At 44.5% G+C, this 56,652-nt stretch carries 69 protein-coding genes, 1 rRNA gene and 2 other annotated features (1 of these 72 only partly in view); all 70 genes read right to left on the bottom strand.

All coding sequences use genetic code 11. The annotated features are described in order from the left end of the window. Window positions 1-431 carry the 5' portion of an ABC transporter ATP-binding protein gene (locus ABVF09_RS19140; RefSeq protein ID WP_371069849.1) on the bottom strand. Its footprint begins 262 nt before the window's first position, so the window shows 431 of its 693 coding nt (coding positions 1-431); its start codon is at window positions 429-431; the stop codon falls past the left edge of the window. A 277-nt stretch (window positions 432-708) separates the two neighbouring features. Further along, window positions 709-1,101, bottom strand: a complete 393-nt coding sequence (gene rpsI / locus ABVF09_RS19135; protein WP_026569075.1) for a 30S ribosomal protein S9 — start codon at window positions 1,099-1,101, stop codon at window positions 709-711. A gap of 20 nt (window positions 1,102-1,121) precedes the next feature. Further along, window positions 1,122-1,559 (bottom strand): 50S ribosomal protein L13, encoded by a 438-nt coding sequence (gene rplM, locus ABVF09_RS19130; RefSeq protein WP_026569074.1) that lies wholly within the window; start codon window positions 1,557-1,559, stop codon window positions 1,122-1,124. Window positions 1,560-1,818: 259 nt separating this feature from the next. After that, complete coding sequence (truA, locus tag ABVF09_RS19125) at window positions 1,819-2,583, bottom strand: tRNA pseudouridine(38-40) synthase TruA (protein ID WP_153461802.1); 765 nt, start codon at window positions 2,581-2,583, stop codon at window positions 1,819-1,821. A 20-nt stretch (window positions 2,584-2,603) separates the two neighbouring features. Beyond that, on the bottom strand, window positions 2,604-3,401 hold the full coding sequence (locus tag ABVF09_RS19120) for an energy-coupling factor transporter transmembrane component T family protein (protein WP_026771001.1): 798 nt from the start codon (window positions 3,399-3,401) through the stop codon (window positions 2,604-2,606). Next, window positions 3,394-4,266, bottom strand: a complete 873-nt coding sequence (locus tag ABVF09_RS19115) for an energy-coupling factor ABC transporter ATP-binding protein (protein WP_371069848.1) — start codon at window positions 4,264-4,266, stop codon at window positions 3,394-3,396. The genes ABVF09_RS19120 and ABVF09_RS19115 overlap by 8 nt, the downstream gene beginning before the upstream one ends. Then, window positions 4,242-5,081 (bottom strand): energy-coupling factor ABC transporter ATP-binding protein, encoded by an 840-nt coding sequence (locus ABVF09_RS19110; RefSeq protein WP_026771002.1) that lies wholly within the window; start codon window positions 5,079-5,081, stop codon window positions 4,242-4,244. Before ABVF09_RS19110 ends, ABVF09_RS19115 begins: the two co-directional genes overlap by 25 nt. 283 nt (window positions 5,082-5,364) lie before the next feature. Then, window positions 5,365-5,718 carry a 50S ribosomal protein L17 gene (gene rplQ / locus ABVF09_RS19105; RefSeq protein ID WP_026569069.1) on the bottom strand — a complete coding sequence of 118 codons (354 nt, stop codon included), beginning with the start codon at window positions 5,716-5,718 and terminating at the stop codon, window positions 5,365-5,367. Between the two features lie 48 nt (window positions 5,719-5,766). After that, window positions 5,767-6,711, bottom strand: coding sequence for a DNA-directed RNA polymerase subunit alpha (locus ABVF09_RS19100; protein WP_026569068.1), 945 nt, complete (start codon window positions 6,709-6,711; stop codon window positions 5,767-5,769). Between the two features lie 227 nt (window positions 6,712-6,938). Then, window positions 6,939-7,328 (bottom strand): 30S ribosomal protein S11, encoded by a 390-nt coding sequence (gene rpsK / locus ABVF09_RS19095; RefSeq protein ID WP_371069847.1) that lies wholly within the window; start codon window positions 7,326-7,328, stop codon window positions 6,939-6,941. 22 nt (window positions 7,329-7,350) lie between these two features. Continuing rightward, a complete protein-coding gene (gene rpsM / locus ABVF09_RS19090) occupies window positions 7,351-7,716 on the bottom strand; it encodes a 30S ribosomal protein S13 (RefSeq protein ID WP_026569066.1) in 366 nt (121 codons plus the stop codon). A 23-nt stretch (window positions 7,717-7,739) separates the two neighbouring features. Further along, window positions 7,740-7,853, bottom strand: a complete 114-nt coding sequence (gene rpmJ, locus ABVF09_RS19085; protein WP_003156543.1) for a 50S ribosomal protein L36 — start codon at window positions 7,851-7,853, stop codon at window positions 7,740-7,742. A 29-nt stretch (window positions 7,854-7,882) separates the two neighbouring features. Then, complete coding sequence (gene infA, locus ABVF09_RS19080; protein WP_003464670.1) at window positions 7,883-8,101, bottom strand: translation initiation factor IF-1; 219 nt, start codon at window positions 8,099-8,101, stop codon at window positions 7,883-7,885. Beyond that, complete coding sequence (locus ABVF09_RS19075; protein WP_026569065.1) at window positions 8,079-8,414, bottom strand: KOW domain-containing RNA-binding protein; 336 nt, start codon at window positions 8,412-8,414, stop codon at window positions 8,079-8,081. The genes infA and ABVF09_RS19075 overlap by 23 nt, the downstream gene beginning before the upstream one ends. Window positions 8,415-9,022: 608 nt before the next feature. Next, window positions 9,023-9,676 carry an adenylate kinase gene (locus tag ABVF09_RS19070; protein ID WP_026569064.1) on the bottom strand — a complete coding sequence of 218 codons (654 nt, stop codon included), beginning with the start codon at window positions 9,674-9,676 and terminating at the stop codon, window positions 9,023-9,025. A gap of 91 nt (window positions 9,677-9,767) precedes the next feature. Beyond that, the gene (gene secY / locus ABVF09_RS19065; RefSeq protein WP_026569063.1) at window positions 9,768-11,063 is read right to left on the bottom strand and encodes a preprotein translocase subunit SecY; all 1,296 of its coding nucleotides are present in this window, start codon (window positions 11,061-11,063) and stop codon (window positions 9,768-9,770) included. Then, complete coding sequence (gene rplO, locus ABVF09_RS19060; protein WP_026569062.1) at window positions 11,063-11,500, bottom strand: 50S ribosomal protein L15; 438 nt, start codon at window positions 11,498-11,500, stop codon at window positions 11,063-11,065. Before rplO ends, secY begins: the two co-directional genes overlap by 1 nt. Before the next feature lie 31 nt (window positions 11,501-11,531). Continuing rightward, on the bottom strand, window positions 11,532-11,714 hold the full coding sequence (rpmD, locus tag ABVF09_RS19055) for a 50S ribosomal protein L30 (RefSeq protein WP_026569061.1): 183 nt from the start codon (window positions 11,712-11,714) through the stop codon (window positions 11,532-11,534). Window positions 11,715-11,727: 13 nt separating this feature from the next. Beyond that, window positions 11,728-12,231 (bottom strand): 30S ribosomal protein S5, encoded by a 504-nt coding sequence (rpsE, locus tag ABVF09_RS19050; protein ID WP_074601248.1) that lies wholly within the window; start codon window positions 12,229-12,231, stop codon window positions 11,728-11,730. 21 nt (window positions 12,232-12,252) lie between these two features. Beyond that, window positions 12,253-12,615: a 50S ribosomal protein L18 gene (gene rplR / locus ABVF09_RS19045; RefSeq protein WP_026569059.1), complete on the bottom strand. Its 363-nt coding sequence runs from the start codon at window positions 12,613-12,615 to the stop codon at window positions 12,253-12,255. A gap of 32 nt (window positions 12,616-12,647) precedes the next feature. Next, window positions 12,648-13,184, bottom strand: coding sequence for a 50S ribosomal protein L6 (gene rplF, locus ABVF09_RS19040; RefSeq protein ID WP_026569058.1), 537 nt, complete (start codon window positions 13,182-13,184; stop codon window positions 12,648-12,650). A gap of 30 nt (window positions 13,185-13,214) precedes the next feature. Continuing rightward, on the bottom strand, window positions 13,215-13,613 hold the full coding sequence (gene rpsH, locus ABVF09_RS19035; RefSeq protein WP_026569057.1) for a 30S ribosomal protein S8: 399 nt from the start codon (window positions 13,611-13,613) through the stop codon (window positions 13,215-13,217). Between the two features lie 29 nt (window positions 13,614-13,642). After that, window positions 13,643-13,828 carry a type Z 30S ribosomal protein S14 gene (locus tag ABVF09_RS19030; RefSeq protein ID WP_026569056.1) on the bottom strand — a complete coding sequence of 62 codons (186 nt, stop codon included), beginning with the start codon at window positions 13,826-13,828 and terminating at the stop codon, window positions 13,643-13,645. 30 nt (window positions 13,829-13,858) lie between these two features. After that, window positions 13,859-14,398, bottom strand: a complete 540-nt coding sequence (rplE, locus tag ABVF09_RS19025) for a 50S ribosomal protein L5 (protein WP_026569055.1) — start codon at window positions 14,396-14,398, stop codon at window positions 13,859-13,861. A gap of 26 nt (window positions 14,399-14,424) precedes the next feature. Further along, complete coding sequence (rplX, locus tag ABVF09_RS19020; protein WP_026569054.1) at window positions 14,425-14,736, bottom strand: 50S ribosomal protein L24; 312 nt, start codon at window positions 14,734-14,736, stop codon at window positions 14,425-14,427. A 35-nt stretch (window positions 14,737-14,771) separates the two neighbouring features. Beyond that, on the bottom strand, window positions 14,772-15,140 hold the full coding sequence (rplN, locus tag ABVF09_RS19015) for a 50S ribosomal protein L14 (RefSeq protein ID WP_026569053.1): 369 nt from the start codon (window positions 15,138-15,140) through the stop codon (window positions 14,772-14,774). Window positions 15,141-15,182: 42 nt separating this feature from the next. Next, a complete protein-coding gene (gene rpsQ / locus ABVF09_RS19010; protein WP_026569052.1) occupies window positions 15,183-15,446 on the bottom strand; it encodes a 30S ribosomal protein S17 in 264 nt (87 codons plus the stop codon). 26 nt (window positions 15,447-15,472) lie between these two features. Then, on the bottom strand, window positions 15,473-15,673 hold the full coding sequence (rpmC, locus tag ABVF09_RS19005) for a 50S ribosomal protein L29 (protein WP_017473656.1): 201 nt from the start codon (window positions 15,671-15,673) through the stop codon (window positions 15,473-15,475). Further along, window positions 15,663-16,097 carry a 50S ribosomal protein L16 gene (gene rplP / locus ABVF09_RS19000; protein WP_026569051.1) on the bottom strand — a complete coding sequence of 145 codons (435 nt, stop codon included), beginning with the start codon at window positions 16,095-16,097 and terminating at the stop codon, window positions 15,663-15,665. The genes rpmC and rplP overlap by 11 nt, the downstream gene beginning before the upstream one ends. 17 nt (window positions 16,098-16,114) lie before the next feature. Further along, window positions 16,115-16,756, bottom strand: a complete 642-nt coding sequence (gene rpsC / locus ABVF09_RS18995) for a 30S ribosomal protein S3 (RefSeq protein WP_026569050.1) — start codon at window positions 16,754-16,756, stop codon at window positions 16,115-16,117. Between the two features lie 3 nt (window positions 16,757-16,759). Further along, complete coding sequence (gene rplV, locus ABVF09_RS18990; RefSeq protein WP_026569049.1) at window positions 16,760-17,101, bottom strand: 50S ribosomal protein L22; 342 nt, start codon at window positions 17,099-17,101, stop codon at window positions 16,760-16,762. Window positions 17,102-17,119: 18 nt separating this feature from the next. Next, window positions 17,120-17,398, bottom strand: a complete 279-nt coding sequence (rpsS, locus tag ABVF09_RS18985; RefSeq protein ID WP_026569048.1) for a 30S ribosomal protein S19 — start codon at window positions 17,396-17,398, stop codon at window positions 17,120-17,122. Between the two features lie 57 nt (window positions 17,399-17,455). Next, on the bottom strand, window positions 17,456-18,286 hold the full coding sequence (gene rplB / locus ABVF09_RS18980) for a 50S ribosomal protein L2 (protein ID WP_026569047.1): 831 nt from the start codon (window positions 18,284-18,286) through the stop codon (window positions 17,456-17,458). Window positions 18,287-18,317: 31 nt separating this feature from the next. Beyond that, on the bottom strand, window positions 18,318-18,608 hold the full coding sequence (gene rplW, locus ABVF09_RS18975) for a 50S ribosomal protein L23 (protein WP_026569046.1): 291 nt from the start codon (window positions 18,606-18,608) through the stop codon (window positions 18,318-18,320). Then, entirely contained in the window at window positions 18,608-19,231 is a 624-nt protein-coding gene (rplD, locus tag ABVF09_RS18970) for a 50S ribosomal protein L4 (protein ID WP_371069846.1), read from the bottom strand. The genes rplW and rplD overlap by 1 nt, the downstream gene beginning before the upstream one ends. Before the next feature lie 24 nt (window positions 19,232-19,255). After that, complete coding sequence (rplC, locus tag ABVF09_RS18965; RefSeq protein WP_026569044.1) at window positions 19,256-19,885, bottom strand: 50S ribosomal protein L3; 630 nt, start codon at window positions 19,883-19,885, stop codon at window positions 19,256-19,258. A gap of 30 nt (window positions 19,886-19,915) precedes the next feature. After that, window positions 19,916-20,224, bottom strand: coding sequence for a 30S ribosomal protein S10 (gene rpsJ / locus ABVF09_RS18960; RefSeq protein WP_026569043.1), 309 nt, complete (start codon window positions 20,222-20,224; stop codon window positions 19,916-19,918). A 1,094-nt stretch (window positions 20,225-21,318) separates the two neighbouring features. Beyond that, window positions 21,319-22,509 carry an elongation factor Tu gene (gene tuf, locus ABVF09_RS18955; RefSeq protein WP_026569042.1) on the bottom strand — a complete coding sequence of 397 codons (1,191 nt, stop codon included), beginning with the start codon at window positions 22,507-22,509 and terminating at the stop codon, window positions 21,319-21,321. A 129-nt stretch (window positions 22,510-22,638) separates the two neighbouring features. After that, complete coding sequence (gene fusA, locus ABVF09_RS18950) at window positions 22,639-24,717, bottom strand: elongation factor G (protein ID WP_026569041.1); 2,079 nt, start codon at window positions 24,715-24,717, stop codon at window positions 22,639-22,641. Between the two features lie 39 nt (window positions 24,718-24,756). Beyond that, complete coding sequence (rpsG, locus tag ABVF09_RS18945) at window positions 24,757-25,227, bottom strand: 30S ribosomal protein S7 (RefSeq protein ID WP_026771004.1); 471 nt, start codon at window positions 25,225-25,227, stop codon at window positions 24,757-24,759. A 49-nt stretch (window positions 25,228-25,276) separates the two neighbouring features. Beyond that, entirely contained in the window at window positions 25,277-25,690 is a 414-nt protein-coding gene (gene rpsL, locus ABVF09_RS18940; protein ID WP_371069845.1) for a 30S ribosomal protein S12, read from the bottom strand. Window positions 25,691-25,795: 105 nt separating this feature from the next. Continuing rightward, a complete protein-coding gene (locus tag ABVF09_RS18935; RefSeq protein WP_026771005.1) occupies window positions 25,796-26,047 on the bottom strand; it encodes a 50S ribosomal protein L7ae-like protein in 252 nt (83 codons plus the stop codon). 179 nt (window positions 26,048-26,226) lie between these two features. Beyond that, entirely contained in the window at window positions 26,227-29,838 is a 3,612-nt protein-coding gene (gene rpoC / locus ABVF09_RS18930; protein WP_026771006.1) for a DNA-directed RNA polymerase subunit beta', read from the bottom strand. Between the two features lie 67 nt (window positions 29,839-29,905). Then, window positions 29,906-33,442 (bottom strand): DNA-directed RNA polymerase subunit beta, encoded by a 3,537-nt coding sequence (gene rpoB / locus ABVF09_RS18925; protein WP_026569038.1) that lies wholly within the window; start codon window positions 33,440-33,442, stop codon window positions 29,906-29,908. Between the two features lie 623 nt (window positions 33,443-34,065). Beyond that, the gene (locus tag ABVF09_RS18920) at window positions 34,066-34,668 is read right to left on the bottom strand and encodes a class I SAM-dependent methyltransferase (protein WP_026569037.1); all 603 of its coding nucleotides are present in this window, start codon (window positions 34,666-34,668) and stop codon (window positions 34,066-34,068) included. 187 nt (window positions 34,669-34,855) lie between these two features. Then, window positions 34,856-35,221 carry a 50S ribosomal protein L7/L12 gene (gene rplL / locus ABVF09_RS18915; RefSeq protein ID WP_026569036.1) on the bottom strand — a complete coding sequence of 122 codons (366 nt, stop codon included), beginning with the start codon at window positions 35,219-35,221 and terminating at the stop codon, window positions 34,856-34,858. Window positions 35,222-35,293: 72 nt separating this feature from the next. Continuing rightward, window positions 35,294-35,794, bottom strand: coding sequence for a 50S ribosomal protein L10 (rplJ, locus tag ABVF09_RS18910; protein ID WP_026771007.1), 501 nt, complete (start codon window positions 35,792-35,794; stop codon window positions 35,294-35,296). A gap of 45 nt (window positions 35,795-35,839) precedes the next feature. Next, window positions 35,840-35,986: a sequence feature (ribosomal protein L10 leader region), on the bottom strand. Window positions 35,987-36,049: 63 nt separating this feature from the next. Beyond that, window positions 36,050-36,745 (bottom strand): 50S ribosomal protein L1, encoded by a 696-nt coding sequence (rplA, locus tag ABVF09_RS18905; protein ID WP_026569034.1) that lies wholly within the window; start codon window positions 36,743-36,745, stop codon window positions 36,050-36,052. A gap of 209 nt (window positions 36,746-36,954) precedes the next feature. Further along, complete coding sequence (rplK, locus tag ABVF09_RS18900) at window positions 36,955-37,380, bottom strand: 50S ribosomal protein L11 (protein WP_026569033.1); 426 nt, start codon at window positions 37,378-37,380, stop codon at window positions 36,955-36,957. Window positions 37,381-37,609: 229 nt separating this feature from the next. Continuing rightward, the gene (gene nusG / locus ABVF09_RS18895) at window positions 37,610-38,143 is read right to left on the bottom strand and encodes a transcription termination/antitermination protein NusG (RefSeq protein ID WP_026569032.1); all 534 of its coding nucleotides are present in this window, start codon (window positions 38,141-38,143) and stop codon (window positions 37,610-37,612) included. Between the two features lie 135 nt (window positions 38,144-38,278). Further along, window positions 38,279-38,458, bottom strand: a complete 180-nt coding sequence (gene secE, locus ABVF09_RS18890) for a preprotein translocase subunit SecE (protein ID WP_026569031.1) — start codon at window positions 38,456-38,458, stop codon at window positions 38,279-38,281. Window positions 38,459-38,498: 40 nt separating this feature from the next. Continuing rightward, window positions 38,499-38,648 (bottom strand): 50S ribosomal protein L33, encoded by a 150-nt coding sequence (rpmG, locus tag ABVF09_RS18885; protein ID WP_081704471.1) that lies wholly within the window; start codon window positions 38,646-38,648, stop codon window positions 38,499-38,501. A gap of 71 nt (window positions 38,649-38,719) precedes the next feature. Next, window positions 38,720-39,376, bottom strand: coding sequence for an RNA polymerase sporulation sigma factor SigH (gene sigH / locus ABVF09_RS18880; RefSeq protein WP_026569030.1), 657 nt, complete (start codon window positions 39,374-39,376; stop codon window positions 38,720-38,722). 83 nt (window positions 39,377-39,459) lie between these two features. Next, window positions 39,460-39,969, bottom strand: a complete 510-nt coding sequence (locus ABVF09_RS18875; RefSeq protein WP_026569029.1) for an NYN domain-containing protein — start codon at window positions 39,967-39,969, stop codon at window positions 39,460-39,462. Window positions 39,970-39,971: 2 nt separating this feature from the next. Then, the gene (gene rlmB, locus ABVF09_RS18870; protein WP_371069844.1) at window positions 39,972-40,715 is read right to left on the bottom strand and encodes a 23S rRNA (guanosine(2251)-2'-O)-methyltransferase RlmB; all 744 of its coding nucleotides are present in this window, start codon (window positions 40,713-40,715) and stop codon (window positions 39,972-39,974) included. Beyond that, complete coding sequence (locus ABVF09_RS18865) at window positions 40,708-41,121, bottom strand: Mini-ribonuclease 3 (RefSeq protein WP_026569027.1); 414 nt, start codon at window positions 41,119-41,121, stop codon at window positions 40,708-40,710. Before ABVF09_RS18865 ends, rlmB begins: the two co-directional genes overlap by 8 nt. 2 nt (window positions 41,122-41,123) lie before the next feature. Then, window positions 41,124-42,524 carry a cysteine--tRNA ligase gene (gene cysS / locus ABVF09_RS18860; protein ID WP_026569026.1) on the bottom strand — a complete coding sequence of 467 codons (1,401 nt, stop codon included), beginning with the start codon at window positions 42,522-42,524 and terminating at the stop codon, window positions 41,124-41,126. Next, window positions 42,505-43,203 carry a serine O-acetyltransferase gene (gene cysE / locus ABVF09_RS18855; protein WP_051381994.1) on the bottom strand — a complete coding sequence of 233 codons (699 nt, stop codon included), beginning with the start codon at window positions 43,201-43,203 and terminating at the stop codon, window positions 42,505-42,507. Before cysE ends, cysS begins: the two co-directional genes overlap by 20 nt. A gap of 253 nt (window positions 43,204-43,456) precedes the next feature. After that, window positions 43,457-43,670 (bottom strand) — a binding site (T-box leader). A 42-nt stretch (window positions 43,671-43,712) separates the two neighbouring features. Beyond that, entirely contained in the window at window positions 43,713-45,182 is a 1,470-nt protein-coding gene (gene gltX, locus ABVF09_RS18850; protein ID WP_371069843.1) for a glutamate--tRNA ligase, read from the bottom strand. A gap of 93 nt (window positions 45,183-45,275) precedes the next feature. Next, the gene (gene ispF / locus ABVF09_RS18845) at window positions 45,276-45,758 is read right to left on the bottom strand and encodes a 2-C-methyl-D-erythritol 2,4-cyclodiphosphate synthase (RefSeq protein WP_153461785.1); all 483 of its coding nucleotides are present in this window, start codon (window positions 45,756-45,758) and stop codon (window positions 45,276-45,278) included. Window positions 45,759-45,788: 30 nt separating this feature from the next. Next, window positions 45,789-46,466, bottom strand: a complete 678-nt coding sequence (gene ispD, locus ABVF09_RS18840) for a 2-C-methyl-D-erythritol 4-phosphate cytidylyltransferase (protein ID WP_153461783.1) — start codon at window positions 46,464-46,466, stop codon at window positions 45,789-45,791. 193 nt (window positions 46,467-46,659) lie between these two features. Further along, complete coding sequence (locus ABVF09_RS18835) at window positions 46,660-47,760, bottom strand: PIN/TRAM domain-containing protein (RefSeq protein ID WP_026569021.1); 1,101 nt, start codon at window positions 47,758-47,760, stop codon at window positions 46,660-46,662. Window positions 47,761-47,983: 223 nt separating this feature from the next. Beyond that, window positions 47,984-49,060 (bottom strand): DNA integrity scanning diadenylate cyclase DisA, encoded by a 1,077-nt coding sequence (disA, locus tag ABVF09_RS18830; RefSeq protein ID WP_026569020.1) that lies wholly within the window; start codon window positions 49,058-49,060, stop codon window positions 47,984-47,986. Next, window positions 49,061-50,434, bottom strand: a complete 1,374-nt coding sequence (radA, locus tag ABVF09_RS18825) for a DNA repair protein RadA (RefSeq protein ID WP_026569019.1) — start codon at window positions 50,432-50,434, stop codon at window positions 49,061-49,063. It abuts the gene before it with no gap. Window positions 50,435-50,717: 283 nt separating this feature from the next. Next, the gene (clpC, locus tag ABVF09_RS18820; RefSeq protein ID WP_153461781.1) at window positions 50,718-53,153 is read right to left on the bottom strand and encodes an ATP-dependent protease ATP-binding subunit ClpC; all 2,436 of its coding nucleotides are present in this window, start codon (window positions 53,151-53,153) and stop codon (window positions 50,718-50,720) included. Window positions 53,154-53,177: 24 nt separating this feature from the next. Beyond that, complete coding sequence (gene mcsB / locus ABVF09_RS18815) at window positions 53,178-54,242, bottom strand: protein-arginine kinase McsB (RefSeq protein ID WP_026569018.1); 1,065 nt, start codon at window positions 54,240-54,242, stop codon at window positions 53,178-53,180. Next, entirely contained in the window at window positions 54,239-54,790 is a 552-nt protein-coding gene (gene mcsA, locus ABVF09_RS18810; protein ID WP_026569017.1) for a protein-arginine kinase activator protein McsA, read from the bottom strand. The genes mcsB and mcsA overlap by 4 nt, the downstream gene beginning before the upstream one ends. A gap of 18 nt (window positions 54,791-54,808) precedes the next feature. Then, entirely contained in the window at window positions 54,809-55,267 is a 459-nt protein-coding gene (locus ABVF09_RS18805) for a CtsR family transcriptional regulator (protein WP_026569016.1), read from the bottom strand. Window positions 55,268-55,454: 187 nt separating this feature from the next. Further along, entirely contained in the window at window positions 55,455-56,105 is a 651-nt protein-coding gene (locus ABVF09_RS18800) for an MgtC/SapB family protein (RefSeq protein WP_035426475.1), read from the bottom strand. A 423-nt stretch (window positions 56,106-56,528) separates the two neighbouring features. After that, window positions 56,529-56,644, bottom strand: a 5S ribosomal RNA gene (gene rrf, locus ABVF09_RS18795). Window positions 56,645-56,652 lie beyond the last annotated feature (8 nt).

The raw sequence follows: 56,652 nt of genomic DNA, 5'->3' as shown, positions 1-56,652 counted from the left end.
AGCTGGGAAGGGAGAGAATTCATTTTATCTCCAAGTCCTACCTCTTCCAGTAATTGTTTCGCCCGCTCCTTTTTATCATAAGAAACCTTCCGGGATAACAACGGGGCCATCACATTCTCAAGAGCCGTCAGAGTAGGCAATAGGTGATACTGTTGAAAAACAAACCCAATATTCTCAAATCGAAAATCAGCTAATTCTTTTGAATTAAACCCTTTCAAGTCTAATTTTCCATAGTGCACAGTCCCCCCTGATGGTTTATCCAATGTTCCGACCAGGCTTAAAAAAGTGGACTTGCCTGATCCAGATGAACCCACAATAGAGACGAACTCTCCTTCTTTGAACTCCACATTCACTTGATTAAGAGCGATTGTATTTACACCGTCACCTTTAAACTCCTTATGCAGTTGAATACATTTTATGGTATGTGTCATATTCCCCTCCCCCATTGTAAGTGTTTTATGGCTTCTATCTTTTTTGCTTCTAAAGTATACATTATACAACTATGTTATAAATCCTTTATCTAAAACTTTGTTGGAGACATGTACACACACCACCTATCTGCTCTTTTGTTTCTTTGAACAATTCAACGGTAGAGATAGGAGCTTTTTGTAATTTTTTGTGGAATTTTTCTAATACCCGACAGATAGTGCAGAGCCCAAAAAAAGACTCCCAACCAAATATGGTTGAGAGCCTTTGCTTTTCGAAATATTAACGCTTCGAGAATTGCGGTGCACGACGAGCGCCTTTAAGACCGTATTTCTTACGTTCTTTCATGCGGGAGTCGCGAGTAAGGTAGCCTTCTCTTTTAAGAGCAGAGCGGTATTCTGGATCTGCTTCCAACAAAGCACGGGCTACACCGTGGCGGATTGCGCCAGCTTGGCCGGTAAATCCTCCACCGTCTACGTTTACTAGTACATCGTAGCTTCCTTCTGTTTCTGTAGCAGCTAGAGGCTGCTTAATGATTGTACGAAGTGTTTCGTATGGGAAATAGCTTTCAGCGTCACGTTTATTGACAACGATACGTCCAGTCCCTGGTACTAAACGCACGCGTGCAGTTGAGCTTTTACGGCGTCCGGTGCCGTAGTATTGTACTTGTGCCACTATCGTTTACCTCCTTTTAATTATCCGCGAAGCTGGTATGCTTCAGGTTTTTGTGCTTGATGATTATGATCCGGGCCACGGAATACGTGCAATTTCTTACCCATTTTACGGCCAAGGCTGCCTTTTGGAAGCATACCTTTCACTGTAAGTTCGAGCATTTGCTCAGGGTATTTCGTACGCATTTCGTTCGCATTACGCTGCTTCAAACCACCTGGATGGTTGGAGTGACGGTAATACATTTTGTCATTAAGCTTGTTACCAGTAAGTTCGATTTTTTCTGCGTTTACGATGATTACATGATCGCCTGTGTCAGCATGCGGTGTGTATGTTGGTTTGTGCTTGCCGCGAAGAATAGCAGCAACTTCACTTGCCAAACGTCCAAGCGTTTGTCCTTCAGCATCCACAACAAGCCACTTGCGTTCAATATTATTTTCATTCGCCATGAAAGTTGTGCGCATGTTCAGTACCTCCTGAATTTCAATTTCCATAATCTTTTATCTAACTTCGACTTCCCAAATCCACGGAATCAGGACGATAACTCCACTTGTCGTTTTCTGTTCTTCCTTACTCGAATGGACTGGGCAGATTGCGTATTTCATCTATTCTACACGAATTAACTTTCCGGGGCTAATCGTGGTATAGAAATAAAATGCCATTAATCATACTATAACAATTAAGGAGGGATGTCAAGGAAATGTTACACTAGGAACCGTTGTTTTATAATGGATTTTTTTCACTTTCCGAATAGGTGACATTCCATAGAAACAAACCTTGCGGCGGCGCTGTTTCACCGGCGGCTTTGCGGTCTTCAGCGGCAATCACTTGCGGGATCGAAGAAGCCGGTCTTTTCCCTTTGCCAATTTCCAGCAATGTTCCCACCAAAATTCGCACCATATTGTATAAAAAACCGCTGCCTTTAAAGGAAAAAATGATCATGTTTCCATCCCTGTGACAACCAGCCTGATAAATCGTGCGGATTTTATCCCCTTGCAAGTCTGTTTTAGCGGAACAGAAAGAAGAAAAATCATGCCTGCCTTCTAACTGTGCACAAGCTTTCTGGATCGCTTCGATATCGAATTCTCCGTTCCTGCGCCAGCAAAAGTGCCGTTGGAATACATCGTTTTCCTCTGCATTCAATACAAAATAACGGTACTCCTTTTCCTTTACATCATAGCGTGAGTGAAACGCATCCTTTACTTTCTCCGCCTTGATTACTCGCACATCGTCTGGCAGCAAGGCATTTAAAGCTTTTTTCCAATTGGGCTCCGGCATCTGAATATCGGAATCAAAATGGATGACCTGACCTTTTGCATGGACACCGGCATCGGTTCGTCCTGATGCTACTACTCTAACGAAGTCGCCTTTATGGACTTTCGTCAACGCTTTTTCTATTTCTTCTTGTACAGTACGTCCATTCGGTTGGATTTGATATCCAGAAAACCCAGTTCCATCATAGCTAATAGTACATTTTATCCGTCCCACTGTCTTATAAACCCACTTTCTTAGTCACGTATGATAAATAATAAAATAACCACAAAAGCAAACAGCGCATATACGCTGATATCCAGCCGGCCGGTTTTCAATTCTCTCAGCTTTGTCCTTCCTTCGCCACCTTGATATCCTCTTGCTTCCATGGCCATCGCCAACTCTTCTGCCCGTTTAAAAGCACTGATGAACAATGGAACCAATAATGGTACAACTGCCTGTATCCGCTCTTTAGCGGTTCCCGTCCGGAAATCCACTCCTCTTGAGGCTTGGGCCTTGGAGATTTTCTCTGTTTCCTGCATCAAAGTGGGAATGAATCGGAGAGAAATCGACATCATCAATGCCAGCTCATGGACAGGAAACTTTACTTTTTTCAATGGCTGGAGCAAGCTTTCGATGGCATCGGTGATTTCGATCGGAGTCGTCGTTAAAGTCAGGAGCGAGGTAACCATGATTAACAGGAAAAACCGCAACGATATGGCAGCTCCTTGTGCAACAGCCCCAGAATAAATCGGATAGGAAAAAACACGGAAGAGAACTTCCCCTTCTTTTGTGACGATTAAATGCAGCAGCAGCGTAAAAACAATCAAAAACCATACCGGGGTCAGTCCCTTAAGTATATAAGAAAAATGAATGCGGGTTGTAAGCGCGCACAGCAGGGAAAACACGGTCAATAGCCCATAGCTCCAGACAGAATTTGCAAAAAACACCACGATGACAAATAAAAAAATGATGATCATTTTGGTGCGCGGATCTAAACGATGGACGATGGATTCTCCTGGGACATATTGACCTATAATAAAGGCATTATTCATATCGACTTACCCCTTTCACGATCAACGCCAACTCTTCCGCTAATTCCTGAATGGTCTGTCCGTGATAGGAGAGATCCGCTTGAAATCTTTCTTTCGCTTTTGTTATGAATTGGATGACTTCTGGAACATCGAGTTGAACCTTTCGGAGGTCTGCTTGTCTGGTAAAAACATCTTCAGGTTTGCCTTCCAAATATTTTTCCCCTTTATTTAGAATGATGACATGATCTGCATAGGCCAGAGCATCTTCCATACTGTGGGTGACCAAAATAGTCGTCAAACTTTTTTGTTTATGAAGGCGATGAAACATATCCATCATTTCTTTTTGTCCTTTCGGGTCAAGACCGGCTGTAGGCTCGTCCAAAACAAGCAGCTCGGGCTGAACAGCCAGCACCCCTGCTATTGCTACTCTCCTCATTTGTCCCCCGCTTAACTCGAAAGGCGATCGGACAAGCAACTCTTCCGGCAGCTGGACAGCTGACATTGCCTCGCCTACACGCTTTTCGACCTCTTGACGATCAACACCAAAGTTCAAAGGGCCAAAAGCAATGTCCTTGAAAACCGTTTCCTCGAACAATTGATGTTCCGGATATTGAAAGACAATCCCCACCTTGCTCCTCAGTTCTTTGATCCCCTTGAGCTTACCTTCTGGCTGCAGGCGATAGGAACCGATGACTACTTCCCCAGATGAAGGCTTCAACAAACCGTTTAAGTGTTGAATCAATGTCGACTTTCCCGATCCTGTGTGTCCGATAATGGCGGTGAAAGATCCTGAAGAGACATCCATACTCAGGTCATTGATGGCTCTGTGTTCAAATGGTGTATTGGGTTGATACGTATAGCTTACCTGTTTAAATGAAATCTCCATAGTTCCTCCAGCAGCTCGTCATGGTTTAAAGGTTCTGAATCAAGAATAACATCCCGATCAGTTAATTCAGCAGCGAGTTTGGTAACAAAAGGTATATCCAAACCTATTTCTTTTAGTTCATCCCGCTTGGCGAAGATGTCTTTGGGGGAAGCTTCCATCCATACCTTCCCCTCATTCATCACGAGCACCCGATCTGCCAACGTCACTTCATTCAGATCGTGTGTGATGGTGACAAGCGATACATCATCTTGTTCTTTTACCGTTTTTACTGTTTCGATTATTTCCTTTCTACCATTGGGATCAAGCATGGCAGTAGCTTCATCTAAAATGATGATCTGTGGGGAAACGGCCAAAACACCTGCTATCGCCACGCGTTGCTTCTGACCGCCGGATAAGCGATGGGGTTCATGTAGTTCATAGCCTTCCATTCTTACTGCTGCAAGACTGTCTTTTAGCCGTTTGATCATTTCTTCTCTGGGTATCCCTCTGTTCTCCAATCCGAAAGCCACATCGTCCCGGACTGTGGTACCGACAAACTGGTTATCCGGGTTTTGGAAGACCATTCCAACTTGCTTACGGATTTCCCATATGGTTTCTTCATTTATTTCCAGTCCATTGATCAGAATTTTGCCCTTCTGTGGAAATAAGAGACCGTTCATCAATTTCGCTATCGTCGATTTTCCAGACCCATTGTGACCAATCACCGCCACCCATTCAGACCTGCTGATTTCAAAGCTGACATCTTGCAGTACCCACGGCAAGTCTTCTCCATAACGGAACCAGACGTGTTCAAATTTCAATACATTCTTCCCCATCTTCATCCCCCCTTAGGCTGTTCGACGAATATTTCCCCGGAAATAACAAACTGTCGAACCAACTCACATCGGCTTCTAAAGAAAGCGCCAAACGTGTTTATGCCCGAAAAACCAAGCGCAGCCTCTCCGTGGCAGTTCTTCGCTATGCACAGGAGGGACAGACCCCCAAGGGAATAAGCGAACATAACGCCATAGACTGCTAAATGAATATAAAACAAAAAAGGGCCGGGATTCACCTCATGGAAGAGATTCTGTCCTGCCCTTCAAGCAATTGCTTTTAAAGTTAAACCAACTCGATAATCGCCATTTCTGCACCGTCTCCACGACGAGGTCCCAGCTTAAGGACTCGAGTGTAACCGCCTTGACGCTCTTCATAGCGTGCAGCGATATCAGAGAATAGCTTTTGGATGACATCTTCGTTTTCGTTTGCTTCTGCATTGTATAGGAATGCAGCTGCTTGACGACGGGCGTGAAGATCGCCGCGCTTACCAAGCGTAATCATTTTATCAACAACAGAGCGAAGTTCTTTTGCTTTCGCCTCAGTAGTTTCCAATCGTTCATGAATAATCAAGTCTGTGGCAAGGTTGCGAAGTAGTGCCATACGCACATCAGTTGTACGACCTAGTTTTCTAGCCATGGATTATCCCTCCCTTTTTCGAAATATCTAAAGGTGTCTATTCATTTATCAATCTTCTTTGCGTAATCCTAGACCAAGATCCTCTAGTTTATGTTTTACTTCTTCTAATGATTTGCGTCCAAGATTGCGGACCTTCATCATATCTTCTTCCGACTTATGAGCAAGCTCTTGTACCGTATTGATGCCGGCACGCTTCAAACAATTATAAGAACGGACAGATAAATCCAATTCTTCGATTGTCATTTCAAGAACCTTTTCTTTTTGATCTTCTTCTTTCTCGATCATGATTTCCGCACTTTGTGCTTCATCAGTAAGTCCTACGAAAATATTAAGATGCTCCGTATAAATCTTGGCGCCCAATGAAACAGCCTCTTCAGGTCGTATACTTCCATCAGTCCATACATCCAGCGTCAATTTGTCGAAATTGGTGATCTGGCCGACACGCGTATTTTCCACTTGGTAAGTCACTCGTTCCACCGGAGTGAAAATCGAGTCTACCGGAATGACACCAATCGGCAAATCTTCATGATTGTTTGCTTCTGCCGGACGATAACCGCGGCCGCGTTCAGCTGCAATCTTCATGCGAAAATGAGCGTTTTCTCCCAATGTAGCAATATGAAGATCCGGGTTCAATACTTCCACATCACTGTCATAAGTAATGTCGGCAGCTGTAACTTTTCCTTCGCCCTGAACATCGATTTCCAATGTCTTTTCTTCATCGGAATAGATTTTAAGAGCCAATTTTTTCAAATTCAAAATGATGGTTGTCACGTCTTCTACTACTCCATCAATGGTAGAAAACTCATGAAGCACTCCATCAATTTGAATCGATGTCACAGCCGCACCGGGAAGTGAGGATAAAAGGATACGACGCAAGGAGTTTCCTAGTGTAGTACCATATCCACGTTCAAGCGGTTCTACGACGAACTTGCCAAAGGTAGCGTCATCGCTCACCTCGACCGTTTCAATCTTTGGCTTTTCAATCTCAATCATTAATTAAAACCCTCCTTCAAAACGTCGAAACCCCGGTTAGACGTTACCGGTCTAACCGAAATTCCCCAGGTAGGCAGTTACCGTTCTCTGCACTATGCAACTCGTATGCTTTTCTGTCATTTGCGATGCTGTAGGGTAACCAGGTTAGATCAACGATCCTCTGGTCTCCTGCATTTTTAGCTATCATAACCCATTATAGACAGGGTGACAAATTATATACGGATAAATTAAACACGACGACGTTTTGGTGGGCGGCAGCCATTGTGAGGAACTGGCGTTACGTCACGAATAGCTGTAACTTCTAAACCTGCTGCTTGAAGTGAACGGATTGCCGCTTCACGTCCAGCACCAGGACCCTTCACTGTTACTTCCAAGGTTTTCAAACCGTGCTCCATACCTGCTTTCGCAGCAGCTTCAGCAGCCATTTGGGCAGCAAAAGGAGTAGATTTACGGGAGCCTTTGAAACCAAGAGCGCCAGCGCTGCTCCAGCTTACAACGTTACCTTGAACATCCGAGATGGTCACGATAGTGTTGTTGAAAGTCGAACGGATATGAGCTATACCACTGTCAATATTCTTTTTCACACGACGTTTACGTGTATTTGTTTTACTTGCCATTGATTAACTAACCTCCTTTAGCTTATTTTCTCTTGTTAGCGATTGTACGACGTGGGCCTTTACGAGTACGAGAGTTGTTCTTCGTTCTTTGTCCACGCAATGGAAGCCCTCTGCGGTGGCGGATGCCACGATAAGAACCGATTTCGATCAAGCGTTTAATGTTCAGGGATACTTCACGGCGAAGATCTCCTTCTACTGTGAACCGTTCTACTGCTTGACGGATTCTTGCTTGTTCATCCTCGGTTAAATCACGAACTCGTGTATCTTCTGAAACTCCAGCCTCTTTCAATACTTCTTTTGCAGTTGATTTACCAACACCATAAATATAGGTAAGAGAAATCACTACACGTTTATCACGCGGAATATCAATACCAGCAATACGTGCCATTAGATACGTGCACCTCCTTTAAATTAGCCTTGTTTTTGTTTATGCTTAGGGTTTTCACAGATTACCATGACTTTGCCTTTTCTGCGAATAACTTTACATTTTTCACAAATCGGTTTTACAGATGGTCTTACCTTCATCATCCATACCTCCTTTTGGATCGGAGCATTTATTTATAACGGTACGTGATACGTCCTCTTGTTAAATCATATGGGGAAAGCTCAACCGTCACTTTATCTCCAGGAAGAATCCGGATGAAATGCATACGAATTTTTCCAGAGACATGAGCTAAAACAGTATGACCGTTTTCTAATTCAACTTTGAACATCGCATTAGGCAACGTGTCAGTAACGGTTCCTTCCACTTCAATTGCATCGTCTTTCGCCATCGAGTTGATCTCCCTTCTTCAAATCAGTCACTACTTCATTGACAAATTTTGATAGAGCAAAACGCAGCTTACCATTTGTTACGCGACCAGTTTCTAGAAGGCTGTTCTGGACTTCTGGAGATATATAATCCATTAATTCAATATGATGCAGGTTCTTCTTCTTCGGCCGATCATATTTTCTTTTTTCTCCATCAGCAAGCAAGACAAATCGATCATCAAGCATTTGGATGACAATCGCATATTGACCCGCTTCCCGTCCCCGTGCAATACGAACAACTTGACCTATTCGCGGACTCGACTCTGATTCACTCAACCACAATCACCTTCACTTAGGCTTTTGTTAATATTTGAAAACCTTCTTTTGCGATGGCAAAGGTGTGTTCAAAGTGAGCACACATTTTACCATTTTGGGTGACAACTGTCCAATCATCTGCAAGAAATCACTTGATTATCCTGCATTCACCATTGGTTAAATGGCAAGGACCATGCCTGGATCGGCATGCGATATATTAGAAAGGCGGACACCTGGCATTGCCTTTTATAAACCTATTTCATAAGGCATCTTTGTTACCAGCAGCAGATTGTTCGTATCGCTATCGACTCTATCGACAGGATACATCCAAGCCGAATCGCCATGATAGGATGTGTGTTTCCCGGACTCAACTCGTTCAGCACATTAAGCCGTTCGACAGTTCCGGTTATCCGGCGTTCCTTGCACAAGCTCGACAATAACTGATGCGCAAATCTCCTGCGAAATCCATTATACCTTGTATGCACTGGAATTGCATCACCTTGCTGAATCTACCTTTCAGCAATATTATCCAAATCCGGCACCGATATACTCAGTTTAACGCAATTCGCCGATTTGATGTGTCTTATCCATCGGCAGCATCTCGCGTTTCACAGGATGTATTGCCAATATCATTTAGAAAGGTTCTGCAGCTTTTCATCAATTTCCCGGAATACCAAATCGATATCCTGGTCTCCATTGACTTCAGCGAGATACCCTTTTTCCTGATAATAATCAAGCATTGGCTGTGTTTGTTCTACATTCACTTCAAGGCGTTTTTTAACTGTATCAGGTTTATCGTCATCCCGTTGGATCAATGCTGAACCATCACGGTCACAAATCCCCTCTACTTGCGGCGGATTGAATTGAACATGATAAGTAGCTCCACAAGTCGGACAAATCCTTCTGCCAGTTAACCGCTCGATAAGTTGATCTTTTGGCACTTCTACGTGTAAAACATAGTCGAGGGATTTTCCCATGTCTGCCAAAAGATTTTCCAAAGCCTCTGCTTGGGCAATCGTTCTAGGAAAACCGTCTAACAGGAAGCCCTTTTGGCTGTCATCTTTGCTTAACCGCTCACGGACAATACCAATGGTGACCTCGTCAGGGACAAGCTCCCCTTGATCCATATAAGATTTTGCTTGCTTACCGAGCTCCGTTCCTTCTTTAATAGCTAAACGGAACATATCTCCTGTTGAGATATGAGGGATTTGATATTTATCAACTATTTTTTCTGCCTGTGTCCCTTTACCGGCACCTGGCAGTCCCATCAGGATTAAATTCAATGACTTTCCCCTCGCTCTCATTTCTTCTAAAGAAACTCGGTTTGCTGTCATGCTAAACATGCAAGGCACCAGCAAGGACAGCATGACCGGTTCACTTGATAAAGCCTTTGTAATGGCGTTTTACAAGCTGACTCTCTAGTTGTTTCATCGTCTGCAAGGCAACTCCTACAACAATCAAGAGGCTTGTTCCGCCAATTTGTACTGTCTGTGGCAGATTAGCAAGACTGCCCAAGACTAGTGGAAGTACAGAAACGGCTGCTAAAAACAAAGCTCCTACAAAAGTAAGTCGATACATAACACGGGTCAAATACGTTTCGGTATTTTTACCCGGGCGTATGCCAGGAACATATCCGCCTTGTTTTTTCAGGTTTTCAGCCATTTGTTCAGGATTCACTTGAACAAATGTATAGAAATAAGTGAAAGCAATGATCAAGGCTACGTAAATCACCATTCCTATTGGCTGTGTATAGTCAAAAATGGTTTGAATCGTTCCCGCCATGCCGTCATTTCCAAAGAATCCGGCCACGGTTCTCGGTGCCACGATAAAGGAGACAGCAAAGATAACCGGGATTACTCCAGCTGCATTTACTTTTAACGGTAAATGAGTAGAGTGGCCGCCGACTGGCGAACGATTTACTAAACGTTTGGCATATTGAATCGGGATTTTACGCAATGCTTGCTGGATGAAAACGACTCCGACAACCACTGCCAAAACCACCAACACAATTAAAGCGACAATGACTATGTTGATAAACAGATCATCGCCGACATCTCCGCCAAAGTACTGTTCAAATATTTGGTTAACGCCGTTCGGAATTGCCGCAACAATACCGGCGAATATTATGATCGAAATCCCATTTCCTACGCCATGGGCTGTGATTTGCTCACCGAGCCACATAAGAAATGCGGTTCCACTTGTTAAAACAAGCGCGATAACTGCAAACTTGCCAAAACCAGGATCTACTATCAGCATTCCGTTCGTCATAGCGTTAAACCCGATAGACATGGTAGCAGCCTGGATAAAAGCAAGAACTATCGTTCCATATCTCGTGAACTGGGCCAATTTTTTACGCCCTACTTCACCTTGCTTCTTCCATTCAGTGAATTTAGGTACAACATCCATTTGTAACAACTGCATGATAATCGAAGCGGTAATGTAAGGCATGATCCCCATAGCAAAGATGGAGAAATTTTGCAAAGCCCCACCGCCAAACGTGTTCAAAAATCCAAACACACTTTGTTCATTCATATCACCGATGGCATCACGATTGGTAAAAGGTACGGGAATGAACGTACCAAGCCGAAATACGATCAGCATCAACAAGGTGAATACGATTTTTTGACGAATGTCACCCACGCGCACAAAATTGGAGATTGTACGGAACATTAAATCACCTCTGTTTGACCGCCCGCTGCTTCAATAGCTTCCTTAGCTGAAGCAGAGAACTTATGAGCTTTTACGGTAAGTTTCTTTTCAATATTACCATTTCCAAGAACTTTAATGCCGGCTTTTAGCTTGCTGACAACACCAGTTTCAAGTAAAAGCTCAGGTGTAACTTCTGTGCCTTCGTCAAATTGGTTCAGAGTATCCAAATTTACGATCGCAAACTCTTTGCGGTGAATGTTGGTAAATCCACGCTTAGGCAGACGTTGGAACAAAGGCATTTGGCCGCCCTCGAAACCAGGACGAGTACCGCCGCCTGAACGAGCTTTCTGTCCTTTATGTCCGCGCCCAGCTGTTTTTCCATTACCTGAAGACATTCCTCGGCCTACACGATTACGTTTTTTGCGAGCTTCTGCTGGCTTCAATTCATGAAGTTTCATGCGAGCACCTCCTCTTTGCGCTTTTCGTTAATTATACTTCTTTTACCGATACTAAGTGAGATACTTTATTGATCATGCCTCTGACGGCAGGAGTATCTTCACGGACTACCGATTGACGGATTTTATTCAAGCCAAGTGTCTTGACTGTAAGCTTTTGGCCTTCACTTCTGCCAATGACACTGCGCGTGAGGGTAATTTCTAACTTTTTAGCCATGTGATTTCCCTCCTTATCCTAACAGTTCTTCTACTGACTTACCACGTAGTTTGGCAACATCTTCTGCACGCTTCAGCTCGCTCAATCCATTGATTGTGGCGCGAACCATGTTGATTGGTGTGTTGGATCCAAGTGATTTGGATAGGATATCACCAATACCAGCAAGTTCAAGTACCGCACGGACAGGTCCGCCTGCGATAACTCCGGTACCTTCTGCAGCAGGTTTCATCAGGATGCTTCCTGCGCCAAATCCGCCAGTGATTTCGTGGGGGATGGTTGTTCCTACGATTGGTACAGTTATTAGATTTTTCTTTGCATCGTCGATTGCTTTTCTGATTGCATCTGGTACTTCCTGAGCTTTACCAGTGCCAAATCCTACATGACCGTTTTTGTCGCCGACAACGACTAGTGCAGCAAAACGGAAACGACGACCACCTTTTACTACTTTTGCGACACGGTTTATAGTAACTACACGTTCTTCGATATCTAATTTGTTCGGGTCAATGTTAGTACGCAATATATGTCCCTCCTTTTTCGATTAAAATTCAAGACCTGCTTCACGAGCAGCATCTGCCAATGCTTTTACACGGCCGTGGTACAAGTAACCTCCGCGGTCGAACACCACATTCTTGTGTCCATTTTCGATTGCGCGATTAGCAAGCAATTCGCCTACTTTTTGAGCAGCTTCTACATTACCTGTTGCTTCCAGGTTTAGATCGTTGTCTACAGTAGATGCACTTGCCAACGTTTTGCTGTTCATATCATCGATAAGCTGTGCGTAGATGTGTTTGTTTGAACGGTAAACGTTCAGACGCGGACGTTCAGCTGTTCCGAACAGATTTTTACGTACACGAGTGTGGCGCTTTTTACGCACAACGTTCTTGTCGGGCTTTGTGATCATCTAGGTCACTCCTTTCTGTTCCCTAACCTACCTTATTTTGCAGTTTTACCTTCTTTACGGCGTACATATTCGCCTTCGTAACGGATACCTTTGCCTTTATAAGGTTCAGGCGGACGAATGGCTCTGATATTAGCCGCTACAGCTCCGACTAATTCTTTGTCGATACCTTTTACGGTAACTTTTGTATTGGCAGGAACGTCGATTTCGATTCCTTCACGTGGTTCGATTTCCACTGGGTGGGAATATCCTGCGTTAATGACTACTTTGTTGCCCTGCTTCGTAGCACGGTAACCTACACCATTAATCTCCAGGCTCTTTTCGTATCCTTTATGGACTCCCTCAACCATATTGCCGATCAAGCTGCGGGTAGTACCATGCAGGGCGCGATGCTCTTTACTGTCGCTAGGACGCTCTACAGTAAGAACATTATCTTCGATTTTCACTTCGATGTCCGGGTGGAAAGTACGGGAAAGCTCTCCTTTAGGACCTTTAACTGTAACGGTGTTTCCATCTAATTTGACTTCCACACCCTCTGGGATTTCCAAAATTTTAAAACCTACACGAGACATTCAAAGCACCTCCTATCTTGTCTGAATAAATTACCAAATATATGCTAGCACTTCGCCGCCAATTGCTTGCGCACGTGCTTCTTTGTCAGATAAAACGCCTTTTGAAGTAGAAACAATTGCGATGCCAAGTCCGTTCAATACTTTTGGTATTTCGTCGGCTTTAGCGTAGACACGCAATCCTGGCTTACTGATTCTCTTCAGCCCGGAAATGACTCTTTCTTCATTAGCACCGTATTTAAGGAAAATACGTAGAACACCTTGTTTGTTATCTTCGATAAATTCGTAATCGCGTACGAAGCCTTCACGCTTCAGAATGTCTGCAACCTCTTTTTTAAGCTTAGAAGCAGGCACCTCTAGCTTCTCATGGCGTACCATGTTGGCGTTACGAATACGAGTAAGCATATCTGCGATTGGATCTGTCATAACCATTATTCATTACCTCCTTCCCTGATCGGGGATTACCAGCTTGCTTTTTTGACACCAGGAATTTGACCTTTATAGGCAAGTTCACGGAAACAAATACGGCAAAGTTTGAATTTGCGCAATACAGAGTGTGGACGTCCGCAGCGTTCGCACCGTGTGTACTCTTGTACTTTGAATTTCTGTTTGCGTTTTTGTTTCGCAATCATTGATTTCTTAGCCACAATTTTCCCTCCTTGTGTTAGCTCTAATGCTTATTTTTGGAAAGGCATGCCAAGCTGAGCTAAAAGTTCACGTGCTTCTTCGTCAGTATTAGAAGTGGTTACGATAACTACATCCATACCGCGAACTTTGTTGACTTTATCATAATTAATTTCCGGGAAAATCAATTGTTCTTTAATTCCAAGCGTATAGTTACCGCGTCCGTCAAATGCTTTCTTGGAGATACCACGGAAGTCACGCACACGTGGCAATGATACTCCGATCAGCTTTTGAAGGAATTCGTACATGCGCTCACCGCGAAGGGTTACTTTTGCCCCGATAGGCATTCCCTCACGCAAACGGAATCCTGCAATTGATTTCTTTGCTTTTGTAACCACTGGCTGTTGTCCGGAGATCAGCGATAGTTCTTCCACGGCGTTATCCAACGCTTTCGTGTTCTGAACAGCATCACCCACACCCATGTTGATTACGATTTTTTCTATTTTAGGCACTTGCATTACTGACTCATAATTAAATTTTTCTGCCAATGAAGGAACGATTTCCTCTTGGTATCTTTTCTTCAATTCGTTCATCGAGTAGCCCTCCTTTCACCGCTGATTTATTTATCTAATGCTTCACCGGATTTTTTAGCTATACGGACTTTCTTGCCGTCGCGCACTTCATGTCCAACGCGAGTTGGTTCGCCGGTTTTCGGATCGATCGGCATTACATTGGAAACATGAATTGGTGCTTCCTGGTTAAGAATTCCGCCTTGCGGGTTATCCTGAGAAGGTTTTGCGTGCTTTTTCACGACGTTGATGCCTTCCACCAACACGCGCTCTTTTTTCGGATATGCTTCGAGAATAGTGCCTTGTTTGCCGCTATCCTTGCCAGCTATTACCTGAACTTTATCACCTTTTTTAACATGCATGCTTGCTGCACCTCCTTACAAGGCTTTTAATTCGCTTATAGTACTTCTGGAGCTAGGGAAACGATTTTCATGAATTTAGCATCGCGCAATTCACGTGCTACCGGTCCAAAGATACGAGTACCGCGTGGACTTTTATCGTCACGTACAATTACCGCTGCATTTTCATCAAATCGAATGTAAGATCCGTCTTTACGGCGCATTCCGCTTTTAGAACGGACGATGACAGCACGTACGACTTCACCTTTTTTAACAACGCCGCCTGGTGTTGCCTGTTTCACCGTACAAACGATCACATCGCCGATATTGGCAGTTTTACGGCCTGAACCGCCCAGAACTTTAATCGCAAGCACTTCACGTGCTCCTGAGTTATCTGCAACTTTTAAACGAGTTTCTTGTTGAATCATACTGCTTGAACCTCCCTTCGGAATCCTTCCGAGCGAACTTTATTAAATAATAACCGCTTCTTCGACAATTTCAACTAGACGGAAACGCTTCGTAGCTGAAAGCGGACGAGTTTCCATGATGCGTACAACATCTCCGATTTTCGCTTGGTTGTTTTCATCATGCACTTTGAATTTCTTCGAGTACTTAACACGTTTTCCATAAAGCTTATGGAATTTGTAGGTTTCGACTAATACTGTAATGGTTTTATCCATTTTATCTGATACTACACGGCCGTTATAGACCTTACGATTGTTACGTTCACTCATGTGAGGCTAACCTCCTCTCAGGTTTATCAGTTATTAACGCTTAGTTCTCTTTCACGTACAACAGTTTTCATGCGTGCGATTGATTTACGAACTTCACGAAGACGTGCGGTGTTTTCCAATTGGCCGGTGGCTAGTTGGAAACGCAGGTTGAACAGTTCTTCTTTTAAAGATTTAACTTTTTGTTCAATTTCGGCAGTGGTTAATTCTCTGATTTCATTAGCCTTCATTGATTTCACCACCAATTTCTTCACGTTTTACAAATTTCGTTCTGATCGGCAGTTTATGAGAAGCAAGACGCAATGCTTCACGTGCCACTTCTTCAGAAACTCCGGCGATTTCAAACATGATTTTACCTGGTTTTACTACAGCGACCCATCCTTCTGGGGCACCTTTACCGGAACCCATCCGAACCTCAAGAGGTTTAGCAGTATAAGGTTTGTCCGGGAAGATTTTGATCCAAACTTTACCGCCACGTTTCATATAACGGGTCATTGCAATACGAGCAGCCTCGATTTGACGGCTAGTAATCCAAGAAGCGTCTAAAGCTTGTAGTCCATATTCACCAAATGCAACAGTCGTGCCGCCTTTCGCTTTACCTGTCATGCGGCCGCGGTGTTGTTTACGATATTTTACACGTTTAGGCATTAACATAATGCGTTCCCCCTTCCTTATTGATTGTTTTTAGTTGGAAGGACTTCTCCACGATAGATCCACACTTTGACACCAAGTTTACCATACGTAGTATCTGCTTCAGCAGTACCATAGTCAATGTCAGCGCGAAGTGTGTGAAGTGGTACAGTTCCTTCGCTGTAATGTTCTGCACGGGCAATGTCGGCTCCACCAAGACGACCGGAAACTTGAGTGCGGATACCTTTGGCTCCCGCACGCATAGCGCGTTGGATCGTTTGTTTTTGAGCACGACGGAAAGAAATACGGTTTTCCAATTGACGTGCGATATTCTCAGCTACCAGCGTAGCGTCAAGATCTGCTTTTTTCACTTCAACGATGTTGATGTGAACTCTCTTACCAGTCAAAGCATTCAAAGATTTACGCAATGCTTCTACTTCGGAACCGCCTTTACCGATAACCATTCCTGGTTTTGCAGTTGAAATAGAAATGTTCACGCGATTGGCTGCACGTTCAATTTCAATACTTGAAACGGCTGCATCCTTCAGACGCTTTTCGATATATTCACGAATTTTTATGTCTTCATGTAACAAATCTGCATAATCTTTGCCAGCGTACCATTTGGATTCCCAGTCACGGATGACGCCGACACGAAGTCCTACAGGATTAACTTTTTGACCCACTGATTATCCCTCCTTCTGTTCTGATACAACCACAGTGATATGGCTGGTTCTTTTATTGATTTGACTAGCACGACCCATTGCACGAGGGCGGAAACGTTTCAGTGTGACGCCTTCGTTTACGAATGCTTCAGATACTACCAAATCATCCGGGTTCATTTCATAATTGTGCTCAGCATTAGCGATAGCTGATTTCAATACCTTCTCCACAACTGGTGATGCACCGCGTTGTGTATGGTTTAGAATTGCAACGGCTTCTCCGACTTTTTTTCCTCGAATTAAATCTACGACTAAACGAACTTTACGAGGAGCAATACGAACAGATTTCGCAACGGCTTTAGCTTGCATCAAGAGTGCCTCCTCTCATTAGCGTTTTGTTTTCTTGTCATCGCCAGCATGCCCTTTGAACGTGCGGGTTGGCGCGAATTCACCTAATTTATGTCCGACCATATCTTCGGTGACATATACCGGTACGTGTTTGCGACCGTCATATACAGCGATGGTATGACCAACAAAGTTAGGGAATATAGTTGAACGGCGAGACCAAGTTCTCACAACTTGCTTCTTGTTGTCTTCGTTCAATTTTTCGACTTTTTTCATTAAATGGTCATCTGCGAAAGGTCCTTTTTTCAAACTGCGACCCATACATAAACCTCCCTTTGCGATTGACAGACGGGGTTTATCTCCCGCCTTTCAATCCCGTTATTTTTTACGTTTACGAACGATGAATTTATCCGTCGGCTTGTTGCGTTTACGCGTTTTGTAACCAAGCGTAGGTTTGCCCCAAGGAGACATTGGTGATTTACGACCGATAGGTGCGCGACCTTCACCACCACCGTGTGGGTGATCGTTAGGGTTCATTACAGAACCACGAACAGTTGGACGGTTGCCTTTCCAGCGAGAACGTCCTGCTTTACCAACATTGATCAATTCGTGTTCTACGTTTCCTACCTGTCCGATTGTAGCACGGCAAGTGCCGAGTACTAGGCGTACTTCACCAGATACCAGACGTACCAATACGTATTTATCTTCACGTCCCAGAATTTGAGCTTGAGCTCCTGCAGAACGGGCTAGTTGTCCGCCGCGGCCAGGCTTCAATTCTACGTTATGAATGATAGTACCTACTGGAATGTTTTGCAGTGGAAGCGAGTTTCCAAGCTTGATGTCAGCCTCTGGTCCAGAAATAATTTCAGTACCTACAGTCAGGCCTTTAGGTGCAAGGATGTATCGCTTTTCACCATCAGCATAATTGATCAATGCAATATTTGCGGAGCGGTTTGGATCGTATTCGATTGTAGCAACGCGTCCTGGTATTCCATCTTTGTCGCGTTTGAAATCGATGATACGATATTGGCGCTTATGGCCGCCGCCCTGATGACGAACTGTTAATCTACCCTGGTTGTTACGACCGCCACGTTTGTGAATCGGGCTCAACAGGGATTTTTCCGGCTTGTCGGTTGTGATTTCAGCGAAATCGGAAGTGGACATGCCGCGTCTACCATTAGAAGTTGGTTTATACTTTTTAATCGCCATCTTGTTTCCCTCCTTTTTTAATAGGTTTTATTTATACACTTTCAAAGAATTCAAGTTCTTTACTGTCTTCTGTCAATTGCACAACGGCTTTCTTGCGGTTTGGACGGTATCCACCGTAACGACCCATCCGCTTGAATTTACCTTTGAGATTCATTGTATTGACTTTTTCTACTTTCACATCAAAAATCAACTCAACAGCGTCTTTTATCTCTGTTTTGTTGGCTTTGGTGTTCACTTCAAAGGTGTATTTCTTTTCTGCCATCAAGTCAGCAGAGTGTTCCGTGATTATCGGGCGCTTAATAATATCTCGTGGGTCCTTCATTATGCAAGCACCTCCCCTGCTTTTTCAGCTGCTTCTTTTGTCAAGATCAGCTTGTCATGCGTAAGCAAGTCAAGTACGTTAACTTCGCTCACAGTCAAAACCTTCACGTTTGGCAAGTTGTTAGCAGAACGTGCAACAACTTCGTCCTGATCGGCAGTTACGATCAATGCTTTACCATCTACATTAAGAGCAGAAAGTACGTTTACCACTTCTTTTGTTTTCGGTGCATCGAATGCAAGACTATCAAGGACAACCAGGCTTTCTTCGTTCACTTTAGAGGAAAGAGCAGATTTTAGCGCCAATCTGCGTACCTTCTTCGGTAGTTTGTAGCTATAGCTGCGTGGTGTAGGGCCGAATACAGTTCCGCCGCCTACCCATTGCGGAGAGCGGATGGATCCCTGACGGGCACGTCCTGTACCCTTCTGGCGCCATGGTTTGCGTCCACCACCGCGTACTTCAGAACGGTTTTTTACATCGTGTGTTCCTTGGCGTAAAGAAGCGCGTTGCATAACAACAGCTTCGTGTAAAACGTGTGTGTTTGGTTCAATACCAAAAACGGCATCATTAAGTTCTAAATCGCCGACTTGTGATCCGCCTTGGTTATAAAGTGCTACTTTAGGCATGACATATCCTCCCTTCGTTTATGATTAGTTAGCCTTAACTGCACTCGTGATTTTAACGAATGATTTTTTCGCTCCCGGCACATTACCTTTTACAAGAATAAGGTTGCGTTCAGCGTCGACTTTTACTACTTCAAGGTTTTGAAGTGTTACTTGCTCTCCGCCCATTTGTCCAGGAAGTTTTTTGCCTTTGAAAACATGCATCGGGTCAATGGCACCCATGGTACCTGGTCTTCTGTGGTAACGAGAACCGTGGGTCATTGGTCCGCGGGATTGATTATGGCGCTTGATTGCACCTTGGAATCCTTTCCCTTTAGAAGTTCCAGTAACATCGATTTTGTCTCCAGTTTGAAAAATCTCAACACTAACCTCTTGGCCTACTTCATAGTCGTCAAGGTTAGCATCACGGATTTCACGAATGAAGCGCTTAGCAGTTGTGTTTGCTTTTTCAGCATGCCCTTTTGCCGGCTTGTTCGCCTTTGTTTCTTTTTGATCAGCTACACCCAATTGAATTGCTTCATATCCGTCATTCTCAAGTGTTCTCTTTTGAAGAACAACGTTCGGGTCGGCTTGAATTACAGTTACAGGAGTCAATTCTCCTTCTTCACTGAAAAGTTGTGTCATGCCGATTTTTCGACCTAAGATTCCTTTCGCCATCCGTCACACCTCCTAATATCTTTGAATTCTTTATAATTTAATTTCAATGTCCACGCCAGACGGCAGATCAAGACGCATTAGCGAGTCAACCGTTTGCGGTGTTGGACTTACAATATCGATAAGACGTTTATGTGTGCGCATTTCAAATTGCTCACGAGAATCTTTGTATTTGTGTACGGCACGAAGTACTGTGTACACTGATTTTTCGGTTGGAAGCGGGATTGGTCCGGATACATTAGCACCAGAACGCTTCGCTGTGTCTACAATCTTCTCGGCAGATTGATCCAGGATACGGTGATCATACGCCTTTAAACGAATTCTAATCTTTTCTTTTGCCATTATTTTCCCTCCTTTTTTCGCCCATTTTATAATAGACATTCTCCGCGAAAATTCCTTGGCATCCCCGCCATGGCAAAGGGGCCGGGTGTGCCAACAACCTTCCGCATCATCGCCTTTTATGACCAACATTACTTATTATATAGAATAATAGCGGTCATTGCAACCTTAAATGTGAAGAAAGGAGCCTTTCGAAAAAATAACGCGAAAGCACTTGTTTCAAAACAAGTACAACCCTTCTCTTTTGAAAAGTTCCTTTAAGGTGCAGTTTCAACGGCACTTCCCGTATTATACAGGAGGTTCACCCCTGTTTTCAAGGTATTATTCCTGTTTTTTGGTGGTAATAAAATGAAAAACTGCGAAAGTTGCTGGACCGAATTATTTATTATGGAAACAACTCCACTTGAATCCAAAAGCGTTCTTACCGTTATCCCGTGTTTGAAACACGAAAAAATAACAAGGACATAACATAAACTCCTTTATGATTGACTATACAATGGATGAAAAGAGAAACAAGAAAATTATCCTTGGTTAAAATTCCTTTCATTCTGACGTTTGATCCTCGATTCGCTGCGTACAAATCCAGCGCCTTCCATGAAATGTTTATGCAGGGTTTTCTACAGAGGAATCTCTGTATGTTGCTTTCGTCGGGTCACGGTTCTCTAACCTCGATTTATCAAAACTTTCTTGGCAGATTGGTAGTTGGTAAGAAAGCAATCCTGTCAGAATCTCTGAGAGCTAATCACGACAAAAGCTAACTATATTCTTCCCACGGGATAAAACAGATCCTTTAATGTAGTTTTCAATATGCAACGATACCATTCAAGAAGAAAGCTGCCGTTAGAAGCGAATTCCCTTGCCGGAGCGGAATTTTTACACCATTCTTTCACAGAGGAGGTCATTAATCTTTATTAATTGTCAGGTCAAGCTGGTACCTTATAGAAAAAAGGCGGTCGAATTCGAAATGTTCGAGATTTTGATCATCTCTCGATTTTGCTGTTTTGACAGCTACACGTTTGTCTCTATTTCGTTGCATCTTCATAATAACGAAAAAGCAGACAGCTTTTAGCTGTCTGCTTAATTTTCATTGTTCCAACTTATTCTTGGATAGAAGCAACAACGCCGGCGCCTACTGTACGGCCACCTTCACGGATAGAGAACTTAGTTCCGTCCTCGATAGCGATTGGAGAAATAAGTTCTACGCTCATTTCTACGTTGTCACCAGGCATAACCATTTCTACGCCTTCTGGAAGTGTGATAACACCAGTTACGTCAGTTGTACGGAAGTAGAACTGCGGACGGTAGTTACCGAAGAATGGAGTATGACGTCCACCCTCTTCTTTAGAAAGGACATAGACTTCTGCTTTAAATTTTGTATGTGGAGTGATAGAACCTGGCTTTGCAAGAACTTGGCCACGATTGATATCGTCACGTGCCACACCACGTAGAAGTGCACCAATGTTGTCGCCAGCTTCTGCATAGTCAAGAAGCTTACGGAACATTTCTACACCAGTTACAGTTGTTTTAGCTGCTTCTTCAGCAAGACCGATAACTTCAACTTCGTCACCAACTTTAACTTGTCCGCGCTCAACACGGCCAGTAGCAACTGTACCACGACCAGTGATAGAGAACACGTCCTCAACTGGCATCATGAATGGTTTTTCAGTGTCACGGTCTGGTCTTGGGATGTACTCATCAACAGCATCCATAAGTTCGAAGATTTTGTTTGCATACTCTTCGTCACCTTCTAGAGCTTTAAGAGCAGAACCTTTGATTACAGGTACATCGTCACCAGGGAAGTCATACTCAGATAGTAGGTCGCGAACTTCCATTTCTACTAGCTCAAGAAGTTCTTCATCGTCTACCATGTCTGTTTTGTTCAAGAATACAACGATTGCCGGTACACCAACCTGGCGAGAAAGAAGGATGTGCTCACGAGTTTGCGGCATCGGACCGTCAGCTGCAGATACTACAAGAATAGCTCCGTCCATTTGTGCAGCACCAGTGATCATGTTTTTAACATAGTCAGCGTGACCTGGGCAGTCAACGTGCGCATAGTGACGGTTTTCAGTTTCGTACTCAACGTGAGAAGTTGCGATAGTGATTCCGCGTTCTTTCTCTTCTGGAGCACCGTCGATTTGGTCGTATGCCATTGCAGTACCAGAACCAGAACGGCTGTGCAGTACTGTAGTAATAGCAGCAGTCAAAGTAGTTTTACCGTGGTCAACGTGACCGATAGTACCAATATTAACGTGGTCTTTGGAGCGATCGAATTTTTCTTTACCCATTTATATTTCCTCCTTTAAGTAAGTAAAAGTGTTGATTTTATAATCAATGTATTTGCCGCTTAGAAACAACCAAGAAGTCGTTTCTAAGCTTACAATACAAGTTATACGCGATGAACAGAAAAAAATCAATTATTCACCAGCATTTTTTTTGATAATTTCTTCGGAAATGCTCTTCGGTACTTCTTCGTAGTGGTCAAAGTGCATCGTATATTGACCTCTTCCTTGTGTGTTGGAACGAAGCGCCGTTGCATAACCGAACATCTCGGAAAGCGGTACGAAAGCATTTACGACTTGTGTATTACCACGAGCGCCCATACCTTCAACACGTCCGCGACGGGATGTTACGTCACCCATGATGTCTCCCATATATTCTTCCGGAATCGTAACTTCGACTTTCATCATTGGTTCCAGAATGACTGGTTGACATTTGTTTTTTGCAGCCTTAAGTGCCATTGATGCGGCAACTTTAAAGGCCATTTCGTTAGAGTCAACGTCATGGTAGCTTCCGTCGAACAAGGTCGCTTTGACGTCGATCAATGGATATCCTGCCAACACACCGTTTTCCATAGATTCCTTGATACCAGCTTCTACGGAAGGGATGTATTCACGAGGAACAGTACCACCAACGATTTTGTTTTCAAATTCGAAGCCGGCGCCTTCTTCGTTTGGCTCAAATTTGACCCAAACGTGGCCGTATTGACCTCTACCACCGGACTGTCTTACAAACTTACCTTCTACTTCAGCAGAAGCACGGAAAGTTTCACGATAAGCAACCTGTGGAGCACCAACATTAGCTTCAACTTTGAATTCACGTTTCAGACGGTCAACAATGATGTCCAGGTGAAGTTCACCCATACCGGAAATAATTGTTTGGCCTGTCTCCGTGTTTGTTTCTGTACGGAAAGTTGGATCCTCTTCAGCCAGCTTGCCTAGCGCAACAGCCATTTTGTCCTGGTCTGCTTTTGTCTTCGGCTCGATAGCTACATCGATAACCGGCTCAGGGAATTCCATGGATTCCAGGATTACCAGTGACTTCTCGTCACAAAGTGTATCCCCTGTTCCAGTATCCTTCAGTCCGACAGCACCAGCGATATCGCCGGCATAAACGGTTGAAATTTCTTCACGGGAATTGGCATGCATTTGCAGGATACGACCTACACGCTCACGCTTATCCTTCGTAGAGTTTCGTACATAAGAACCGGAGTTCAATGTACCGGAATATACGCGGAAGAAAGTCAGTTTTCCGACATAAGGGTCGGTTGCAACCTTAAATGCCAATGCTGAGAATGGCTCATTGTCATCGGATTTACGGACAACTTTTTCTTCTGTTTGTGGTACATGTCCTTCGATCGGAGGTACATCAGTTGGTGATGGCAGGTAGTCGATGACACCGTCGATCAGCAACTGTACCCCTTTGTTTTTAAAGGCAGATCCACAGAAAACAGGATAGAATTCAACGCTTAGCGTAGCGGCACGAACAGCAGCTTTCAACTCTTCGTTGGAGATTTCTTCGCCTTCCAAGTACTTCATCATAAGTTCCTCGTCCAGCTCAGCTACTGCTTCAACTAAATTGGTGCGATATTCTTCAGCCTGTTCTTTATATTCGTCCGGAATCGGACGTGCTTCCGCACGGGTACCCAGGTCATCCATGTAGTAATATGCTTCCATGGAAATCAGATCGATAATTCCTTCAAAATTATCCTCTGCACCAATTGGCAATTGAACTGGATGAGCGTTTGCTCCCAGACGGTCGCCCAGTGTTCCAACGGAATAAAGGAAGTCTGCACCTACTTTATCCATTTTGTTTACAAATACAATACGAGGAACACCGTAAGTTGTAGCCTGACGCCAAACGGTTTCTGTCTGTGGTTCCACACCAGATTGAGCATCAAGAACTGCTACAGAACCATCAAGTACACGCAGGGAACGTTCTACTTCGACTGTGAAGTCCACGTGGCCTGGTGTATCGATGATGTTGATACGGTGACCTTTCCATTGAGCAGTTGTTGCAGCAGAAGTAATGGTGATACCACGCTCTTGTTCCTGCTCCATCCAGTCCATTTGAGAAGCACCCTCGTGGGTTTCGCCAATTTTATGGATACGTCCTGTGTAGAAAAGAATACGCTCGGTAGCAGTGGTTTTACCAGCATCGATGTGAGCCATGATACCGATATTACGAGTCTTTTCCAAGGAGAATTCTCTAGCCATGCATCTTTCTCCTTCCTGATATAATGTTTAGTTTTTAGATTACCAGCGGTAATGAGCGAATGCTTTGTTGGCTTCAGCCATTTTGTGCATATCTTCGCGTTTCTTGACAGATGCACCTGTGTTGTTTGAAGCATCAAGGATTTCGTTTGCAAGGCGTTCTTCCATTGTTTTTTCTCCGCGAAGACGGGAGTAGTTGACAATGTAACGTAGGCCTAACGCCTGGCGACGTTCGGGGCGCACCTCTACAGGTACTTGGTAGTTAGAACCCCCCACACGGCGTGCGCGTACTTCAAGTACTGGCATAACATTTTTCATCGCTTGTTCAAAAACTTCCATGGCGTCTTGGCCGCTGCGTTCTTGTACAAGTTCAAATGCTTTATAAAGAATCTTCTGAGCTTTACCTCGTTGTCCGTCAATCATGATTTGGTTGATCAAACGAGTAACAAGCTTAGAGTTGTGTAACGGATCTGGCAATACATCACGTTTTGCTACTGGTCCTTTACGTGGCATATGATTTCCTCCTTTCTGTTTATCTATTTAAGAATGAGCAATTGCTGCATTATTTTTTAGGTCTCTTTGTACCATACTTCGAACGTCCTTGCGCACGGCCTTCTACTCCGGCTGTATCAAGCGCTCCACGGACGATGTGATAACGTACACCTGGCAAGTCTTTTACACGACCTCCGCGAATAAGCACTACACTGTGCTCTTGAAGGTTGTGTCCGATACCAGGAATGTAAGCAGTGACTTCAATACCGTTTGTCAAACGCACACGAGCGTATTTACGAAGTGCAGAGTTTGGTTTCTTCGGTGTCAAAGTACCAACACGAGTACACACCCCGCGTTTTTGCGGAGAAGATTGATTAGTCAAGGTTTTCTTGAAGCTGTTGTACCCTTTGTTCAATGCTGGTGAGTCGGATTTTTTTCCTTTGCTCACACGGCCTTTGCGTACTAATTGATTAATTGTAGGCATTTGTTTTTCCTCCTTTCAACTTCATTCTGTAATACCACATATCCAGGTGGTTCATTTTGAGGCAAAAAACAAAGTTTTCGCGATTAACTACGATTCGCCAAAACTTTATTGCTTGATTGCCACAGTCGCTGTACCTACATCTATGCCACATGCTTCGCCTAGCTTCTTCTTGGAATCCACCCTGCTGCATGGGATGCTCAAATCATTTGCAAGACGCGACACTTTCTCTGTTATTTGCAGATCAGCATCATCTGCAATAACTACTTCCCTTACTTCACCATTTTTCATGGCTTTCAATGTTTGCTTGGTTCCTATTATCAAACCAGTTTTAACCTGTGCCACTTTATCATAAGACATTAGCTATCCTCCAAAGTAACAAGGATAAACGGAAGCACCTCAAATATAGTATCATCCTGGAATTTCAATGTCAACTTAATTTGGAAGGATTTTTTATATAGAGGCAGGAAAACGGGCAGATTGCGATAATCTGCCGTTTCCTGTCAGCTTCCCTGCTATACCTTGTCTTTACAAAGTAATTAATGGGTTATTTCTTCTGCCTGTTGCACATCAACAGGTTCTTCCACTTCATCCAATTCAGCCTGTATTTTTCTGTATGTCGGCATGCCGGTACCCGCTGGTACAAGCTTACCGATAATGACATTTTCTTTCAGGCCGAGTAATTCATCTCGTTTTCCTTTAATAGCGGCATCGGTAAGGACACGTGTTGTTTCCTGGAAGGATGCAGCTGATAAGAAGGAGTCTGTCTCAAGGGACGCCTTCGTAATACCGAGAATGACAGGTCTGCCGACAGCCGGCTGCCTGCCTTCCTGCAATACGTTTTTGTTGGCATCTCTGAACTGATGGATCTCAAGCAGTGAACCTGGCAACACATCGGTGTCCCCTGCATTGGAAACACGGACTTTGCGAAGCATTTGTCGAACCATCACTTCGACGTGTTTATCGCCAATCTCAACACCTTGCATCCGGTAAACCTTCTGAACCTCTTTCAGCAAGTACTGTTGTACTCCGTCGATGCCTTGAACCTTCAGAAGCTCTTTCGGGTCAACCGAACCTTCTGTCAGTTCCTGACCGGCTATTACCTGGTCACCGACAGCGACTTTCAACCGTGCACCATATGGAGAAGTGTATGTTCTGTTTTCCACTTCACCCTGTACAACGATTTCCTGCTTGTCTTTGATCTCGTTGATATCCTGGATCGTTCCCTTGATCTCACTGATAACTGCTTGACCTTTCGGATTACGCGCTTCGAAAAGCTCCTGGATACGCGGCAGCCCTTGGGTGATATCGTCTCCTGCTACACCACCAGTGTGGAACGTACGCATTGTAAGCTGTGTACCTGGTTCACCGATAGACTGGGCGGCGATAATACCGACTGCTTCACCGACTTCCACTTCGTCTCCGGTAGCAAGGTTTCTGCCGTAGCATTTTTTACAAGCTCCATGCTTGGTGTTACAAGTAAAGACGGACCGGATCGTCACATGTTCAATGCCAGCATCTACTATCTGCTTGGCAGTATCCTCTGTGATGACCTCATTCTTATCGACCAGCACTTCTTGTGTCTCTGGATGACGGACAACCTGGAACGAAGTTCTTCCGATCAGACGGTCGATCAACGGTTCGATCATTTCGGTACCTTCTGTAATCGACTGTACGGTCAAACCTTTATCTGTTCCGCAGTCTTCTTCCCGGATAATGACATCCTGGGCTACATCGACAAGTCTTCTGGTCAAGTAACCAGAGTCAGCTGTTTTCAACGCTGTATCAGCCAGACCTTTACGGGCACCGTGAGTGGAAATAAAGTATTCAAGTACCGTCAATCCTTCACGGAAGCTTGACTTGATCGGCAATTCAATGATTCGTCCTGCCGGGTTGGCCATCAGTCCGCGCATACCGGCGAGCTGTGTGAAGTTAGATGCATTACCACGGGCACCGGAATCACTCATCATGAAAATCGGGTTGCGTGGATTCAAAGACTTCATCAGCTTATCTTGAATAGTATCTTTAGCCTGTGACCAAATGGAAATGACTCGGTCATATCGCTCTTCTTCGGTTATGAGACCGCGGCGGAATTGTTTCAAGACTTTATCAACTCTGCCTTGGGCTTCATCAAGTATTTCTTCTTTTTCAGCCAGTACGACAATGTCGGAAACACCGACGGTAATTCCGGCTTTTGTTGAATAGCTGAATCCTAGGTCTTTCATGCGGTCAAGCATTTTCGATGTTTCGCTGATCTTGAACCGTTTAAATACCTCGGCGATTATGTCACCCAGTATGCCTTTTTTGAATGGAGAAATGATCTCCCGCTCGGCAATGATTTCTTTCACATTTGCCCCTTTATCCACAAAGTACTTTTCTGGTGTACGAAGCTCCAGGTTTTCCTGTGTTGGTTCGTTCATATACGGGAACGAATTAGGAAGCATGTTATTGAAGATCAGTTTACCCACTGTAGTGATAATCAACTTGCCTTTCTGTTCTTCGCTGAATGTTTCATTGCCTAAAGAAGCTGCACTTACGGCAACTCGAGTATGCAAATGGACGTAACCGTTCTGGTAAGCGATCAAGGCTTCGTTAAGATCTCTGAAAACCATCCCCTCGCCTACTGCGTTTTTACGCTCCAACGTAATGTAATAGTTACCGAGTACCATATCCTGAGATGGCGTAACAACCGGTTTGCCATCTTTTGGATTCAAAATGTTCTGCGCAGCAAGCATCAGGATACGCGCTTCGGCTTGCGCTTCGGCAGACAACGGAACGTGTACAGCCATTTGGTCACCATCAAAGTCGGCGTTATACGCTGTACATACGAGCGGGTGGAGCCTGATCGCCCTTCCTTCAACCAACGTCGGCTCAAATGCCTGGATTCCCAATCTGTGAAGGGTTGGCGCCCGGTTCAACAGAACAGGATGTTCCTTGATTACTTCTTCAAGAACGTCCCATACTTCCGGATGCAATCGTTCAATTTTGCGCTTTGCCGATTTTATATTATGGGCGAGCCCTTTCTCGACAAGCTCTTTCATAATGAACGGTTTGAACAGTTCCACTGCCATTTCTTTCGGTAGTCCGCACTGATACATCTTCAAATGCGGTCCCACAACGATTACGGAACGGCCGGAATAATCAACACGTTTACCGAGCAAGTTTTGACGGAAACGGCCTTGTTTCCCTTTCAACATGTGGGAAAGCGACTTGAGCGGACGGTTTCCGGGTCCAGTAACCGGACGGCCGCGACGTCCATTGTCAATCAATGCGTCGACAGCTTCTTGAAGCATGCGCTTCTCATTTTGAACAATGATGCTTGGCGCGCCTAAATCAAGCAGGCGTTTCAAACGATTGTTCCGATTGATCACACGGCGGTACAAGTCATTCAAATCGGAAGTGGCAAAGCGCCCACCATCCAGCTGTACCATCGGACGCAACTCTGGCGGGATGATCGGCAATACATCCAATATCATCCAGGAAGGCTCGTTTCCGGAGTTGCGGAAGGCTTCCAATACTTCCAGACGCTTGATCGCACGTGTGCGTCGTTGTCCTTGTGCCGTTTTCAATTCTTCCTTAAGTTGGTCGACTTCTTTATCTAAATCAATATCCTGGAGAAGTTTGCGGATTGCTTCAGCGCCCATTTGCGCTTGGAAGGACTGACCGTACTTGTCACGATATGCACGGTATTCCTTCTCGGAAAGCAATTGTTTTTTCTCTAGTGCCGTATCTCCAGCATCCGTAACAATATATGCCGCAAAGTAAATAACCTCTTCCAAAGCACGTGGGGACATATCCATGACAAGACCCATACGACTCGGAATTCCTTTGAAATACCAGATGTGAGAAACTGGGGCAGCTAACTCGATGTGCCCCATCCGCTCACGCCGGACTTTTGCTTTGGTAACTTCGACACCGCAGCGGTCACAAACTACGCCTTTATAGCGGACACGTTTATATTTACCACAATGACATTCCCAGTCTTTCTGAGGACCAAAGATTCTTTCGCAAAACAATCCATCTTTCTCCGGCTTCAGCGTTCGATAGTTGATGGTTTCCGGTTTTTTTACTTCACCAAAAGACCAAGATCGAATTTTATCAGGTGAAGCCAAACCTATTTTCATAAATTCGAAATTATTTACATCTAGCAAGGGGCCTACCTCCCTTTTAGTATCCAGGTTTTAACCTAAGTACAGACTGAGTGAACAAGAAGTGGAATTAGCTTTCTTCCACTTCAATATTCAGGTTGTCTGCGGATTGAGTATCGTCTTCTTCAATGTCCCTAAGCTCAATTTCTTCCTCATCTGCGGAAAGCATCTTCACGTCCATGCCAAGACTTTGCAACTCTTTGATCAGTACTTTGAATGATTCAGGAATACCTGGTTCCGGAACATTGTCGCCTTTTACGATTGCTTCGTACGTTTTCACACGTCCGACAACATCATCTGACTTCACTGTCAGTATTTCCTGCAAGGTATAAGCAGCACCATAGGCTTCCAATGCCCACACCTCCATTTCACCGAAACGCTGTCCGCCAAATTGAGCCTTACCGCCCAGAGGCTGCTGCGTAACGAGTGAATAAGGACCAGTAGAACGGGCATGCAGTTTGTCGTCTACCATATGGGCAAGCTTGATCATATACATGACACCGACAGAAACCCTGTTGTCAAACGGTTCACCGGTACGGCCGTCATAAAGGATTGTCTTCGCATCCCGCGGCATTCCGGCTTCTTCAAGTGTTTCCCAAACATCTTCTTCCCTGGCACCATCGAAAACAGGGGTAGCTACATGAAGGCCCAGTTGTCTTGCTGCCATACCTAGATGCAACTCCAGTACCTGTCCGATATTCATACGGGAAGGTACTCCTAACGGATTCAGCATAATATCAATAGGTGTTCCGTCTGGAAGGAATGGCATGTCTTCCTCAGGCAAGATTTTGGAAATTACACCTTTGTTACCATGTCGACCTGCCATTTTGTCCCCTTCATGAATTTTACGTTTTTGGACGATATATACACGGACAAGCTGGTTTACACCTGGAGGAAGTTCATCGCCGTCTTCCCGGTTGAAAATCTTCACGTCCAATACAATACCGCCGGCACCATGAGGGACACGCAAGGAAGTATCGCGCACTTCACGTGCTTTTTCACCAAAGATAGCATGGAGCAAGCGTTCCTCTGCCGACAATTCTGTTACCCCTTTAGGTGTAACTTTACCTACCAGCAAGTCACCATCTTCGACTTCTGCACCGACACGGATGATCCCTCTTTCGTCAAGGTCGCGCAGTGCGTCTTCTCCGACATTCGGAATATCGCGTGTAATTTCTTCAGGTCCCAATTTTGTATCACGTGCTTCTGATTCATACTCTTCAATATGAATAGAAGTATATACATCATCTTTCACCAGACGCTCACTCATGATAATGGCGTCCTCGTAGTTGTACCCTTCCCATGTCATGAAACCGACCAAGACATTTCGTCCCAGCGCTAGTTCCCCATCTTCCATGGAAGGTCCGTCACCAAGCACCTCACCTTTGGTGACGTGGTCGCCGACGCTTACGATCGGTTTTTGGTTGTAACAAGTGCCTTGGTTGGAACGAATGAACTTCTGCAAACGGTAGCGATCCAAGTCGCCTTCCACTCGTCTTCCATCCACTTCGGAAATACGACGGACATAGATTTCTTTTGCTTCTACCCGCTCGACGATCCCCTCGTGTTTACAAATGACAGCGGCTCCGGAGTCTTTTCCGTTCACATATTCCATTCCAGTCCCGACTCTCGGTGCTTCCGGCTGCATCAACGGCACAGCTTGTCGCTGCATGTTCGCACCCATCAAAGCACGGTTGGAGTCATCGTTCTCCAAGAAAGGAATACATGCTGTTGCAGCAGATACAACCTGTTTTGGAGAAACGTCCATATAATCAATCCGGTCGCGAGGAACTGCAGTGTTTTCCCCGCGGAAACGGGCAATTACTTCTTCGTCGGTAAACGACCAGTCTTCGTTTAATCGAGCATTCGCCTGTGCTACTACATAGTTGTCTTCTTCGTCGGCAGTCAGGTAATCGATATGCTCCGTCACCCTGCCCGTCTCTAAATCGACACGGCGGTAAGGCGTTTCAATAAAGCCGAATTTATTTACCTTCGCATAAGAAGATAAGGAGTTAATCAGTCCGATGTTCGGACCCTCCGGCGTTTCGATCGGACACATACGTCCATAGTGGGAGTAGTGAACGTCACGAACTTCCATTCCAGCACGTTCTCTGGTCAATCCGCCCGGTCCCAAAGCAGACAAACGACGTTTATGGGTCAACTCCGCCAACGGGTTCGTTTGATCCATGAACTGGGAAAGCTGGGAACTGCCAAAGAATTCTTTAATGGAGGCAATAACAGGCCTTATATTGATCAACTGCTGCGGTGTAATGGACGAGGTGTCCTGAATCGACATACGTTCCCGAACCACACGCTCCATTCTGGATAAACCGATCCGGAATTGATTCTGCAAAAGCTCACCGACAGAACGCAACCTGCGGTTTCCAAGGTGATCAATATCATCAGTGCCGCCTACTTGGTGCAACAGATTGAAGAAATAACTGATCGCCGCCAGGATATCAGCAGGTGCAATGTTTTTGACACTATCATCCACATTGCCGTTGCCGATGACATTCAATGTTCTTTCACCTTCAGGGTCAGTTGGATCAACGATTTTGATCGTTTGTACTTTTATAGGATCTTCCAGCACACCTTCGTGCGGTTCCAGAATCTGATCCCCGGTGTTTTCTTCTGTTCCTTCTAAATAAGGAAGGAGTTTATCAAGCAGCCTGCGGTCAATTGTGTCGCCCTTTTGCGCCAAGACCTCCCCTGTTTCTTGATCGACGAGGGTTTCAGCCAGGACTTGGTTGAACAGACGGTTTTTAATATGAAGCTTTTTGTTCATTTTGTAACGGCCCACGTGCGCAAGGTCGTATCGCTTCGGATCAAAGAAGCGGGATACAAGCAGACTTTTGGCATTATCGACTGTCGGCGGCTCGCCAGGGCGCAGCCGTTCATATATTTCAAGCAACGCTTTTTCGCTGTTTTCCGTGTTGTCTTTTTCCAATGTGTTTTTTAAGTATTCATTATCGCCAAGCAAATCAATGATCTCTTGATCAGTACCAAATCCGAGCGCACGCAAAAGAACCGTAATCGGAAGCTTTCTTGTACGGTCGATACGAACATGAACAACATCCTTGGCATCAGTTTCAAACTCAAGCCAGGCTCCACGGTTCGGAATTACAGTTGCTGTATAACCCCTTTTCCCGTTCTTGTCATGTTTTACATTATAATAAACGCTTGGTGAACGAACTAATTGGGATACAATTACCCGTTCGGCACCGTTGATCACAAAGGTACCAGTATCGGTCATCAATGGGAAATCTCCCATAAACACTTCCTGCTCTTTCACTTCGCCAGTTTCATTGTTAAGCAACCGGACTTTAACACGAAGAGGAGCGTTATAGGTAACATCTCTTTCTTTCGATTCATCGACAGGATACTTAGGTTCACCCAAGCTGTAATCCACAAACTCCAAGGATAAGTTCCCTGTAAAGTCTTCAATCGGAGAGATGTCCTGGAACATTTCGCGCAAACCTTCTTCCAAAAACCAATCATAGGAAGCTGTTTGTATCTCGATAAGGTTTGGCAATTCTAGTACTTCACTAATACGTGCATAACTTCTGCGTTGGCGGTGTCGTCCATACTGAACTAGTTGACCTGTCAACTGATTCACCCCTCAAATCAAGAATTAGAAAAAACGCTGCCCACCGTCAAGACTGTCGGCAAAAAACAAGATTCAACCATTGCTGCCTGGAAAGCAATAATGCTTGAAAATAAAACAATATCGTTTTCGCCGAGCTTAAGGTGAAGCGATTTCGCACCATCACACCCCTCTTGTTCAGCAGTAAAACGAGCATTCGGTGATAAGCGCAAAATTGTCCGGTAAACATACCGAACAAACTTGTGAAATCAAAAACAATCGTTCACAAGATTTTTATTGAGACATTCGCAGCTAGCGAATGTTGTATCACATTTTCCATCCATCTAACGTTAGATTAGAAACGGGTTTCCGGCAGTTTGCCTGTTGCCGCTGGAAAGCATACTGCGACATTTAAAAAAATTTAAATTTTTTTAAAGTGGTAAAACGACATGATTCTTCCCTTATTTCTCTTGAAACCACAGGAAAAATTATCCGATTTCACCATTCTTTCCTTTATCAAAAAAGATTATACGTGAATAAGCAAAATAATCCTTGACAAGGGAAGTCGCCTATTGGCATTTTTCAATATTACCACAACAGGTACGGCGAGTCAATAATAAAATTTCCGGCACAAAACCGGCGGCAACTTATTGTTTTATAGATTTTAATAAGTAATAACCTTTGTTTTTCATAACCACTTCGACATTGCCGAACACTTGCTCCAATTTCTTTTGCGCAGAAGGAGCCCCCTGTTTCTTCTGAATGACAACAGTCAGCTCTCCTTGCGGAAGCAACGCCCGATGGCTCTCTTCAAACATATCGAAAATTATTTTCTTCCCTGCACGGATAGGGGGATTGGTTACTATAGCTGAAAACATTTCGTTTTGGAAGGACTGGAGACGATCACTTATTTTAAATTCTACGTTTTCCACCTGATTGTTTATTGCATTTTTTCTGGCTAAGTCGATCGCCCTTTCATTGACATCACTCATGGTGATATGACGATGCGGAAAAGCTTTCGCCAATGCCAAGCCTATCGGCCCGTAGCCACAGCCAAGATCAAGAAACCCGCCTGTGACCGCCGGTTCCGTAAAGCCTTCAATCAAAGTACGGGAGCCGAAGTCTACCTCGTTTCTGGAAAACACTCCGTGATCAGTGGTAAAAGAAAAGTCAAAACCTCTCAGTTTGTAATGCCATGATTTCGGATCACTTTCTGAGGTTGGTTTTCTTGAATAATAATGCTCAGTCATAATGGTAAGCACCTGCTTTTCTTAGATAAAATGGTTCAGAGGATATAACGGCCGGGCACAAACTCATTCGACCATTCACACCTTTTCAAGCACAACCGGTGTGTAGGTGTTTCATACTTCCCGGAGCAGAAACCCGACCCATTAAAGGTAATAAAAGCCCGCCGGTAAAGGCGGGCTTGTTTATTCCTTACTTCAATTCAACAGAAGCGCCTGCTTCTTCAAGCTTAGATTTCATTTCTTCAGCTTCTTCTTTAGCAACGCCTTCTTTGATTGCTCCTGGAGCGTTATCAACTAGATCTTTTGCATCTTTAAGGCCAAGACCAGTGATTTCACGTACTGCTTTAACAACTTTGATCTTAGAAGATCCAGCGCTTTCCAGCACAACATCGAATTCAGTTTGTTCTGCAGCAGCTTCTCCGCCGCCAGCAGCACCTGCAGCAGCAACTGGTGCAGCAGCAGTTACTCCAAATTCTTCTTCGATAGCTTTTACAAGGTCATTCAATTCAAGAACTGTCATTTCTTTGATTTGCTCAATAATTTGTTCTTTAGACATGTTTCTTCCTCCTTGGGATAATTAGTTTTATTTTAAACGCTTCTCGTTAAATCTCTGCAAACAAGTACCGGCTTACGCGCCTTGTTCTTCTTTTTGCTCTGCAACTGCTTTAGTAGCGTAAGCGAAGTTGCGGACAGGTGCTTGAAGTACGCTAAGCAGCATAGAAAGCATACCTTCGTAGTTCGGCAGGTCGGCAAGCTCCTTGATTTGCTCAATGGATGCGATGCTTCCTTCGATGACACCCGCCTTGATTTCAAGCGCTTCATGTTCTTTGGCAAAGTTGTTCAAAATCTTTGCAGGAGCCACTACATCGTCAGTGCTGAATGCAATAGCTGTCGGCCCAACCAATGTTTCGTTCAAATCAGCCAACTCCGCTTCTTCCGCAGCACGGCGAGTCATCGTGTTTTTGTACACTTTGAAATCGACACCGGCATCGCGCAATTGTGTACGAAGTTCAGTAACTTCGGCAACGTCAAGACCGCGGTAATCGACAAGAATTGTTGATTTACTTTCGCGGAACTTGTCGGCGATTTCCGTTACAACTTGTTTTTTGTGCTCAATTGTTTTGGACATTGTTCCACCTCCTATTGACTTTTCATCATACCGTGGGATCCTATGTCAGTACATGAAAAAACCTCCATGCAGACATGGAGGTTTTGTTTTCGATGAAACAATCATTCAACTGATTGTTTTCTATTCACACACCTCGGCAGGACATTAAGCTTGTTCAGCACCTGCTGTCTACGGTACAACGTTTATATTTAGTTACTTTAACTTATGCAACATTGTACATTATAGCTAAACATTCATGACAAGTCAATAGACTTTTTAGCGAACGAAGCTAGAAACGTCTACTTTGATGCCAGGCCCCATCGTAGATGCAACGGAAGCATTACGCATGTAAATACCTTTTGCCGCTTGCGGCTTTGCTTTTACCAAGGTATCCGTGATTGCTTCAAAGTTCTCGATCAACTTAGCTTCATCGAAAGATACTTTTCCGATTGGCACATGAACGTTGGAAGACTTATCTACACGGTATTCTACCTTACCGGCTTTGATTTCTTGAACTGCTTTTTCGACTTCGAAAGTCACCGTTCCGGTTTTAGGGTTCGGCATCAAGCCTTTCGGTCCCAACACGCGTCCAAGTTTACCAACTTCAGCCATCATGTCAGGAGTCGCTACAACAACATCAAAATCGAACCAGCCTTGGTTGATTCTGTTGATCAAGTCTTGCTCTCCTACATAGTCGGCACCAGCGTTTTCAGCTTCTTTGGCTTTATCGCCTTTTGCGAAAACCAAAACGCGCTGAGTTTTACCAGTTCCGTGTGGAAGTACCATTGCACCGCGAAGCTGTTGGTCCGCTTTCTTAGGGTCAACGCCCAAACGGAACGCAGCCTCTACTGTTTCATCGAAGTTAGCCTTGGCGGTTTGCTTGATTAGCTCTACTGCTTCTTTTATTTCATAAGCTTTTGAACGGTCAACAAGTTTCAAAGCTTCTTGTTGCTTTTTGCTTTTTTTAGCCATTATTTTTTCCTCCTTGATTGTGGTTTTAACGGTTATACCTCCCACTTTAAAAAGCGGAACGAGCTTCACCGGCCGTCTTCGGCAGCCGGGCTCGCGCTACATGATTGCCACAGAAGCAATCACGATTTAATCCCTGTCCTACAAAAAGGTTGCGAAAGGCACTTCCGCCATCATCGCAACCTTCTTCACTCATCAGAGTCGCTGTGGGATTAGTCTTCGATAACGATTCCCATACTACGCGCTGTACCTTCAACCATACGCATAGCCGCTTCCACGTTAGCAGCATTTAGATCTGGCATTTTGGTTTCCGCAATCTCTTTTACTTTGTCGCGTTTGACAGTAGCGACTTTATTACGGTTTGGTTCACCTGATGCCGTTTCGATCCCAGCTGCTTTTTTAAGAAGCACAGCAGCAGGCGGAGTTTTTGTGATAAATGTAAATGAACGGTCCTCAAATACCGTGATTTCTACTGGAATGATCATGCCAGCCTGGTCTTGCGTGCGGGCATTGAATTCCTTACAAAATCCCATGATATTTACACCTGCTTGACCCAATGCCGGTCCAACTGGCGGTGCTGGGTTTGCCTTCCCTGCAGGGATTTGAAGTTTTACAACTTTAATAACTTTTTTAGCCACGAGACACACCTCCTTAAAGTCCGTGATGTGGTAATAGGGTCTTCCCCTCCCACTCAACGTATATCTTTATACACCGGGCATAAAGAACATAAAAATTCTAGCATCTTTGCGAACAAAATGCAAGGGGTTGTTTGAATACCTGTTCTTCCCAGCTCAAGCCGGGATCAATGACGATACCAGGCAAACAGCCATCGCCTTCTGGAATCCTGCGATTTACTTACGTCATCTATTATAGTTTTTCGATTTGGGAGAATTCTAGTTCTACAGGAGTTTCTCTGCCGAACATGTTTACATGCACCTTTACTTTTTGCTTGTCGAGGTCAATTTGCTCGATGGTGCCAGTAAAGTTCGTGAAAGGCCCGTCAGTTACGCGGACGCTTTCTTTTTCTTCAAAGTCCACTTCGGTGACCTGTTCTTGCATCCCCATCCGTTTCAATATGAACTCTGCTTCTTCAGGCAAGAGAGGGATGGGTTTGGAGCCTGCACCTGTCGAGCCTACAAATCCGGTCACTCCCGGGGTGTTGCGCACTACGTACCAGGAATCATCTGTCATGATCATTTCCGCTAATACATAACCCGGAAATACTTTCTTTTTAGCTACCTTCTTTTTCCCGTTCTTGATTTCTGTTTCCTCGTCTTCTGGTACAAGCACTCGAAAAATCTTATCTTCCATTCCCATTGATTCCAAACGTTTCTCCAGATTCGTCTTCACTTTGTTTTCGTAGCCGGAATAAGTGTGGACTACATACCAATTTTTTTCCATGATTTCAGGACAATCCCCTTGCCCTTCCCTCCCTTATTGAAAACTGATTATTTTTGCCAATTTAAAAAACCCGCAGTTCACGGGTTTTGCTGGTAAAAGTATGATTAACTATATTATAGCATAAACTACCAATGATTATTCAAACAATAGATTAAGAATTTCCGTAATTCCCAAATCGATCAAAGCAAAAAAGACTGCTACAAACGCAACGGTACACACAACTGTAATTGTATAGCTGGTTAGTTCCCGGCCTTTTGGCCAGCTCACTTTTTTCATTTCCCTGGAAACATTTTTAAAGAATGTGATAAGTTTCATGCTTTACCCCCAAACTTACGGCCAATAGACCGGCTTTTGCTTATTTCGTTTCCCGATGCAGGGTATGAGCTCCACATCTTTTGCAAAACTTGCGAACTTCCAACCGTTCGGCATTCTCTGTTTTATTCTTATCTGTACTGTAGTTTCTGCTCAAGCAGTCAACACAGGCCAGTACTATTTTTCGTCCCATCCTATCACCCCGTTTCAGGGTTTTTCACCATACAAATGTAGCATGGGAACAGGAGCCTGTCAACGTCACGTTTATAAACTCAACTCACTGATTTCCAGGTAACGCTCCAGTTTGCGCTTCACCCTCTGAAGGGCATTATCGATCGATTTTACATGTCGTTTTAATTCGACGGAAATCTCTTGATAGGACCTGCCGTCCAGATACAGACTGAGCACTTGTTGTTCTAATTCGCTTAACAATTCTGACATTTTATATTCCATGTCACCGAATTTCTCTCGATTCACAATCAATTCTTGCGGGTCGACGGCCTTTGATCCGGCAATCACATCCATGAGTGTCCTGTCTGATTCCTCATCATAAATAGGCTTGTCCAATGAAACATAGGAGTTTAATGGGATATGCTTTTGCCTGGTGGCTGTTTTGATTGCAGTGATAATTTGACGGGTTATGCATAGTTCAGCAAATGCTTTAAAAGAAGAAAGCTTGTCCCCTTTGTAGTCACGAATCGCCTTATAGAGACCAATCATGCCTTCCTGAACTATATCCTCCCGGTCCGCCCCGATTAAAAAGTAGGTCCGGGCTTTTGCCCTGACAAAATTTCTGTACTTCGTAATCAAATAGTCCAAGGCATAGGTTTGTCCCTGATGAACCAACTCAATCAGTTCATCGTCTTCAAGTTTCTCATAGCCTAGTTCCTGATCGTCTGTCTCCGTGTGTGTGATGGTCACCCAGGATTCCCCCCGACTATACTGCCGTGAATATAGCAATATTATACAGTAAGCGTTTCACAATCGTCAATAACAGGTGTCGACTAATGTCCGCCTCTTCGCCATTTTTCGAACACTTCCAAAACATCTTTTTGAATCGGAATCTTGGTGGAAGTTTGGATATTGCGATAGGACTGCAGGTCTTCTTCTATTTCTTTTTCGATATTCTGCATCTCGATATATAGTTCGCGGGCAGACTTGCGGAGTGCCCCCTGAGCAAAAATGGTCCGTTGTTCCGTAAAATCCGAAGTAGCGACATAAACTTGTGTTTTTACATTTTTCAATTGCTTGATCAATTTCTCGATACATTCATCTGCGGTCTCTTTTTCTTTCGTGAAAATCACTTCCACCTTGAAATTTTGCTGCTTTTTCGCCAGCCCCTGTACATAATAAGCATCGAACACGATGATGGTCCGTATTCCTTTGTATGCTTGGTACTCTGCCATCTTTGCAATTAAAAGATCACGGGCCTGAGCCAGGTCATGATCCTTTAATTTTTTCAATTCATCCCAGGCACCGATGATGTTGTATCCATCCACCACTAATACATCCATCGTTATTCACCAAGCGGATTCCGTTTTCTGAAAACTTCATACATAAGCAGACCCGCAGCAACAGAGGCATTCAACGAGGAAACTTTTCCCTTCATCGACAGCCTTACTGTCCAATCGCACTTCTCTTTCACCAGCCTGCTCATCCCTTTGCCTTCATTGCCGATGACAAGCGCTAATGGCATATCTGCCGACATTTCCCGGTAGTCCTCTGATCCGTCAGCAGCGGTGCCGACTACCCATACGTTACGTTCCTTTAATTCCTCGATGGTGGCCGCAATATTGGTGACGCGGGCGACAGGAATATACTCAATAGCTCCAGCCGAAGTTTTTGCCACCACTGCAGTCAAACCGACCGACCGGCGTTTTGGAATGATAATCCCATGAACTCCGACAGCATCTGCGGTACGGAGAATAGACCCTAGGTTATGCGGGTCTTCTATTTCATCTAATATCATAAAAAAAGGAGGCTCGTCCTTTTTTTCGGCTGCCGCGAATAAATCCTCGAGACTGCTGTAGGAGTAAGCTGCAACGGCTGCCGCTATACCTTGATGGTTGCCTTCGACCAGTTGATCTATCTTTCGTTTCGGGACTTGCTGCACTGTCACGCCATTCTCCTTGGCAAGTGATTGAATTTTATGTGCTGCCTGTTTTTGCAGCTGGTCTGAGATCATAATTTTATTGATCGAACGCCCGGATCTCAATGCTTCAGTAACCGGGTTTTTGCCAATGATCCATTCTTCAGCCATTATTGATCAACCCCTTTCCTTCTACGAATGCTATGGCCGCCGCCACTAATTGTTCCAGCCTATTTGTATTTCCTTTCAAATACAAATAGCCCAACAACGCTTCAAAAGCAGTACTATATCGATAGGTTTGGACATCAGTATTTTTAGGCACCGTTCCGGATTTGGCATTCCTCCCCCTCCGGACGACACCCTCTTCCTCCGTGGATAGCCAATCCTTCTCCAGCCAATCGTTAATCACTTTGGCCTGCGACTTCGCGGAGACAAACGCGACCGCCGACCGGTGTAACTGATCCGGTTTTACGTTTCCTTTGCTGATAAGGTGATGCCTTACATAAATCTCGTAAACGGCATCACCCATGTAAGCGAGCGTCAGGCTCTTCATTTGTTTCACGTCGAACTCCGCCATGCTCAGCCCCTCTTCCACCGCGTGCCTTGGGGGGTGTCCTCGAGAATGATTCCTTGTTCCTTCAAATCATCCCTGATTTGGTCCGCCAATGCGAAGTCACGGTTCTTTCTTGCGTCAATCCTTTGCTTGATCAATGCTTCTACTTCTTCATCCAGCAATTCTTCTTCTTGTTTCAACCGTATGCCAAGGACGTCTGTCTGCTGTTCCAACAGTTCCATCAGTCTGTTGATGACCCGTTCGGAAGTTTGTTTGGACTGCAAGTAAACATTGGCATCTTTCGTTATATCAAACAATACAGCTATGGCATTGGCCGTATTGAAGTCGTCGTCCATTTCCTCGATGAATCTTCTCTGATAGCCCTCCGCTTTATCCAGCCATTCTTCCTCGTTTCCGTCAAGATTAGTGCTGGATTGCTTGCGATGCTCCAGATTCAAATAGGCATTTTTGATCCGGTCCAGACTATTTTTTGCACTCTCCAGCAATGCCTCGCTGAAGTTGATCGGGTGCCTGTAGTGGACGCTCAACATGAAGAATCGTACTACCTGGGGATCATGCTGTTCTATCAGGTCATGAGCCAGCACAAAATTCCCTAGGGATTTGGACATTTTTTCATTATCTATATTGATGTAACCATTGTGCATCCAATAGTTCGCAAACTGCTTATCATTGCCGGCTTCCGATTGAGCTATTTCATTCTCGTGATGGGGGAAAGTCAGATCCTGTCCGCCTGCATGAATGTCAATGGTGTCTCCCAGGTATTTCTTGGCCATGGCCGAGCATTCTATATGCCACCCCGGCCGGCCCTTGCCCCAGGGAGAATCCCACGAAATTTCGTCTGATTTCGCCTGTTTCCATAAAGCGAAGTCAAGGGGATCATCTTTTTTCTCCCCTATCTGGATTCTGGCGCCTGATCGAAGCTCGTCGATCGACTGGTGGGATAGTTTTCCATAATTGTCAAAGGAGCGGGTGCGGAAATACACGTCACCGTCTGCTTCATATGCATGCCCTTTCTCTATAAGCAAGGCTATAAAATCAATAATCTCCTCCATGCTTTCCGTTACGCGGGGATGATGGTCAGCTTGCTTAACACCCAGAGCACCGACATCCTCCTTATAGGCATTGATAAACCGCTGCGATATCTCCGGCACTTCTTCCCCAAGCTCATTTGCGGCTTTGATTATTTTGTCGTCGACATCCGTAAAGTTCAACACATAGTTGACCGCATATCCACGATATTCCAAATACCTTCTTACTGTATCGAATACAATGGCAGGCCGTGCATTCCCTATATGGATATAGTTATAAACAGTTGGACCGCAGACATACATTCTCACCTTTCCTTCTTCAATGGTTTCGAAGGGTTCCTTTTGCCGGGTCAATGTATTATAGAGTTGTATCGTCATGACTTTTCACTCCTTTTAATTCATCCAATTCCTTGCGCAAAGCCTTTATTTCAGCGTCCATATCTTTCATCACTTCCGAAAGGGGATCAGGCAGTTTATGATGATCGAGGTCTTTTCGTACGCGTTCCCCATTTTGTATAACCACTCGTCCGGGAATCCCAACAACTGTTGAGTGGTCTGGAACATCATGGAGGACCACCGATCCAGCCCCCACCTTGGAGTTCTCACCAATGACAATCGAACCGAGCACTTTTGCCCCGGTTGCAATTAAAGCATTGTTTTTAATCGTTGGATGTCTTTTTCCCTTCTCTTTTCCCGTGCCTCCTAAGGTAACCCCTTGGAAAATTGTAACGTTATCACCGATTTCACATGTTTCTCCGATCACCACACCCATTCCGTGGTCAATAAAAAATCTTCTTCCTATTTTTGCCCCAGGGTGAATTTCAATCCCTGTCAAGAAACGGCTGAATTGTGAAATTACCCGGGCAATAAAGTAAAACTTCTTGCTATAAAGAGCGTGCGCCACCCGATGCGCCCAGATGGCATGCAATCCTGAATAGGTTAAAACCACTTCAAAATAAGTACGGGCAGCCGGGTCCTGGTCAAACACGACTAGAATATCCTCTTTCAGCATCCTGAAAAAACCCACGTAAGACCGCCTCCCTTCTTGTTGAATCATCCCCTGATTCTGAATCCTCATAAATGGAAAGAACTCATTCCTTATCTTAGTAAAAAAAGCACAAGCGACTGTTTAAAAGAGTTCTGGCTATACCCGCGACATCCTCTGTATGACCCGCATCGTGCAGGCACCGACAAACTTAAGACTACCTTGAAGCGGCGGTCATTTGTCACACAGAAGGTTGGATTAAGACCCTGAGGCAGGCGCTATATAACTTTCTTATCTTTAAAAAAAGCGTCTCTGTGTATAGATACACAGAGACGCTTAAGCGCGGTTCCACTCTGTTTGGGGAAATATCCCCCAACTCAAGTTCCTGGTTAACGGCAGGCAGCCGCCCTTACCTACTCGTTTCAATAAGGGACTCAGAGGTGCATTTCGAAAACGGAAGCTTAAAATCACTTTCAGCCGGTGGTGATTCTCTCTTTCTAAGCCTGCCGTTTTTTACTTCTCCTCTTCAACGCTCGATTTTGTAGTATTACTATATTACAAATCAAAGAAAATGTGAAGCTTTACTCACTGATTTGTTCAACGGCAGAACGCAGTCTCGCCAGTACAGTATCTTTCCCTAACAAATGAATCGAATTAGGCAGTTCCGGTCCATGAACCTGGCCGGTTGTCGCCACACGGATCGGCATGAACAATTTTTTCCCTTTTTGTTTTGTCTCTTTTTGTGTCGCTTTGATTTCAGCTTTGATTGCGTCCGGTGTGAACTCATCACTCGCTTCAAGCTTATCGGCGAAAACAGACAACACTTCTGGAACCTGCTCTTCCCGAAGGACTTCCAGGGCTTCTTCGCTATACTGAATTTCTTCACGGAAAAACAACTCAGTCAATTCCACGATTTCCGCTCCATAGTTCAACTGATCCTTGTACAGCCCGATCAATTCCAGCGCCCAGTCTTCCTGTTCTTTATCCATCTCTGCCGGCAGTCTTTCTGCGTGAATTAAATGAGGCAACGTCAGCTTCACAACATGATCAAAATCGATATTTTTGATGTACTGGTTATTCATCCATTTCAATTTCTGCGGATCAAAAATCGCCGGTGATGTCGACAAACGATCCGGGTCAAACATTTCGATGAATTGCTGCTTGGTAAACAATTCTTCTTCTCCAACCGGGGACCAGCCCAGCAGTGTTATAAAATTGAACAATGCTTCCGGCAAATAACCAAGATTTTTATATTGCTCGATAAATTGCAGGATATGTTCGTCCCGCTTACTCAGCTTCTTGCGGTTCTCATTCAAAATCAACGTCATATGACCGAACTTTGGCGGTTCCCAATTAAACGCATCGAAAATCATCATTTGTTTCGGGGTATTGGAGATATGCTCTTCTCCGCGAAGCACATGGGAAATTTTCATTAGATGGTCATCAATTGCCACAGCGAAGTTATAGGTAGGGATCCCGTTCTTCTTTACGATCACCCAATCTCCAAAATCACTGGAATCGAACGAAATATCGCCGCGGACGATATCATTGAATTTATACGTAACATTCTTCGGCACACGGAAACGGATGCTCGGCTGGCGACCTTCCGCTTCAAATTGCTGAATCTCTTCGTCTGAAAGATTGCTGTGGGCACCGGAGTATTTCGGGACTTGTCCGTTAGCACGCTGTTCTTCCCGCTCTTGTTCCAGTTCTTCAGCCGTCATATAACATTTGTATGCAAGGTCTCTTTCCAGCAGTTCATCTACGTACTTTTGATATAAATCCAATCGTTCCGTCTGCCGGTAAGGACCATAATCCCCGCCAATGTCGGCACCTTCGTCCCATTCTATCCCGAGCCATTTCAAGTAACTTAGCTGGCTTTCTTCACCGCCCGCTACGTTTCTCTTTTCATCCGTATCTTCCGTACGGATAATGAATTTACCGCCCAGATGACGGGCATATAAATAGTTGAATAAAGCCGTTCGGGCATTTCCTATATGTAAATGTCCGGTTGGGCTGGGCGCATAGCGCACCCTTACTTCGTTCGTCATCTTGCCGAGCTCCTTCCTTTTGTTAACCAATCTATTCTTACACTGCTAATAATCAAGCATTCACGTCTGTACCCATTCTACCACTAATACCGCTTATTGTTGATCATTATGCAACAGCACGACGGCCTGCGCAGCAATTCCCTCTTTTCTTCCCGGAAACCCTAGTTTTTCCGTAGTTGTCGCTTTTACATTCACTTGCGATATATCCACTTCCAATATCCGGCAAATGTTACTCCTGATTGCTTCAATGTACGGCGCCATTTTGGGAGCCTGCGCAATGACCGTGCAATCTAGATTGCCCAGTTTATACCCGCGTTCCCCGACCAACTGCCATACATGTGTCAGCAGACGCTCAGAATCCGCGTCTTTAAATGACGGATCCGTATCCGGAAAATGCTTGCCGATATCTCCTTCCCCTATTGCCCCCAAGCATGCGTCCGCAATGGTATGTAGCAATACATCGGCATCGGAATGGCCCAGAAGCCCTTTCTCATACGGGATGTCCACTCCGCCGATAATGCAAGGACGACCTTCGGCAAACTGATGGACATCGAAACCTTGTCCTACACGGAACATGACCGTTATCCCCTTTACTCGTTATTATGCTTACTTCCCAAAAAAGGCTTGTGCTTTCCCCAAGTCTTCAGGAGTGGTGATTTTAATATTATGATAGCTTCCCTGTACGATTCCCACATGATGGCCGAAATACTCAGCCAATGAAGCATCGTCCGTTCCAAGAAGCCCTTGTTCTGCTGCCTGCTGATGAATCTGGTAAATCAATTCGAAATCGAAACTTTGCGGAGTCTGTGCCGCCCAGAGCGTTTTTCTGTCCAGTGTCCGCAAACGCCCATCCACCACTTGCTTAATAGTGTCCGTTACAGGCACCGCCAACAATGCCGCATGTTTTTCCATCGTCGTTTCAGCTAGCTCGTGAAGATGGTCGATGGACACGAATGGTCGGGCGCCGTCATGAATAAACACCATCCCGGTGTATCCCTCCATGCTTTTTAAACCCGAAAATACACTTTGCTGGCGTTCTTCTCCACCCTTTACCAGGCGGATATCCTTTTGGGAGGAGACTGATTTCAGCAGCTCTTCCATCCGCTCTTCTTCCTTTGGATTCACTACCAACGTAATCGCAGTACACCAAGTATCCCGCAAAAAAACATCGAGCGTATGAAGGATCAGCGGCCTTCCACTTATGTGGATGAACTGTTTGTTTTCTCCGGCCTTCATCCGCTTCCCTTGGCCAGCTGCCAGTATAATAGCCTGATAACTCCTCATTATTGTATCATCCTAGTTTTAATCTAGGGAAGATTCCCTGTTCAATCCGTTCTTATGTATGTCGACATCATCAAAGTCGGTTCTCTGTCCACTACACTGTTTTCCGAACTAGGAGCCTTTTTAAGTCCCCTCATAACAAAAGCGATAACAGAACTGTTATCACTTTTGTTTTCCTCTATAAGTTATACCTTTTTTATAATGCTTTTTCAAGTAATTTTGGTTTCGCAAAAATCATTCGGCCGGCAGAAGTTTGCAGGACACTGGTGATTAACACTTCAATCGTCTTGCCAATGTACTCCTTGCCCTCTTCCACGACGATCATCGTTCCATCATCCAAATAGGCAACTCCCTGGTTTTGTTCCTTCCCGTCTTTAATGACCTGTACAGTCAACTCTTCACCCGGAAGGACGACCGGCTTCACGGCATTTGCCAGGTCATTGATATTCAATACCTGTACGTTCTGGAACTCACACACTTTGTTCAGGTTGAAGTCATTGGTGACGACAACCCCGTCGATTACTTTAGCAAGCTTGACAAGCTTGCTGTCCACTTCCTGGATTTCTTCAAAATCCCCTTCATAAATCTCCACGTTTACAGGCAGCTCTTTCTGCATCCGATTGAGAACGTCAAGCCCGCGCCGGCCCCGATTTCGTTTCAAGACATCCGACGAATCAGCGATATGCTGCAGTTCCTCTAATACAAACTGTGGAATCAATACCGTGCCTTCTAAAAAGTTGGTCTGACAGATATCTGCAATTCTACCGTCAATAATCACGCTGGTATCAAGGATTTTCACCTTTGGCATTTGCAGATTCGATTCTTTATCGCTATCTTCTATTTCCGTCTTCTCTTTTTCCTTCCTAGCGATCGTCAGTAAGTTCAAAAATTCGTCGCGTCGTTTAAAACCGACTTGGAAACCGAAGTATCCCAATAAAAATGTCACAAATATCGGCAATACCTGGGAAACAAGCTTAATCTCAATATCCAAAATTGGTATGGTGATTAAATAGGCTATTACAAGTCCGAGAATCAATCCGAGACTTCCGAACAGCAAGTCTCCGACTGGAGCTTTGACAAGCGTCTCCTCAACCCATCGCAAAAAGTCCACGATGTAATCTACCACCCAAAACGATAGTAAGTATAAAATGATTGCCCCAAATACTAGACCCGCATATGGTGACTCAACCCAGTTTCCGTTCGTAATGTCCGTCAAATCCAATAAATCTGGTATATACAAATATCCAATAGTACCGCCAGCTATAATGATGAACAGCTGTACAATTCTTTTCAGCACCAAGGTCACCTCCTATGAGTCAGTATCTCCAAGTATATAAAATTTATCCCCGAATAATTGTTTCTTAGTATTCCATAACTCATTTTCTAATGGAATGTACCCGCCTTTTCGCCGACTGGCTTTCTAGGCAGATTTCTAAATTCAAAGTAACATACTTGACAAATTCAGTCAAATGAGCAAAAATATTGATTTTATCACAGTGACAAACCATAGTCAATCCATCTTAAATATGTCTGTCGATGAAAAGCTGCTCCTGTAGCCTGTTCAACCCGTCCTTGATTTTTTTTGCCCTCACGTCCCCGACCCCATTGACGGAAACAAGCTCTTGAGTAGACGCATTGGCTACTTCGTTCAGTACTCCGAAATGATCAATAAGATAATCGATGATTACGTGAGGAAGACGCGGTATCTTGGCTAAAACCCGGTATCCCCTTGGATAAATGATAGCATCGCGTTTAGAGTCGAGACTAAATCCCAGCATTTTGATGATTTGTTCCTCGCTGGTAAGCTCTGCCGAAACTACCTCCTGCATTTTTAGCAGCATTTCTTGAGGAGACAATCCTGAATCCGTACTGTAGTCCCTTATAATGAGGGCAGCCTCCACTTCAATATCTGCAACCAGCTCCGTCAGCTGCAATTGAATAAGACGCCCTTCCGTTCCCAACTCTGTAATATATTTAAGTATCTCCGTTTTGATTCTAAGCACCATTTCTATCCGGTGAAAGACTTGCACGATCTCTGTTAATGTCACCAAATCTTCGAATTCCAGTGCCCCTAGATTGGTCAAGGTCTGATCAAGCACGATTTTATATTTTTCCAATGTCTGCATCGCTTGATTCGCTTTCGTTAAAATAACGCCCATTTCTTTCAGCGCATAACGGATACCGCCGTTATATAGAGTGATGACGTTTCTTCTTTCTGAAATGGCAATCACTAGCGTTTCTGTCTGTTTTGCAACACGTTCAGCCGTCCGGTGCCGCATTCCCGTTTCTTTGGAAGGAATGGTCGGTTCCGGCATCAGTTGAACATTTGCATAAAGAATGGTCGACGCATCCTCGCTGAGAAGGATGGCCCCGTCCATTTTCGCCAATTCATACAGATTCGCAGGGGAAAAAGAAGCATTTATTGCAAATCCGCCATCGACAACCCCTTTGAGTTTATCGGGACTTCCGACGACGATCAGGCCCCCTGTGTTTGCTCTCAATACATTATCAATGCCCTGTCTCATAGGAGTACCAGGCGCTACAAACTTCAGCATTGCCTCAATAACCTTCGCTTCTTTTCTTCCCTGCCATTCCATTTAGTTTCCTCCCAGCGTCACTTTTAAGGCTTCTTGAACTGTATTCACCCCGACGATTTCAATATTATTCGGCGTAGTCCATCCATCAAGATTTTTCGCTGGAATAATTGCCCGCTGGAATCCTAGCTTCGCTGCCTCCTGGACCCTTTGATCGATTCTCGCTACCCTTCTTACTTCACCGGTAAGTCCCACCTCACCGATCAGCACGTCATCCGGTCTGGATACCTGATCACGGAAGCTGGATGCAATACTGACAGCTACTGCCAGGTCAATGGCGGGTTCATCTAATTTCACCCCTCCAGCAACTTTCACATAGGCGTCCTGATTTTGCAGCATCAGACCGACCCGTTTTTCTAAAACAGCCATCAAAAGCGGGACGCGGTTGTGATCGATGCCTGTGGCCATCCGCCTTGGATTACCAAAACTGGTGGGAGATATCAGTGCCTGGATTTCCACGAGTACCGGCCTGCTTCCCTCCATGGAAGCAACCACGGTTGATCCTGCTGCACCTTGCGAGCGTTCTTCGAGGAAAATTTCCGATGGATTGCTCACTTCACGCAAGCCTTCCTCTTTCATTTCAAAGATACCCATTTCATTCGTGCTTCCGAAGCGGTTTTTCACCCCTCTTAAGATACGGAAAGTATGATGCCGTTCCCCTTCAAAATAAAGGACGGCATCCACCATATGTTCAAGGAGTCTAGGCCCGGCTATCGATCCTTCTTTGGTGACATGGCCGACGATAAAAATGGGTATTCCTTTACTCTTAGCTATACGCATGAGTTCGCTCGTACATTCCCGCACTTGCGAAACACTGCCGGGAGCGCTGGTGACTTCTTCCCGATAGATAGTCTGAATCGAGTCAATCACCACAAATGACGGGTTCAATTGCTCGATTTGATTGGATATATCCAGTAAATTTGTTTCGGCGAGCACGTAAAGGTTGTCCGATGTTACGCCAAGCCGGTCCGCCCGCAACTTAGTCTGACGAGCCGATTCCTCACCCGATATATACAATACATTCATTTGTTTTCTTGCCAACTGGGAAGATACCTGCAGTAAGAGAGTCGACTTCCCGATCCCGGGATCCCCGCCAATCAGAACCAGCGAGCCAGGTACTATCCCTCCGCCAAGCACTCGATTGAACTCCGGCATTTTTGTTGTAACCCGTGGTTCTTCTTCTGATTGGATAGCAGTAATTTTTTCTGGTTTTGTTTTGGATCCAGATGGTACTTGGAATGTATGCCTCGAGGAAGAAGATCCTTCCATCTCCTCTACAAATGTGTTCCACTTGTGACAGCTGGGGCACTTCCCCATCCACTTGGGGGTTTCATATCCACATTCCTGACATACATACTTTGTCTTTCGTTTTGCCAAAATAATCTCTCCTCACCTATTGTATACGAATGAGATAACGAACAAGTTACAGACTTCTATCAATTTATTAAAAAATATCCCTTCCCTTGGAAACACAAAAAACGCCGGAGCCTCCAAGAACACCTGCGAAAGTTCCGAAGGGTGTGTATTTTCCCAAGTTTTTTCGCTGAATTTTTAAGAAGCAATGGCAGTATGGCCGCCGAATTTTTATTTATTTACCTTTTTTGAAATGAAAAAACGGAAGGGGTTGAACCTTCCGCTTTTCTCTAGCCGACAGCGTTTCTTATTGTGCAGTAACGGTGAACTCATCATTTTTGTTGACGTCGATTTTGACTTTTTGCCCTTTTTGAATTTTTTCTTTCAGCAATTCTTCGGACAGTAAATCTTCGACATTCTTCTGAATCGAACGACGAAGCGGGCGTGCACCATATTCCGGGTCGAACCCTTCATTAGCAATTTTTTCCACCGCTTGGTCAGATAAGGTGAACTCAATGTCCTGGTCTGCCAGCCTTTTTTGTAGTTCATTTGCCATCAAGGTGACAATTTCATTCATGTGTTTTCTTTCCAGAGAGTGGAAGACGATCGTTTCATCAATCCGATTGAGGAATTCAGGACGGAATGCCTTTTTCAATTCATCCATCACTTTATCCCTCATCCCTTTGTAGCCTTGATCTTCGTCTCCGAGGTTGAAACCGACATACTTGTTTCGCTTCAATTCACTGGCACCTACGTTGGAAGTCATAATCAGCACGGTATTTCGGAAATCGACCAGTCTCCCTTTGGAGTCGGTCAACCTTCCATCTTCCAGTACCTGAAGAAGAATATTGAAGACCTCTGGATGTGCCTTTTCTATTTCATCAAGCAGCACAACGGAATAAGGTTTCCTTCGTACTTTTTCCGTTAATTGGCCGCCTTCCTCATAACCGACGTAACCAGGAGGTGAACCGACAAGACGGGATGTCGAGTGTTTTTCCATATACTCGGACATATCGATACGAATCATTGCTTCTTCATCTCCGAACATCGTATCAGCCAAGGCACGTGCCAATTCCGTCTTACCGACGCCAGTAGGTCCCAAAAAGATAAAGGAACCGATTGGGCGTTTCGGATCCTTCAATCCGGCCCTGGCACGACGGATGGCTTTTGCAACAGCTTTCACCGCTTCCTCCTGACCGATTACCCTGTCATGCAGCACTTCTTCCATATTGAGCAGCCGTTCACTTTCATCTTTGGTAAGCTTGGAAACCGGGACACCCGTCCATGTTGAAACAACACTGGCAATGTCTTCGACCGTCACTTCCGAGCTTTCTTGACCCTGCTGCTCCTTCCATTCTTCTTTTGTTTGATCCAATTCATCTCTTAAACGCTGTTCGCTGTCTCTTAATGATGCTGCTTTTTCGAATTCCTGACTTTGAACCGCTGCATCCTTTTCCTTGCGAACTTCTTCCAGCTTTTGTTCTAAATCCTTCAGATTTGGCGGAGCAGTATATGAGCGCAGGCGCACTTTAGAGCCCGCTTCATCAATTAAATCGATGGCTTTGTCGGGTAAAAAGCGATCGGTGATATAACGATCCGATAACGTGACGGCAGCTTCGATGGCTTCATCTGTAATGGTGACACGATGGTGGGCCTCGTAGCGATCACGCAATCCCCTTAAAATTTGCATGGATTGATCCATTGTCGGTTCATCTACTTGGATTGGCTGGAAACGACGTTCCAGTGCTGCATCCTTCTCAATATACTTCCGGTATTCATCCAATGTTGTCGCTCCGATACATTGCAATTCTCCACGTGCGAGAGATGGTTTCAGGATATTGGAAGCATCTATAGCGCCTTCTGCACCGCCAGCTCCGATCAATGTATGGAGTTCATCGATGAACAAAATGATATTGCCGGCCTGGCGAATTTCCTCCATTACTTTCTTTAAACGATCTTCGAATTCACCGCGGTATTTTGTACCGGCTACGACTGTTCCCATATCCAATGTCATGACCCGTTTGTCACGCAATATTTCCGGAACGTCGTTGTTCACGATTTTTTGGGCAAGCCCTTCAGCCACGGCTGTTTTACCGACACCTGGTTCCCCTATCAATACGGGGTTGTTTTTGGTACGACGGCTCAATACCTGAATGACCCGTTCAATCTCTTTGCCCCGTCCGATAACCGGATCGACATTGCCATCCTTGGCAATCGAAGTCAAATCCCGTGCCAGGGAATCTAAAGTCGGTGTGTTGGCGGCAGTTGATTGGGAGCCATTACGGCCGTGTTGGCCTGCTGCCGATTCATTGCTGCCCAACAATTGCAATACTTGTTGTCTGGCTTTGTTCAGGCTGACTCCAAGGTTGTTCAGAACCCTTGCAGCGACTCCTTCCCCTTCCCGGATGAGTCCCAAGAGAATATGTTCTGTTCCTACATATGAGTGCCCCAGCTTTCTGGCTTCATCCATGGACAGTTCAATGACTTTCTTGGCCCGCGGTGTGTAATGAATCGTCTGTGACACTTTTTGTCCGCGTCCGATTAATTGTTCTACTTCTTCCTGGATTTTTTCCGTTTCGAGTCCGAGAGAGCTTAATGCCTTGGCGGCAATGCCTTCCCCTTCTCTAACCAATCCTAATAGAATATGTTCTGTACCAATATTGTTATGCCCTAACCTGACCGCTTCTTCCTGGGATAAGGCCAAAACTTTTTGCGCTCTTTCGGTAAATCGACCAAACATCATATCAGGTCTTCCTCCTTACATTAATTAATTTTCCAGTTTGAACCGTTCTCTGATCAACGAAGCCCTTAGTACATCCCTTTCTTTTGCTGAAAGCATTCTTTTAGCATAGTGCTGCAAAAATCCAGGTTGGGACAATATCATCAACTCATTCAGAATGCTTTTCGAGATATCCTTGATATAACCTACGTCAATACCCAACTGTACATCCGACAAGCATTTTGCCGCTTCTTTCGATTCGATGATTCTGCTGTGCTGGAGGATGCCGTAGGATCGGAAAACCCTGTCTTCAAGTTGTAATTCCGATTGTTCGACCAGTAACTGTCTGGCTTTTCGTTCCTGATCGATCAGTTGGTTGACAACACTCCGCAAGTCTTGGACAATGTCCTCTTCCGATTTTCCAAGGGTGATTTGATTGGAAATTTGAAAAATGTTCCCGATGGCTTCGCTTCCTTCTCCATATATGCCTCTTACCACCAGGCCCAGCTGGCTGATTGCCGGAATCATCCGATTGATTTTTTGAGTTAGAGCCAATGCCGGTAAATGCATCATGACCGAAGCTCGCATTCCGGTTCCGACATTTGTCGGGCAACTCGTCAAGTAACCCCGATTTTCATCGAATGCGTAATTGATTCTTTCTTCCAGCCAATCGTCAAAGGTAAATGCCTGTTCAAGTGCTTTTTCCAATTGAAAACCCGGAAAATATAACTGAATCCGGATATGATCTTCTTCATTTACCATTACCGATACTTGCTCGTTGCTCGATATCAGGGCTGCAGCCTCTTCATCGTTTTCTGCCAAATGGGGACTGATGAGATGTTTTTCAACTAAAACCTTTTTTTCTATTGGCTTCAAATCCCGCATTTTAACGAGCGCCAAATCGTTATAGTTGGAAAAAGACTGATGTTCATACTCCTTCTGAAAAAACGAAAGCACTTTCTCCAATTCATCGGCACTGGCAATGATCGGGAAGGGGACTTGCTCAAAGTTTCTGGCCAGGCGAATACGACTGCTCATCACAATGTCGCTATCCGGTCCATTCTCCTTCATCCAAGGACTGATCGCCTCATTCATAAATTGCTGTAAGCTCATTCATCCTCACCTTCCCCGTCACGGCTGAGGTCTTTTTCCAATTGTTTAATTTTATCTCTCACTTGAGCAGCGCTTTCAAACTCTTCATTTGCAATTAATTGTTTCAACTGTTCACGGTACTCGCCTAACTTCCGTTTCTGCTGAATACCACTCCCAATTCTGGAAGGTATTTTTCCATGATGGGTTGTGTTTCCACTATGAACCCGGCGGAAAACAGGATTTAGTCGATCAGAAAAGGTTTGATAACATTCTGCGCAGCCAAACTTGCCGACTCTGGCAAACTCCTGGTAAGTCATGCCGCATTTTGGGCAGGTGAGCCTTTGTTCGGAAGGTCTACTGCTCGCATGCTGTTCATTAAGACCCGATGCTCCGTCGAAATTAAACAAACCAGATAATAAATTGTGCAGGGAGTATGCGTCATCTTCGTATCCCATATACCCTTTTTCTTTCGCACAATACTCGCAGACATGTATTTCAGTTTTATTACCATTCACAATCTTGGAAAAATGCAAGGTAGCTGGACGTTCATGGCATTCTTGGCACTCCATGCCAACTCCCCCTTTTGCCTAATATTTTAAAGTTGAAAGCATTGCAGTCATAATGCGGGACCGGATCTCGTCACGAACTGGCAGTTGAAAGGCAAGAGTGCTTCGATCGATGGCACTTGCCATCATTTTTGCCTCACGCTTTGTGATCAACTCTTCCTCCAGCATTCGCTCCAATATATCCACAGCGGCCTGCTGTGTTACCGCAGGTTGGATCATTTTCATAATATCATCGATCAATTTCGCTTTATCTTCATTTTCAATTCTAATTATGCGAATATACCCTCCGCCTCCGCGCTTACTTTCGACTATATAGCCCCTTTCCACTGTAAAGCGGGTTTTAATCACATAATTTATCTGAGAGGGTACACACTGGAACTGGTTCGCTATTTCACTTCTTTTGATTTCCACTGCATTTTTATTATTCTCTCGCAGAATTTCTTTTAAGTAACGCTCGATTACATCAGATATGTTACTCATTTGCCCTCCCCTCCTCAGCTTTGACTTTGACTATCTTTGACTTTACTTTTATTATACTCATCTTTTCCTGGGATGCAAATAAAAAAGTTCAGTAAATATCTTCTCCTTAAAAATAGTGGATAAACTTCTATATAATGTTTTTTTACCCTGTCTTTTATAAAGCTTCTTCTTTTAAGGGATAATTCCTTCAAATCTCTTTTACTCTTTTTAGGTGTTCGAGAGAAGACATCTCTTCAATCAATTCGTACTTATCAATTTGAGTTTTGTTTTCCAGTTCGATAAACAAACTCCTTGCATCGTCCTCTGCTCTTTCTACTTCCATCTTTTCGATTTTCGATTGATATTTTTCAAAAATACGGAGCAGGCTTTCAATTTTCAAACCTTCCTCAACAATTAATTCAAAATGGAGATTTGCCCGTTTGTTTAAAAATAGTCTTTCTACTTGTTGCAAGAGTACCAAACTAAGCAGGATGATGAACGTCGCTACTCCTGCCAGGCTATACATCCCCGCTCCCACCACCAGGCCAAGTCCGGCGACTGCCCAAATGGAAGCTGCAGTCGTCAAACCACGGATGTTGATTCCATGCACCATTATTGTACCGGCACCCAAAAAGCCTATTCCGCTAATCACGTAAGAAGGGATACGTGCAGGATCAAAACGGACATTATCATATTTCTCCATAAAGGTTTCAAAACCATATATGGATAAAAGCATCATTAAACAAGAACCCACCCCTACTAAAATATGGGTCCGGAATCCTGCAGCGTGGTTATTCCATTCTCTTTCAAATCCTATTAAGCCTGACAGCAGCAAGGCTACAAATAAACGGATTACCATTAGTGTAAAATCTTCATGAATCAAACTTGATAATTGCACTCGACTTCCCCCTTCTTCTTGTGTATTTAGTACCCGTTACTGGCAAATCGAAATCAGGCTTTCTCTTATCTTATGTAATGATAAGGAATGGGAATGATTGTTTCTATTTTAAATTCAGTCGGCTCTTTGGGAAAACTTTGCTCCTCTGCCAAAGGTGGTGGTTTGATTTTTCAATTCAATTTTTCTTTACCGAAAGCTCCATCCATAAAAATAGCGATTTCAATAAATGAACCCGTTTTCTGCCATAAAACTTTATGCTTTATATACTCTCAATATAGAGTCAACTTTTGCTCGTATTCTCCATTTCCTGAAAACCGGGTATTCACATAACATAAAAAAACACCCTTGAGCGAGTTTGAACTCATTCAAGGGTGTTTTTGTTTTGCCTGGCGGCGTCCTACTCTCGCAGGGGCAAAGCCCCAACTACCATGGGCGCTGGAGAGCTTAACTGCTGTGTTCGGCATGGGAACAGGTGTGGCCTCTCCGCTATTGCCACCAGGCCTGCAGG

This window comes from Sediminibacillus sp. JSM 1682029, assembly GCF_041366435.1.
Lineage (GTDB): Bacteria > Bacillota > Bacilli > Bacillales > Amphibacillaceae > Sediminibacillus > Sediminibacillus terrae.
Note: the sequence above shows the minus strand (reverse complement) of the source record. Positions and strands in the feature narration are given on the sequence as shown.

Coding starts and splice junctions, on each gene's coding strand:
- rplM (WP_026569074.1), bottom strand. CDS start 1,559: ATGCGCACAACTTTCATGGCGAATGAAAATAATATTGAACGCAAGTGG.
- ABVF09_RS19120 (WP_026771001.1), bottom strand. CDS start 3,401: ATGAATAATGCCTTTATTATAGGTCAATATGTCCCAGGAGAATCCATC.
- ABVF09_RS19115 (WP_371069848.1), bottom strand. CDS start 4,266: ATGGAGATTTCATTTAAACAGGTAAGCTATACGTATCAACCCAATACA.
- ABVF09_RS19110 (WP_026771002.1), bottom strand. CDS start 5,081: ATGGGGAAGAATGTATTGAAATTTGAACACGTCTGGTTCCGTTATGGA.
- rplQ (WP_026569069.1), bottom strand. CDS start 5,718: ATGGCTAGAAAACTAGGTCGTACAACTGATGTGCGTATGGCACTACTT.
- ABVF09_RS19100 (WP_026569068.1), bottom strand. CDS start 6,711: ATGATTGAGATTGAAAAGCCAAAGATTGAAACGGTCGAGGTGAGCGAT.
- rpsK (WP_371069847.1), bottom strand. CDS start 7,328: ATGGCAAGTAAAACAAATACACGTAAACGTCGTGTGAAAAAGAATATT.
- rpsM (WP_026569066.1), bottom strand. CDS start 7,716: ATGGCACGTATTGCTGGTATTGATATTCCGCGTGATAAACGTGTAGTG.
- rpmJ (WP_003156543.1), bottom strand. CDS start 7,853: ATGAAGGTAAGACCATCTGTAAAACCGATTTGTGAAAAATGTAAAGTT.
- infA (WP_003464670.1), bottom strand. CDS start 8,101: ATGGCGAAAGACGATGCAATTGAAGTGGAAGGAACCGTTACTGACACG.
- secY (WP_026569063.1), bottom strand. CDS start 11,063: ATGTTCCGTACAATCTCCAATTTTGTGCGCGTGGGTGACATTCGTCAA.
- rplO (WP_026569062.1), bottom strand. CDS start 11,500: ATGAAACTTCATGAATTGAAGCCAGCAGAAGCTCGCAAAAAACGTAAT.
- rpmD (WP_026569061.1), bottom strand. CDS start 11,714: ATGGCTAAAAAGTTAGAAATTACCCTCACGCGCAGTGTCATTGGCAGA.
- rplR (WP_026569059.1), bottom strand. CDS start 12,615: ATGATCACAAAGCCCGACAAGAACGTTGTGCGTAAAAAGCGCCACACT.
- rplF (WP_026569058.1), bottom strand. CDS start 13,184: ATGTCTCGTGTAGGTTTTAAAATTTTGGAAATCCCAGAGGGTGTGGAA.
- rpsH (WP_026569057.1), bottom strand. CDS start 13,613: ATGGTTATGACAGATCCAATCGCAGATATGCTTACTCGTATTCGTAAC.
- rplE (WP_026569055.1), bottom strand. CDS start 14,398: ATGAACGAATTGAAGAAAAGATACCAAGAGGAAATCGTTCCTTCATTG.
- rplX (WP_026569054.1), bottom strand. CDS start 14,736: ATGCATGTTAAAAAAGGTGATAAAGTTCAGGTAATAGCTGGCAAGGAT.
- rplN (WP_026569053.1), bottom strand. CDS start 15,140: ATGATTCAACAAGAAACTCGTTTAAAAGTTGCAGATAACTCAGGAGCA.
- rpsQ (WP_026569052.1), bottom strand. CDS start 15,446: ATGAGTGAACGTAACAATCGTAAGGTCTATAACGGCCGTGTAGTATCA.
- rpmC (WP_017473656.1), bottom strand. CDS start 15,673: ATGAAGGCTAATGAAATCAGAGAATTAACCACTGCCGAAATTGAACAA.
- rplP (WP_026569051.1), bottom strand. CDS start 16,097: ATGTTAATGCCTAAACGTGTAAAATATCGTAAACAACACCGCGGCCGC.
- rplV (WP_026569049.1), bottom strand. CDS start 17,101: ATGCAAGCTAAAGCCGTTGCGAAATCTGTTCGTATTGCTCCTCGTAAA.
- rpsS (WP_026569048.1), bottom strand. CDS start 17,398: ATGGGTCGCAGTTTGAAAAAAGGACCTTTCGCAGATGACCATTTAATG.
- rplB (WP_026569047.1), bottom strand. CDS start 18,286: ATGGCGATTAAAAAGTATAAACCAACTTCTAATGGTAGACGCGGCATG.
- rplW (WP_026569046.1), bottom strand. CDS start 18,608: ATGAAGGACCCACGAGATATTATTAAGCGCCCGATAATCACGGAACAC.
- rplD (WP_371069846.1), bottom strand. CDS start 19,231: ATGCCTAAAGTAGCACTTTATAACCAAGGCGGATCACAAGTCGGCGAT.
- rplC (WP_026569044.1), bottom strand. CDS start 19,885: ATGGCGAAAGGAATCTTAGGTCGAAAAATCGGCATGACACAACTTTTC.
- rpsJ (WP_026569043.1), bottom strand. CDS start 20,224: ATGGCAAAAGAAAAGATTAGAATTCGTTTAAAGGCGTATGATCACCGT.
- tuf (WP_026569042.1), bottom strand. CDS start 22,509: ATGGGTAAAGAAAAATTCGATCGCTCCAAAGACCACGTTAATATTGGT.
- fusA (WP_026569041.1), bottom strand. CDS start 24,717: ATGGCTAGAGAATTCTCCTTGGAAAAGACTCGTAATATCGGTATCATG.
- rpsG (WP_026771004.1), bottom strand. CDS start 25,227: ATGCCACGTAAAGGACCAGTAGCAAAACGTGATGTATTGCCAGATCCG.
- rpsL (WP_371069845.1), bottom strand. CDS start 25,690: ATGCCTACAATTAATCAATTAGTACGCAAAGGCCGTGTGAGCAAAGGA.
- ABVF09_RS18935 (WP_026771005.1), bottom strand. CDS start 26,047: ATGTCTTATGATAAAGTGGCACAGGTTAAAACTGGTTTGATAATAGGA.
- ABVF09_RS18920 (WP_026569037.1), bottom strand. CDS start 34,668: ATGACTGAGCATTATTATTCAAGAAAACCAACCTCAGAAAGTGATCCG.
- rplL (WP_026569036.1), bottom strand. CDS start 35,221: ATGTCTAAAGAACAAATTATTGAGCAAATCAAAGAAATGACAGTTCTT.
- rplJ (WP_026771007.1), bottom strand. CDS start 35,794: ATGTCCAAAACAATTGAGCACAAAAAACAAGTTGTAACGGAAATCGCC.
- rplA (WP_026569034.1), bottom strand. CDS start 36,745: ATGGCTAAAAAAAGCAAAAAGCAACAAGAAGCTTTGAAACTTGTTGAC.
- nusG (WP_026569032.1), bottom strand. CDS start 38,143: ATGGAAAAAAATTGGTATGTAGTCCACACTTATTCCGGCTACGAAAAC.
- secE (WP_026569031.1), bottom strand. CDS start 38,458: ATGAAACTTATCACATTCTTTAAAAATGTTTCCAGGGAAATGAAAAAA.
- rpmG (WP_081704471.1), bottom strand. CDS start 38,648: ATGGGACGAAAAATAGTACTGGCCTGTGTTGACTGCTTGAGCAGAAAC.
- ABVF09_RS18875 (WP_026569029.1), bottom strand. CDS start 39,969: ATGGATGTATTAGTGGTGGATGGATACAACATCATCGGTGCCTGGGAT.
- rlmB (WP_371069844.1), bottom strand. CDS start 40,715: ATGGCTGAAGAATGGATCATTGGCAAAAACCCGGTTACTGAAGCATTG.
- ABVF09_RS18865 (WP_026569027.1), bottom strand. CDS start 41,121: ATGGCGGAGTTCGACGTGAAACAAATGAAGAGCCTGACGCTCGCTTAC.
- cysS (WP_026569026.1), bottom strand. CDS start 42,524: ATGACGATACAACTCTATAATACATTGACCCGGCAAAAGGAACCCTTC.
- cysE (WP_051381994.1), bottom strand. CDS start 43,203: ATGATTCAACAAGAAGGGAGGCGGTCTTACGTGGGTTTTTTCAGGATG.
- gltX (WP_371069843.1), bottom strand. CDS start 45,182: ATGACGAACGAAGTAAGGGTGCGCTATGCGCCCAGCCCAACCGGACAT.
- ispF (WP_153461785.1), bottom strand. CDS start 45,758: ATGTTCCGTGTAGGACAAGGTTTCGATGTCCATCAGTTTGCCGAAGGT.
- ispD (WP_153461783.1), bottom strand. CDS start 46,466: ATGAGGAGTTATCAGGCTATTATACTGGCAGCTGGCCAAGGGAAGCGG.
- disA (WP_026569020.1), bottom strand. CDS start 49,060: ATGGAATGGCAGGGAAGAAAAGAAGCGAAGGTTATTGAGGCAATGCTG.
- clpC (WP_153461781.1), bottom strand. CDS start 53,153: ATGATGTTTGGTCGATTTACCGAAAGAGCGCAAAAAGTTTTGGCCTTA.
- mcsB (WP_026569018.1), bottom strand. CDS start 54,242: ATGAGCTTACAGCAATTTATGAATGAGGCGATCAGTCCTTGGATGAAG.
- mcsA (WP_026569017.1), bottom strand. CDS start 54,790: ATGGAGTGCCAAGAATGCCATGAACGTCCAGCTACCTTGCATTTTTCC.
- ABVF09_RS18805 (WP_026569016.1), bottom strand. CDS start 55,267: ATGAGTAACATATCTGATGTAATCGAGCGTTACTTAAAAGAAATTCTG.
- ABVF09_RS18800 (WP_035426475.1), bottom strand. CDS start 56,105: ATGGTAATCCGTTTATTTGTAGCCTTGCTGCTGTCAGGCTTAATAGGA.